At 36.7% G+C, this 57,671-nt stretch carries 41 protein-coding genes, 3 tRNA genes, 2 rRNA genes and 1 pseudogene (2 of these 47 cut by a window edge); 24 read left to right on the forward strand and 23 right to left on the reverse strand.

All coding sequences use genetic code 11. From position 1 onward, the window contains the following. Positions 1-1,436: ribosomal RNA gene (locus GQ45_RS07605) — 23S ribosomal RNA — on the reverse strand (it extends 1,402 nt beyond the left edge of the window). 141 nt (positions 1,437-1,577) lie between these two features. On the opposite strand from GQ45_RS07605, the gene GQ45_RS18305 reads away from it, so the two are divergent. Then, positions 1,578-1,703 (forward strand): hypothetical protein, encoded by a 126-nt coding sequence (locus GQ45_RS18305; protein WP_255352028.1) that lies wholly within the window; start codon positions 1,578-1,580, stop codon positions 1,701-1,703. Here GQ45_RS18305 and GQ45_RS07610 read toward each other — a convergent pair. The 4 genes from GQ45_RS07610 to GQ45_RS07625 all read right to left on the reverse strand — a co-directional run bounded on the left by GQ45_RS07610 (position 1,677) and on the right by GQ45_RS07625 (position 6,094). Further along, a tRNA-Ala gene (locus GQ45_RS07610) sits at positions 1,677-1,750 on the reverse strand. The two genes, GQ45_RS18305 and GQ45_RS07610, sit on opposite strands and share 27 nt — an antisense overlap. 187 nt (positions 1,751-1,937) lie before the next feature. Continuing rightward, positions 1,938-2,011 (reverse strand) — tRNA-Ile (locus GQ45_RS07615). Positions 2,012-2,154: 143 nt separating this feature from the next. Then, a 16S ribosomal RNA gene (locus GQ45_RS07620) occupies positions 2,155-3,673 on the reverse strand. The 16S and 23S rRNA genes sit together here with 2 tRNA genes alongside, the layout of an rRNA operon. Positions 3,674-4,102: 429 nt before the next feature. Then, positions 4,103-6,094 carry a putative porin gene (locus GQ45_RS07625; protein WP_047416444.1) on the reverse strand — a complete coding sequence of 664 codons (1,992 nt, stop codon included), beginning with the start codon at positions 6,092-6,094 and terminating at the stop codon, positions 4,103-4,105. Positions 6,095-6,273: 179 nt separating this feature from the next. Here GQ45_RS07625 and GQ45_RS07630 point away from each other — a divergent pair, with 179 nt between their 5' ends. After that, positions 6,274-10,539, forward strand: a complete 4,266-nt coding sequence (locus GQ45_RS07630; protein WP_047416446.1) for a thrombospondin type 3 repeat-containing protein — start codon at positions 6,274-6,276, stop codon at positions 10,537-10,539. A 1-nt stretch (position 10,540) separates the two neighbouring features. After that, entirely contained in the window at positions 10,541-11,245 is a 705-nt protein-coding gene (locus GQ45_RS07635; RefSeq protein ID WP_047416448.1) for a hypothetical protein, read from the forward strand. 641 nt (positions 11,246-11,886) lie between these two features. Here GQ45_RS07635 and GQ45_RS07640 read toward each other — a convergent pair. Together GQ45_RS07640 and GQ45_RS07645 are read right to left on the reverse strand one after the other, a co-directional pair. Then, positions 11,887-13,398, reverse strand: a complete 1,512-nt coding sequence (locus GQ45_RS07640) for a RagB/SusD family nutrient uptake outer membrane protein (protein ID WP_047416450.1) — start codon at positions 13,396-13,398, stop codon at positions 11,887-11,889. A 5-nt stretch (positions 13,399-13,403) separates the two neighbouring features. Then, positions 13,404-16,658, reverse strand: a complete 3,255-nt coding sequence (locus GQ45_RS07645) for a SusC/RagA family TonB-linked outer membrane protein (protein ID WP_047416452.1) — start codon at positions 16,656-16,658, stop codon at positions 13,404-13,406. 334 nt (positions 16,659-16,992) lie between these two features. Here GQ45_RS07645 and GQ45_RS07650 point away from each other — a divergent pair, with 334 nt between their 5' ends. The 4 genes from GQ45_RS07650 (at position 16,993) to GQ45_RS07665 (ending at position 21,553) form a co-directional block, all read left to right on the forward strand. After that, complete coding sequence (locus GQ45_RS07650; RefSeq protein ID WP_047416454.1) at positions 16,993-17,607, forward strand: ribonuclease HII; 615 nt, start codon at positions 16,993-16,995, stop codon at positions 17,605-17,607. A 73-nt stretch (positions 17,608-17,680) separates the two neighbouring features. Next, positions 17,681-20,134 carry a hypothetical protein gene (locus GQ45_RS07655; RefSeq protein WP_047420172.1) on the forward strand — a complete coding sequence of 818 codons (2,454 nt, stop codon included), beginning with the start codon at positions 17,681-17,683 and terminating at the stop codon, positions 20,132-20,134. A gap of 103 nt (positions 20,135-20,237) precedes the next feature. Beyond that, positions 20,238-20,933: a hypothetical protein gene (locus GQ45_RS07660; protein ID WP_047416456.1), complete on the forward strand. Its 696-nt coding sequence runs from the start codon at positions 20,238-20,240 to the stop codon at positions 20,931-20,933. Between the two features lie 98 nt (positions 20,934-21,031). After that, positions 21,032-21,553, forward strand: a complete 522-nt coding sequence (locus GQ45_RS07665) for a hypothetical protein (RefSeq protein ID WP_047416459.1) — start codon at positions 21,032-21,034, stop codon at positions 21,551-21,553. 8 nt (positions 21,554-21,561) lie between these two features. On the opposite strand, the gene lipB is transcribed toward GQ45_RS07665, so the two are convergent. Further along, the gene (gene lipB / locus GQ45_RS07670; RefSeq protein WP_047416462.1) at positions 21,562-22,260 is read right to left on the reverse strand and encodes a lipoyl(octanoyl) transferase LipB; all 699 of its coding nucleotides are present in this window, start codon (positions 22,258-22,260) and stop codon (positions 21,562-21,564) included. Between the two features lie 211 nt (positions 22,261-22,471). Further along, complete coding sequence (locus GQ45_RS17800; protein WP_081980903.1) at positions 22,472-22,630, reverse strand: YqaE/Pmp3 family membrane protein; 159 nt, start codon at positions 22,628-22,630, stop codon at positions 22,472-22,474. Positions 22,631-22,786: 156 nt separating this feature from the next. Here GQ45_RS17800 and lysS point away from each other — a divergent pair, with 156 nt between their 5' ends. The 4 genes from lysS to GQ45_RS07685 all read left to right on the forward strand — a co-directional run bounded on the left by lysS (position 22,787) and on the right by GQ45_RS07685 (position 28,649). After that, positions 22,787-24,478 (forward strand): lysine--tRNA ligase, encoded by a 1,692-nt coding sequence (lysS, locus tag GQ45_RS07675; protein WP_047416463.1) that lies wholly within the window; start codon positions 22,787-22,789, stop codon positions 24,476-24,478. Between the two features lie 383 nt (positions 24,479-24,861). Next, positions 24,862-27,339, forward strand: a complete 2,478-nt coding sequence (locus GQ45_RS07680; protein WP_047416465.1) for a zinc-dependent metalloprotease — start codon at positions 24,862-24,864, stop codon at positions 27,337-27,339. A gap of 524 nt (positions 27,340-27,863) precedes the next feature. Further along, entirely contained in the window at positions 27,864-28,061 is a 198-nt protein-coding gene (locus GQ45_RS18005) for a hypothetical protein (protein ID WP_156125375.1), read from the forward strand. A gap of 159 nt (positions 28,062-28,220) precedes the next feature. Further along, complete coding sequence (locus GQ45_RS07685; RefSeq protein WP_047416466.1) at positions 28,221-28,649, forward strand: DUF4890 domain-containing protein; 429 nt, start codon at positions 28,221-28,223, stop codon at positions 28,647-28,649. Between the two features lie 70 nt (positions 28,650-28,719). On the opposite strand, the gene hemL is transcribed toward GQ45_RS07685, so the two are convergent. Genes hemL through GQ45_RS07705 form a run of 4 tightly spaced genes read right to left on the reverse strand, consistent with a single transcriptional unit; the run spans position 28,720 to position 32,088 of the window. After that, positions 28,720-30,009 (reverse strand): glutamate-1-semialdehyde 2,1-aminomutase, encoded by a 1,290-nt coding sequence (hemL, locus tag GQ45_RS07690; RefSeq protein ID WP_047416468.1) that lies wholly within the window; start codon positions 30,007-30,009, stop codon positions 28,720-28,722. A gap of 5 nt (positions 30,010-30,014) precedes the next feature. After that, complete coding sequence (locus GQ45_RS07695) at positions 30,015-30,845, reverse strand: glucosaminidase domain-containing protein (protein ID WP_047416470.1); 831 nt, start codon at positions 30,843-30,845, stop codon at positions 30,015-30,017. After that, the gene (locus tag GQ45_RS07700) at positions 30,842-31,747 is read right to left on the reverse strand and encodes a 1-aminocyclopropane-1-carboxylate deaminase/D-cysteine desulfhydrase (protein ID WP_081980904.1); all 906 of its coding nucleotides are present in this window, start codon (positions 31,745-31,747) and stop codon (positions 30,842-30,844) included. Before GQ45_RS07700 ends, GQ45_RS07695 begins: the two co-directional genes overlap by 4 nt. A gap of 17 nt (positions 31,748-31,764) precedes the next feature. Beyond that, positions 31,765-32,088: a hypothetical protein gene (locus tag GQ45_RS07705; RefSeq protein WP_047416471.1), complete on the reverse strand. Its 324-nt coding sequence runs from the start codon at positions 32,086-32,088 to the stop codon at positions 31,765-31,767. A 168-nt stretch (positions 32,089-32,256) separates the two neighbouring features. Here GQ45_RS07705 and GQ45_RS18125 point away from each other — a divergent pair, with 168 nt between their 5' ends. The 3 genes from GQ45_RS18125 (at position 32,257) to GQ45_RS07715 (ending at position 34,970) form a co-directional block, all read left to right on the forward strand. Beyond that, positions 32,257-32,418: a DUF5522 domain-containing protein gene (locus tag GQ45_RS18125; RefSeq protein ID WP_197056925.1), complete on the forward strand. Its 162-nt coding sequence runs from the start codon at positions 32,257-32,259 to the stop codon at positions 32,416-32,418. Between the two features lie 72 nt (positions 32,419-32,490). Continuing rightward, positions 32,491-33,084, forward strand: coding sequence for a DUF4136 domain-containing protein (locus GQ45_RS07710; RefSeq protein ID WP_047420176.1), 594 nt, complete (start codon positions 32,491-32,493; stop codon positions 33,082-33,084). A 128-nt stretch (positions 33,085-33,212) separates the two neighbouring features. Next, complete coding sequence (locus tag GQ45_RS07715) at positions 33,213-34,970, forward strand: aromatic amino acid hydroxylase (protein ID WP_047416472.1); 1,758 nt, start codon at positions 33,213-33,215, stop codon at positions 34,968-34,970. 7 nt (positions 34,971-34,977) lie between these two features. Here the strand turns inward: GQ45_RS07715 and GQ45_RS07720 are convergent, their stop codons facing one another. The 6 genes from GQ45_RS07720 to alaS form a co-directional block, all read right to left on the reverse strand. Continuing rightward, on the reverse strand, positions 34,978-35,589 hold the full coding sequence (locus GQ45_RS07720; RefSeq protein ID WP_047416473.1) for a DUF4230 domain-containing protein: 612 nt from the start codon (positions 35,587-35,589) through the stop codon (positions 34,978-34,980). A 63-nt stretch (positions 35,590-35,652) separates the two neighbouring features. Next, positions 35,653-36,303, reverse strand: coding sequence for a response regulator transcription factor (locus GQ45_RS07725; RefSeq protein WP_047416475.1), 651 nt, complete (start codon positions 36,301-36,303; stop codon positions 35,653-35,655). After that, positions 36,293-38,275 carry a tetratricopeptide repeat-containing sensor histidine kinase gene (locus tag GQ45_RS07730; protein WP_047416477.1) on the reverse strand — a complete coding sequence of 661 codons (1,983 nt, stop codon included), beginning with the start codon at positions 38,273-38,275 and terminating at the stop codon, positions 36,293-36,295. The genes GQ45_RS07725 and GQ45_RS07730 overlap by 11 nt, the downstream gene beginning before the upstream one ends. Before the next feature lie 411 nt (positions 38,276-38,686). Further along, positions 38,687-39,739, reverse strand: a complete 1,053-nt coding sequence (locus GQ45_RS07735) for a hypothetical protein (protein ID WP_047416479.1) — start codon at positions 39,737-39,739, stop codon at positions 38,687-38,689. Between the two features lie 80 nt (positions 39,740-39,819). Next, entirely contained in the window at positions 39,820-40,821 is a 1,002-nt protein-coding gene (locus GQ45_RS07740) for a GSCFA domain-containing protein (RefSeq protein WP_047416481.1), read from the reverse strand. Between the two features lie 118 nt (positions 40,822-40,939). After that, complete coding sequence (alaS, locus tag GQ45_RS07745) at positions 40,940-43,555, reverse strand: alanine--tRNA ligase (protein WP_047416483.1); 2,616 nt, start codon at positions 43,553-43,555, stop codon at positions 40,940-40,942. 195 nt (positions 43,556-43,750) lie between these two features. Here alaS and GQ45_RS07750 point away from each other — a divergent pair, with 195 nt between their 5' ends. The 5 genes from GQ45_RS07750 to GQ45_RS07770 all read left to right on the forward strand — a co-directional run bounded on the left by GQ45_RS07750 (position 43,751) and on the right by GQ45_RS07770 (position 47,008). After that, positions 43,751-44,728 (forward strand): M23 family metallopeptidase, encoded by a 978-nt coding sequence (locus GQ45_RS07750; RefSeq protein WP_047416485.1) that lies wholly within the window; start codon positions 43,751-43,753, stop codon positions 44,726-44,728. Continuing rightward, positions 44,728-45,057 carry a MerR family transcriptional regulator gene (locus GQ45_RS07755; RefSeq protein ID WP_047416486.1) on the forward strand — a complete coding sequence of 110 codons (330 nt, stop codon included), beginning with the start codon at positions 44,728-44,730 and terminating at the stop codon, positions 45,055-45,057. Before GQ45_RS07750 ends, GQ45_RS07755 begins: the two co-directional genes overlap by 1 nt. 21 nt (positions 45,058-45,078) lie before the next feature. After that, positions 45,079-45,678: a LemA family protein gene (locus GQ45_RS07760; RefSeq protein ID WP_047416488.1), complete on the forward strand. Its 600-nt coding sequence runs from the start codon at positions 45,079-45,081 to the stop codon at positions 45,676-45,678. 114 nt (positions 45,679-45,792) lie between these two features. Continuing rightward, a complete protein-coding gene (locus GQ45_RS07765) occupies positions 45,793-46,230 on the forward strand; it encodes a TPM domain-containing protein (protein WP_047416490.1) in 438 nt (145 codons plus the stop codon). Then, positions 46,211-47,008 (forward strand): YgcG family protein, encoded by a 798-nt coding sequence (locus tag GQ45_RS07770; RefSeq protein WP_047416491.1) that lies wholly within the window; start codon positions 46,211-46,213, stop codon positions 47,006-47,008. The genes GQ45_RS07765 and GQ45_RS07770 overlap by 20 nt, the downstream gene beginning before the upstream one ends. 109 nt (positions 47,009-47,117) lie before the next feature. Here the strand turns inward: GQ45_RS07770 and GQ45_RS07775 are convergent, their stop codons facing one another. Together GQ45_RS07775 and der are read right to left on the reverse strand one after the other, a co-directional pair. Next, positions 47,118-49,862 carry an outer membrane beta-barrel protein gene (locus GQ45_RS07775; RefSeq protein ID WP_047416493.1) on the reverse strand — a complete coding sequence of 915 codons (2,745 nt, stop codon included), beginning with the start codon at positions 49,860-49,862 and terminating at the stop codon, positions 47,118-47,120. Positions 49,863-50,093: 231 nt separating this feature from the next. After that, complete coding sequence (gene der / locus GQ45_RS07780; protein ID WP_047416495.1) at positions 50,094-51,401, reverse strand: ribosome biogenesis GTPase Der; 1,308 nt, start codon at positions 51,399-51,401, stop codon at positions 50,094-50,096. Between the two features lie 395 nt (positions 51,402-51,796). On the opposite strand from der, the gene GQ45_RS07785 reads away from it, so the two are divergent. Together GQ45_RS07785 and GQ45_RS07790 are read left to right on the forward strand one after the other, a co-directional pair. Further along, positions 51,797-52,303, forward strand: a complete 507-nt coding sequence (locus GQ45_RS07785) for a GTP-binding protein (protein ID WP_052188363.1) — start codon at positions 51,797-51,799, stop codon at positions 52,301-52,303. A gap of 263 nt (positions 52,304-52,566) precedes the next feature. Beyond that, positions 52,567-53,424: a TraB/GumN family protein gene (locus GQ45_RS07790; protein ID WP_052188155.1), complete on the forward strand. Its 858-nt coding sequence runs from the start codon at positions 52,567-52,569 to the stop codon at positions 53,422-53,424. A 165-nt stretch (positions 53,425-53,589) separates the two neighbouring features. Here the strand turns inward: GQ45_RS07790 and era are convergent, their stop codons facing one another. Together era and GQ45_RS07800 are read right to left on the reverse strand one after the other, a co-directional pair. After that, positions 53,590-54,477: a GTPase Era gene (gene era, locus GQ45_RS07795; RefSeq protein WP_047416499.1), complete on the reverse strand. Its 888-nt coding sequence runs from the start codon at positions 54,475-54,477 to the stop codon at positions 53,590-53,592. Further along, positions 54,464-55,828 (reverse strand): sodium:alanine symporter family protein, encoded by a 1,365-nt coding sequence (locus GQ45_RS07800; RefSeq protein WP_047416500.1) that lies wholly within the window; start codon positions 55,826-55,828, stop codon positions 54,464-54,466. The genes era and GQ45_RS07800 overlap by 14 nt, the downstream gene beginning before the upstream one ends. Positions 55,829-56,117: 289 nt before the next feature. On the opposite strand from GQ45_RS07800, the gene GQ45_RS07805 reads away from it, so the two are divergent. The 3 genes and pseudogenes from GQ45_RS07805 to GQ45_RS18235 form a co-directional block, all read left to right on the forward strand. Beyond that, positions 56,118-56,190 (forward strand) — tRNA-Met (locus tag GQ45_RS07805). Between the two features lie 250 nt (positions 56,191-56,440). Continuing rightward, positions 56,441-57,091 (forward strand): annotated as a pseudogene (locus GQ45_RS17805) (IS110 family transposase); the annotation flags it as partial. Between the two features lie 160 nt (positions 57,092-57,251). After that, positions 57,252-57,671: the 5' portion of a putative quinol monooxygenase gene (locus GQ45_RS18235; RefSeq protein ID WP_052188156.1), read on the forward strand. 300 nt of this gene lie beyond the right edge of the window; 420 of the gene's 720 nt are visible here — the first part of the coding sequence; its start codon is at positions 57,252-57,254; its stop codon lies beyond the right edge, outside the window.

Consider the following 57,671-nt stretch of genomic DNA (forward strand, 5'->3'; position numbering starts at 1 on the left):
GCAGGTAGCAGAATATTAACTGCTTGTCCATCCACTACCCCTTTCGGGTTCGCGTTAGGTCCCGACTGACCCCCAGCTGATTAGCATAGCTGGGGAAACCTTGGTCTTTCGGCGTGCGGGTTTCTCGCCCGCATTATCGTTACTTATGCCTACATTTTCGTTTCTATGCGTTCCAGCAAACCTTACAGTTCACCTTCAACACACATAGAATGCTCCCCTACCCCTTTGTACCGTGTACAAAAGCCATAGCTTCGGTGGTATACTTATGCCCGATTATTATCCATGCGGAATCGCTCGACCAGTGAGCTGTTACGCACTCTTTAAATGAATGGCTGCTTCCAAGCCAACATCCTGGCTGTCAATGCAATTCCACCGCGTTATATCAACTTAGTATACACTTGGGGACCTTAGCTGATGGTCCGGGTTCTTTCCCTCTCGGACATGGACCTTAGCACCCATGCCCTCACTGCTGCAAAACATTTTATAGCATTCGGAGTTTGTCAGGAATTGGTAGGCGGTGAAGCCCCCGCATCCAATCAGTAGCTCTACCTCTATAAAACTATTGCAACGCTGCACCTAAATGCATTTCGGGGAGTACGAGCTATTTCCGAGTTTGATTGGCCTTTCACCCCTACCCACAGGTCATCCCAAGACTTTTCAACGTCAACGGGTTCGGTCCTCCACTTTGGGTTAACAAAGCTTCAACCTGCCCATGGGTAGATCACACGGTTTCGCGTCTACTACTACTAACTATGGTCGCCCTATTCAGACTCGCTTTCGCTACGGCTCCGATTCTTAAAATCTTAACCTTGCTAGTAAAAGTAACTCGTAGGCTCATTATGCAAAAGGCACGCCGTCACAGATTGCTCCGCTCCGACCGCTTGTAAGCGTATGGTTTCAGGATCTTTTTCACTCCGTTATTCACGGTTCTTTTCACCTTTCCCTCACGGTACTGGTTCACTATCGGTCTCTCAGGAGTATTTAGCCTTACCGGATGGTCCCGGCAAATTCATACAAGGTTTCACGTGCCCCGCACTACTCAGGATACCACTATCAATAACGTCCTTTACTTATACCGGGCTATCACCGTCTTTGGCCCCTCTTTCCAAAGGGTTCTAATTCATCGCGCATCAAATGTCGTGGTCCTACAACCCCAATATTGCCGAAACAATATTGGTTTGGGCTAATCCGCGTTCGCTCGCCACTACTAACGGAATCACTTTTGTTTTCTCCTCCTCCGGCTACTTAGATGTTTCAGTTCACCGGGTTTGCTTCTCTTTCAAGATACTATACCTTCAATATAGTGGGTTGCCCCATTCGGATATCCGCGGATCACAAGTTGTGTGCACCTCCCCGCAGCTTTTCGCAGCTTATCACGTCCTTCTTCGCCTCTGAGAGCCTAGGCATCCCCCATACGCCCTTTTCTAGCTTGTCACTAGTCCTTTATTCTAATTTATTAAAAAATACTTCAGTATAAATACTGAAGCATCTCTATCGTACTTTACTCTAATTTATTTTTTGTGTTTCTTTGTGTTTACTATATCCCTGAAGATAATAGTAAATCACTTTGTCCCAATATGTCAATGAACATCGCGAGTCGCGATAGACAATTATACCATCTATACGCTCACATGCAATACGCCAGAGATAAATTAATATCTCCGGGCATTGCCCGGTGGAGAATATCGGAGTCGAACCGATGACCTCCTGCGTGCAAGGCAGGCGCTCTAGCCAGCTGAGCTAATCCCCCAATTACTAGTCGTTAGTAATTAGTAGTTAGTAGTTAGTACAACTACCACTCAACTTCTAGAATTTCCTTTCAATAATTTTTACTCTAAGAACGTTTATTCGCCATATGCTTTACGCTATATGCAATACGCTGTTTTAGCCTATCGCTTAAAGCTTACTGCCTAAAGCATCGAGCTTTGCTCGATTTGTAGTCTCAGGCAGACTCGAACTGCCGACCTCTACATTATCAGTGTAGCGCTCTAACCAGCTGAGCTATGAGACTCTCACTCTTGAACCCTTTAACAGATCCTCTCAATAACTTATATAACATACTAATAAGACAGCGATAAAATTAAAGTAAACAATAACTCAAAAATACAAGGGCTAGATTCTTCTAGAATTCATCTATAGGATGCTTTTCTCTAGAAAGGAGGTGTTCCAGCCGCACCTTCCGGTACGGCTACCTTGTTACGACTTAGCCCTAGTTACCGATTTTGCCCTAGGCCGCTCCTTACGGTGACGGACTTCAGGCACCCCCGGCTTCCATGGCTTGACGGGCGGTGTGTACAAGGCCCGGGAACGTATTCACCGGATCATGGCTGATATCCGATTACTAGCGATTCCAGCTTCACGGGGTCGAGTTGCAGACCCCGATCCGAACTGTGACCGGTTTTATAGATTCGCTCTGCTTTACAACATGGCTGCTCTCTGTACCGGCCATTGTAGCACGTGTGTGGCCCAGGACGTAAGGGCCGTGATGATTTGACGTCATCCCCACCTTCCTCACGGTTTGCACCGGCAGTCTCGCTAGAGTCCCCATCATTACATGCTGGCAACTAACGACAGGGGTTGCGCTCGTTATAGGACTTAACCTGACACCTCACGGCACGAGCTGACGACAACCATGCAGCACCTTGTAAATTGCCCGAAGGAAAGTCTATCTCTAAACCTGTCAATCTACATTTAAGCCCTGGTAAGGTTCCTCGCGTATCATCGAATTAAACCACATGCTCCACCGCTTGTGCGGGCCCCCGTCAATTCCTTTGAGTTTCATTCTTGCGAACGTACTCCCCAGGTGGGATACTTATCACTTTCGCTTGGCCGCTCAGTCCGAAAACCGAACAGCTAGTATCCATCGTTTACGGCGTGGACTACCAGGGTATCTAATCCTGTTCGCTACCCACGCTTTCGTCCATCAGCGTCAGTGTATAGTTAGTGACCTGCCTTCGCAATCGGTATTCTATGTAATATCTATGCATTTCACCGCTACACTACATATTCTAGCCACTTCACTATAACTCAAGACCGCCAGTATCAAAGGCAGTGCATACGGTTGAGCCGCAGCATTTCACCTCTGACTTAACAGCCCGCCTACGGACCCTTTAAACCCAATAATTCCGGATAACGCTCGGACCCTCCGTATTACCGCGGCTGCTGGCACGGAGTTAGCCGGTCCTTATTCTTACAGTACCGTCATCAGAGTACACGTACTCCTTATTCTTCCTGTATAAAAGCAGTTTACAACCCATAGGGCAGTCTTCCTGCACGCGGCATGGCTGGATCAGGCTTGCGCCCATTGTCCAATATTCCTCACTGCTGCCTCCCGTAGGAGTCTGGTCCGTGTCTCAGTACCAGTGTGGGGGATCTCCCTCTCAGGACCCCTACCCATCGAAGTCTTGGTAAGCCGTTACCTTACCAACTAACTAATGGGACGCATGCTCATCTCTTACCGTAACCTTTAATATCAAACCGATGCCGACTCAATATAATATAGGGCATTAATCCAAATTTCTCTGGGCTATTCCCTAGTAAGAGGTAGATTGCATACGCGTTGCGCACCCGTGCGCCGGTCGTCAGCGGAGCAAGCTCCCTGTTACCCCTCGACTTGCATGTGTTAGGCCTGCCGCTAGCGTTCATCCTGAGCCAGGATCAAACTCTTCATCGTTGTTTTGTAAATATTATTCACATCACTAAAAATAAATTATCCGAACCTAACCCTTATGTATTCTTTAAGCTATTTTGTTAAATTCAATTCTTTATCCAATTATCGTTTCCAATAATTGAACGCTGTCTTACAATATGTCAATGAACCTTTTTATCTCTCTTTTAAGACCCTAAAAGTCTTATCACCTACATCCCTTTCATTCTCTCTGTCTCCGTAAGCGGGTGCAAATATACACCCTCTTTTTAATCCCGCAAATGTTTTTTTAATTCTTTTTTGAAATAATTACTACAATCAAAACAAAACCCTTAGAAACAACACGTTACAAGCAATGAAAAAATAAAAAAAATTGTGTTTGTTTAATTTTGCCTTCTTTTATAGACGAAAACCCTCTTTAACAAAAATAGAATTCGGTAACAATACATCGTATTTCTAAGAAAAGAAATTCCAAACTACACCAAAACGCACTATAAAGTCACGATAGGGATACTCCGGAGCTGAATAATAATTAGGTTCAGAAAAAGAAGAATTAAAATGCTCGGCCTTTAAATAAATCCGCGTTTGCTGCACTTTTGCGTTTACAAAGAAGTCTAGCATAGGAAAGCCTCCTAATTTTTGATCATTTTGAATATAAAACTCTCCAAGCAAGGGGCTGTATGCATTCATGGTATAGGATGTAAAATATTTAAAGCTTACCCCTGTTTGCAGAAACATCGCTTTTTTAAATATCTCTTTAGAAAAATACAAGGTATTTCTAGTTGTAAATTCAGGAATGTTCAGGATGTTGTTTGATTGAGATACAGTTTGGTACATTAAGGTATTTTGCAATGCAAAAGACTTGTACTTAAATTCTTTTTGATATTTTACTTTTAGATAATTGATACTACTCGTTTCTTGGAAAGGTTTAATATACTTGTTTTCACTCTCGCCCGCTAACAGCTCTTGTAAAGGATCTACAGCAAAGTAAGGCTGATTATCCAATCTTGTGAATTTAGCAGTTGCTTGTCCAAAAAGTTTTGAATTCAAGTTAAACTCGATGCTATTTGTTTTTACCTTCTCAAAAGTCTCTGAAGTATTCCAATTATAGTTTTCATAATCACTCTGATACAGTAGAAAATTAAAATCAGGCATTTTGGTAGACGAAAAAATAGCTGCCGAAAGTCCTAATTTATCATTTAATTGATACCCTGCGGATGCATTAAACAAACTACCACTTAGGGTACCCGATAGATTGTATGACATATTCCCTCTTAATTGAAAACCCCCTATCTTTTTTTCATAATCGGCTCCTAGCGCAATGTCTTCGCCCTTTAATTGATTTGGTATGCGCTGGGTATCTGTTATTAGCAAACTATTGAAGTAATAATTATAATTATAAATATTGATTGACCCTTTTAACCTACCTAAAATGCTATTGTAAAATTCAGCATTTAACTCATTATATAAGGTTTTGAGATGTGCTTTATCCGCTATTTCAGAAGTACTAAAGGCATCACCAAAAAAATTATTTGGTGTTGTTTGATTAAATTGATAAAATTTTGTTTCGTAATTGAACAAATGTCCAATAGAGAGGGAGGTTTTTTCAATGCTGCTTGAATCTTTTTCTTTTCGTAGGAGCTTATATTGATGCTGAAAAAAATAGCGTTTCCCTAGAATTTTATTCGTCGCATCGGTTAAATTAACATCTAATCTTGAACGATCCTGAAAATCAGCATCCCCAGATTCAAATTGCGTTTTATCGGACAATCCACCGTTTTCTTGATCTACCAAGTCTTGTGCCGCAATATGCATTCTTAATGAATACCTGTTATTTAGTGTTTCATAATTTGCTGTGGTTACAAAATTACCCGATTCCGATTGAGACCATCTGTACTTTCCTAAAGATCTAAATCCTTTATAAGCTATAGAATAATTGAAGCGCTTGGACAGGTTAAACGTGAGTAAAATATCTAGAAGCTGACCTTCGGTCATTGTGGTTTTAAACATAGCTTCGGTCATAGGCGTTGGAACATCGTAATAATTGACAGCCTCAAGTTCCAAATAATTAAAATGCCTTGCCGTGGCTCCTATTTTCGGGTAAAAGAAACTACTTTCAAAATTTAAACCCAAACTAGTGTAGGGCCTACCCATATTGGAGAAAGGCAGCAGTTCAAAATCGTCTTTTCTAAGGTAGTTGTATGTATACTCTTTTTGTAGGGTTAAGGTGGTATCGATATGCGTAGTATCTCTTTTAAAAGAAATAATTTTATAGCTAGTTATAGGCATCTTATCGCTCTCAAGAACCTTATTAACCTCTTGGCTTTCCGAAAAATCTTTATTCATTACACCCAAAGAATCTGCGCTTTGTGACTTCGAAATCTGATCTTCTTGTCCAAAAAAGAAATTAATACTTAGAAAAACAACTATTAGAATTATATATTTCATCAATTACTACTTACAAAAACAAAGGTAATTTTTTTGTCCTTAACAAAAAGTGAAAGTTTAACTAATTGAAATGGATAATGACCTCTTAAAGTAAATGCTACTGGCTTACCCTAAAACCTACAGCACAAAAAAGGTGTTTTTTATTTTTTTTTCAGGATATTTACAAAAAAAACTAAACTATGTTAAGAAAATTACTTCTAGTATGTTTCTTAGTTTCTTCATGGTCACAAGCGCAATTTAATGAAGATGCGCCTTGGATGATAGGAATTGAGAAATCTAAGAATATAACATCAAAAAACGCTAGCTTAAGTTTAGACGAGCTTTCGAAAGCATTTAATGAATACTGGATTGATAAAGATTATACCACAAAAGGAAGCGGATACAAACCCTTTAAAAGATGGGAGAATTACTGGTCGTACCAAGTGAATTCGGAGGGCATCATACCATCTTCTCGAGAATTATGGCAAACCTGGAAAAATAAATCTCAAAGCACTGCTAGAGTAAATCCAGTAAGTAATTGGACATCACTTACCACATCAAAACACGGTATATTTCCTGGAAGACTCCCTGGACAAGGAAGAGTAAATGCTGTCGCTGTTGACCCTAACAATGCCAATATTTGGTATGCTGGCGCTCCCGCTGGTGGTATCTGGAAGTCTGTAGATGCTGGAACCTCTTGGGTTAATTTATTCGACAATTTTTTACAAATAGGGGTCTCTGGAATCGCTATTGACCCGAACAACTCGAACATTATCTATATCGCTACGGGTGATGATGATGCCGCAGATTCCTATAGTATCGGCGTTTACAAATCATTTGACGGAGGAGCCACATGGAATGAAACAGGACTCAACCCCTCTAATACCTCTATTAACTTTTTAGCGAATGAGATCGTCATCGACCCTAACAACTCTAATATCCTTTGGCTAGGAACCAACAATGGATTAATGAAATCTACCGATGCTGGCGTTACCTGGGAGGTAAAGCAAGCTGGAAATATAAAAGATTTTAAGTTAAAGCCCAATGACAGCAATACCATTTATGCCGTTTCATCCAGAAACTATTTCAAGTCTGTTGACGGCAATACCTTTACTGAAATTACCAGCACGCTACCCTCTGCTTCTGGACGTCTTGTTTTAGGTACTTCAGCAGCTAATCCCGAAGTTGTGTACATCCTAAGCGCAGACGTAAGCACAAATGATTATGCTTTTCAAGGATTATATAAATCTGTTGATAGCGGTGTAACTTTTGTTAAAACAGCAAGTACCGCCGAAATATTAGAATCTAATCAGGCTTGGTTTGATTTAGCTTTAGAGGTGTCACCAGTTAATGCTGATGAACTTTATGTAGGTTGTTTAAACATTTGGAAAAGCACCAATGGAGGAAATACATTTTCCAGAAAAAATAGCTGGTTTACCAACAATGAGGCGTATACCCATGCTGATATACATACCATTAAATTTTTTGGTACCAAATTATTTACGGGGACTGACGGTGGGTTCTATGTTTCTGAAGACGGTGCCACTAGTTTTACCGACAAAACAGCAAATATGGGGATAAGTCAGTTTTACAGAATATCTGTTACTGAAAAAAATTCGAATAAAATTATTGGTGGACTCCAAGATAATGGAGGACAAGTATTTGGTAGTAGTCAGTGGAACAATTATCATGGCGGTGATGGTATGGATAATGTTATCGATCCAAATAATGACAATCTCCTCTACGGTTTTACCCAAAATGGAGGATCCTTAAATATTTCTACTAATTCTGGCCAGACCATAGGACAAATTGGACCACCAAAAAAAGCAGATGGCACAAACATTTCTGGCAATTGGATTACACCGCTCGCCATTAGCAATACGGGTGCTGTATATGCCGGTTATGATGCGGTTTATAAATTAGTGGGCAGTGCTTGGGAGAAAATATCCGGACCTATTGGTTTCGGAAATATAACCGACCTTGAAATAGACCCAAATAATGCCGAAACCCTTTATGTTATTCAAGGCAGTAGCATTTATAAAAGTATTGATGAGGGAGTCACCTTTAATTTAGTGACTAGGTTAGAGACTCAAATATCAGATTTAGCAATAAATAGAACTGATGGCGCAATACTATATGTTACAACCTCTAATAGAGTGGGCATATCTCAAAGCAATCAACCAAGCCCTGCGAGCAGGGGTGTTTTTAAAATAACAACTCGTGATGGTGTTACTACCTCAGAAAATATTACCTATAATTTACCGCCTGATCAAGCTTTTTTCTCAATTGCACATCAAGGAAGACATATTGATAATCCTATTTTTGTGGGAACAAGTTTAGGGGTGTATCGATTAGACGATACAGAAACCGAGTGGGAAGATTATTTTACTAATTTGCCTAGTGTCGCCGTTGGAGATATTGAAATAAGCTTAGGAGATGCCATGATTACTGCTGCGACCTACGGAAGAGGTATTTGGCAGTCGCCAATACCTCTTAAAACACCTAATGACGATGTTGAAATATTGTCTGCGACACCTGAAAACAATAGCGTTATTTGTGGTGAAATATCTCCGGAAATAAGCGTAAAAAATGCAGGTATCAATACCATTACGGTTATTACCATCACTTATGCTATAAACGACAACACTCCGGAAGTTTTTACTTGGAATGGAAGTTTGGCAAGCAACCAAACTCAAGCTATAACACTACCCAATTTAGTATCTAATATATACGGAGAGGCTACGCTAAATATTGAGGTAGCTGTTGACAACGACACTTTTAGTGATAATAACAGCATTAGCAAAGAATTTTTTAGTAACAGATTCGGAAACGGAGGTGATATTAATACTTTTGATACACCAGAAAATACAATGATTGCTTACACTGAAAATAGCAATCAAATTGTGTGGGAAAAAGGCATTCCTAGTGGTACGCTATTAAATAAAGCAAGTTCTGGTCAAGAAGTATATGCCACCAATTTAGATGGCAATCACCAAGATAAAGTAAAAGCTATACTTTTAAGTAAGTGCTATGAACTGTCATCTATTATTGCTCCTGTACTTAAGTTTAATATGGCTTACGATTTGGAAGAAAATTGGGATGTTGTGTATGTTGAATATTCCGTTGATTCTGGAACTTCGTGGAGTGTTTTGGGCACTATCAATAGCCAACCTAATTGGTATACGAGCAATAGAACCAATGCCATTTCTGGGATCGATAATGATTGTCAAAACTGCCCAGGGGCACAATGGACTGGTACTTCAACAGAATTAGCGACCTATGCTTATGATTTTAATGCCAATGCTCTGCTGGGAGAAACAAATTTAACCAATGAATCTAATATCATATTTAGAATTATTTTCGAAGCGGACGATGCTGTCAACCAAGAAGGCGTAGTGATTGATGATTTCCAGGTAGAAGGCTTTCAAGACGACGACGATGATGATAATGATGGTGTTTTAGACATAGACGATAACTGCCCAAGTACCAGCAACTCAAATCAATTGGATAGCGATAATGACGGTATTGGCGATGTCTGTGATCCTGATGATGATAATGATGGTGTCTTAGATACTGAAGATAATTGCCCTTTAGTTGCGAATGCTGACCAAGCAGATGCTGACCAAGATGGTATTGGCGATATTTGTGATACAGATGCCGATAATGATGGCGTTCCAAACGATATAGATCAATGTCCTTCAACAACTGCAAATGCTGTTGTAAATATTGATGGATGTGAAATATTCTCTTTACCTGCAACTAATTTCAGAATCAAAACCGTGGGTGAATCGTGTATTTCTAGCAATAATGGCCGTGTCACTATTGATGCAAATGAAGCTTTAAACTATTTGGCTGTTTTAACAGGAAACGCCATTAACGCAAACGCTAGTTTTACCTCAAACACCAGCTTTGAAAATCTTCCGGCAGGAAATTATACACTTTGTATTACGGTTGAAAATGAACCTGATTACGAAAATTGTGTTGCTATTTCGATCACCGAACCCGAAGCATTGAGGGTTGGCTCTAGAATAAGCTCGCTGAACAAAGAAGTTGTTTTAAACCTTGAAGGAGGTAAAATGTACATTATCAACTTAAACGGAATAGAATATAGAACCAGTGATAATGAAATAACCCTGCCCCTATTAAATATAGAAAACAAATTAACCATCAAAACCGATGTGGAATGCCAAGGGATTTACGAGGAAAATATTATTCTCGGAACCCAGGTGTACATTTATCCAAATCCGATTGAAGGAGGGGAACTCACCATACTCGTAGGCGATTCTAGTCAAGATTCGGCGACCATAAGTTTATTTAGCATCAATGGCACGCAACAATTCTCTAAAAAATATCCTGTGCAAAACGGTAAAGCTTTCTTTAATGTAGACAACTTACCGCAAGGAATATATTTACTCAATGTAAAATCTGGCGGACAACTCTCTTCCTATAAAATAATAAGAAAATAATATGAAAACCTTATATAACACATTACTACTACTAATTTTTATACTAATCACCTCTTGTGGTGGCTCAGGAGGTGACGACCCCAATGAGGCCACTCCTGTACCAAACCCATCAGTGGCTACCTTATTATTCCCTGAAGACAAGAAAGAGTGTACAGAAGGGATCGTTGTAAATGAAACCCAAAGTACTGTGAATTTTCAATGGACGGCCTCTGAAAATACCGATAGTTATGAGGTTAAACTTACCAACTTAAATACCAATACTTCTTCAACAAGCACCTCAAATACCAACGAAAAAACAATTAGCTTGCAAAGAGGCACACCTTATGAATGGTTTGTAATATCAAAAGCCAGTGGCACTAACGAAACTGCTACGAGCGCCAAATTTCGTTTTTATAACCAAGGTGCTGGTGTAGAAAATTACGCTCCTTTTCCGGCAGAAGCCATAAATCCTAAACGGGGAAGCACTATAGAAACAGGAACGACAGTTACCTTGCAGTGGTCCGGAGCAGACGTTGATAATGATATTGAAAGTTACGAGGTGTTCTTTGGAACAGAAACCGAGCCTACTACCTCTTTGGGAACGCTCACTACCAATACAGTTAATGCAACTATTTCTAGTAATCTCGTGTATTATTGGCAGGTAGTCACTACTGATCAAAAGCAAAATAAATCAAGATCTGAAGTTTTTCAATTTAAGGTTCAATAACTATTTTTTAGATACTATACGCGAAGCTAAGTTTTTTTAAAAAGACAACTGAAAAGTTGTCTTTTTTTATGCATTGAACATCCCATTGCGCTGTATTTGAATGCCATTTAGTACTAACGAAATCCCTTAAGAGTAGGGCTTAGAGGATACTTCAATTGCCATTAGGGAAAAGCAACAACCCTATTGATCAGATCCCTAATTAGAGTTCAGCCCATTAAATCTCAGCTGTTCCATGTTCAAGCTTCTAACCCATATACTGCTTTTCTTGTAGCCTTATATGCCCACATAATGTACTTAAAGCTCAAATTGCTAATAGCTCAGCCATTTATTCTACTGTACCTAAGCAATTTAATCCACTTAATAATTTCATGAGGCATTTACGAGTTTAATTAGCTACGTTAAGATTATATACATTTTCAACCTTAGCGCTATCACATTTTAGTTAAGGTATAACTGCGCCAAGGGATAGTACTGTGCTAGTATAATACTCTTCATTGTAAAAGCCAATAGTACTCACATCTGCATCCAATTTTCAACATACTTTATAGTTCAAGAAGTTTTTATGACCTAAACCTTATATAAAAAAAAAACCACTCCAAAGGAGTGGTTTTTAAATAGTTAAAATCTTTAACTAACTAATACTAGTTTTGATCGCTAATGTTTGGGTTACCAATTATTTCTAATTGAGGAATCTCAAAAGTTAAACGCTCATCAGTATGGTTAAAAGACTGACCAGCAAAATCTAACCAGTTAGCACCTCTTGTTCTCGTTTCACGTCTTCTCTTCATAATAAAATACGATTGACCTTCACCCCAAAGCTCTAAACGAGCTTGTAATGCAGCTTCATTCGCTAAAGATCCATCAGGCAATGCATCGATATAAGACGTGTCATCCAATCTTAAATTTAATAATGCTTTTAAGCTTGTACGTGAACCTGCGAAATTTCCATTTTCTGCAGCAGCCTCGGCATGCAATAAATAAAACTCAGCAACTCTCATGTAGTGAGAATCAGAATCGATATTCGATTGAGGACCAGAGAAATTTCTGAATCCTTGAACTTCAGCACCTTTGTAATAAAATTTACCAGCTGGTCTTAAAGTTGAAGACCATTGAAATCTTCTAATATCATCTGCTCTAAAGTTACTATGTAAGGTTGCATCCATCCCTTTAGGGTTACCAACCGCCGCATAGCTGTAGCTATACTGGTCCATAAAGCCCCACCAAGAAAATAAAGAAGCTAGACCTTGACCTGCTGCGGTAATGTCTATTCCCCACATAATACCTCCAATACTGTTGATATCGTTAAAACCACCTACAGCACCAGACTCTCCTGGAAATAAAGCAACTTCATCCGCTGTCATAATTGGGTATCCTGCATCAACTACTTTTTTAGCATATATCTCAGTTTGCTCCCAGTTGTTTAAAGCACCGTATGTTTTGGCGATTAAACCTCTTACAACATCTTGGTTGATTTCAATTTTATCTTCTCTCTGAAATCCTTCTAACAAAATTTCAGCATCCAATAAATCATCAAGTGCAACATCAAATACCGCTTGTAAACTGCTTTTAGGCTGCTCAAGATCATTGGCACTCATATATATTGGTAAAACAGGCTTTGATAAGTCAGTAATATCATTGGCAAATACATGAGCTAAAAAGAAGTACGCATACCCTCTAAGCGCTTTCGCCTGACCAAGTGTATGTCTTCCATTTTCTGTCGCTGGAACAACATCATTACCACCTGCACCATCGATCACCAAGTTTGATAAATTAATAACTCTATACAAAAACCTCCATGGTCTGTAGTTGTTATTATTATCTGGATCTACAGTAGCCGTTAGTTCAGAAATATCCCTTTGACGGCTATAACTCTTTCCTAAATGAGCCATATCAGCCGATAAAATATCTAAGTTCATGTACTGCGAAGTAACACCAAAATCTTCTTGGGCAGTAGTACCACCACTACCTCTACGGTACAAGTTTTCATAAATACCTAACAAGGTAGCCTTAGCCACCGCAGGGTTTACTGTAGCGGCTTCAGTTACTTGTTCTTGTGATAATGTTGATGTTGGGAATACTTCTACGAAGTCTTCACTACATGAAATAAACGAGAGTAAAACCCCCACATATGCAATTTTTTTTATTGTTTTCATAATTATTATAAGTTTAAGTTAATACCTAATACAACAGTAGATAAAGGATTGTAAGAATAAATACTTGATCCACCTGTTATTGATGTTGATGGGTTAAAACCATCTCTTTTTGATAATAACCAAAGGTTATCACCAGTTAAAAAGAAATCTAAATTTTTAAGACCAATTTTTGTCACTACATCTTTCGGCAATGCATAGCCAAAGCGAACATTGTTTAGTGCTATAAAGTCAGCTTTTTCTAAAAATCTAGTTGAAAGCGCATTTTGTTGAATTTGCCCTCCTGCATCCTGTCTTGGGATATTTGTAATATCTCCAGGAGCTCTCCAACGATTTCTGATATCTGTGCTGAAGTTGTTTGTACCTGCAAAATCGTTATCCATTAAGTTAGCATAAGCAGCATCATAAGCCCAACCTCCTATTTGGTAGTTAAACAAAGTACTTACTGAAAAATTACCAATCACAGCATTTAATCTAAACGCACCACTAACATCAGGAATAGAAGTTTTATTCACAAATTTATCGGTAGCTTCAGCATATACTTCTGTAATATCTGTAACTATGTTTGCACCAGGGGTATCGTTAATGTATTGAGATAAAGATGTAATTACTACGTCTCCAGCTCCAAATTCACCATTACCATCGATGTCATCAAAACTACGCTCCCATTGAGCAGAACCGTTATCAGGATTAACACCAGCATATACAGGCATGTAACGATCGTATAAAGAACGACCTATTTCATAGGCAAAACTTCCGTTTAAAGATAATAATTGCTGTTCTCCAGTGGCTGGATCAATAGGTAGTGCTTTAAATTCGTTATCTAGCATGGCACCATTGACACCAAAATTTAATCTAAACTTATCATTCTGAATAAGTTTAAAATTTAAATCGAATTCAACACCTTGATTCATCAATTCACCATCGTTTACGGTAATCGAAGCATATCCTACAGAAGGACCAGCTTGTCTATCAAAGAACAAATCTGTTGTATTTTTTTGATAGAATTCAACCGTACCTTCTACGAAATTACCCAATTCAAATTCTGCACCAACATTAAATTGGTTTGAACTTTCCCAAGTAAGGTCAGGGTTACCTTTAAAAGCAAAGGCTAAAGAAATGTTGTCATTTAAGTTGTTCACAGAGTATCTGTTATAGCCTGGGTAAAAACCAATTCCTCCAGAATTACCTAACACACCATAACTACCTTTAAGTTTTAAGAAATTAACAAACTTTGAACTAGACAAGAAAGTTTCGCTACTCAAGATCCAAGCAGCACCTACAGAGTAAAAATTACCCCATTTGTTGTTTACGAATCTTGACGATGCATCTCTGTTGAAGGTTGCGTTTAAAAAGTATTTGTTTTTAAAGTCCATTGTAGCATTGGCAATGTAACTCTCTGTGGTTTCAAAATCGGTAAAACCGTCACTTGGTTGATTTACAACACCGTTGGCAATGTCAATTCCGAAAGGAGTTACCAAGTTAGTACGTTCTGCTTCTAAATAATTAAACTCATAAGAAGTTGCAACGTGAGAAACAAAGGCGTTAAGTTTAAAGTCTTCAAAAGTCTTGTTATACCTAAGACCTGTTCTGATGGTATAGTTCTTCGTTTCAGATCTAGATCTATTGATTCTACCATTATTACCCTGAGCTGGGCTATAAAATGGTTCATTTAAATCTATATCATCACTCATAAAGTACTGATACGCAAAGTTATTTTCAAAAGTTAAACCTTCATATAAGGTAGCTTTGAAATCGTTATTAAAGTTCACTGAATTATCTTTAGATCTACTAATGTTGATCTGAGAATCCGCAACTCCATTGGTAGCAAAACCAAAACCACGACCGTCTTCTATACCATAATCATATAAAAAACCACCATATATAGGATCTGGTATTTTAGCACCAGCTGCATCTCTTCTAAATAAAGGATAAATGGTTGGTAAGTTATCTACCCACCAAAACTGTGAAGAAGAAGATTCACCCGTACCATTATTATTTGTTTCACTTTGCGTGTAGTTCAAAGAGGTATTCATGGTAATGAATTCTCCAAATTGATTGATACCCGCAACACGCGCATTTAATCTTTGGTAATCTGTATTCGAAGCATATCCTACATCATCAATAAAACCAAATGAAGTATAAATAGACGAATTTTCAAAAGAATTCGATGCAGAAACATTCGCTTCTAATCTGTTAGAGCTTTGGAAGGCAAAATCGCCCCATTGTTCTGGATTATATCTTCTAGTTACTCCCGGTCTAACCGTAGCGGTAGCTGGATCAATTAATTCAGAAACGCCTATAGCACCAGAATCAGAAGTATTCCACATGTTGTAAATTGGCGAAATATCAGATACATCGGCGTTTGTAGGGCTTTCAAATAAGTTATTATTTGCATAAGCAATAGCCGCTGCATTATCGCCAGGATTGGCTATCAAACCTCTTTGATAAACACCTTCCCAAGCAATTCCAATATATTCTTCAGGAGATCTAATGGTTTCATATCTGCCAAGACCTTGAAAGTTAGTACCCGTTTTCACAGAAACATTTAATTGGTCTTCAGCACCCTTACCACCTCTTTTAGTAGTAATTACAATTACACCATTAGCACCTCTTGCACCATATAATGATGTTGCAGAAGCATCTTTAAGTACCGTAACCGATGCAATATCGTTAGGGTTCACATCATTTAAACTACCTTCGAAAGGTGCATCATCAACAATATACAATGGAGCATTACTTCCATTTACAGAACCAAAACCTCTGATTCGAATCGTTGAAACACTTCCTGGTTGTCCAGATGTGTTAAATACATTTACACCAGCAGCTTCACCTGCTAATGCCTGAGAAACGTTGGTGAAAGACTTATTAGAAATATTTTCACCAGCAACAACCTTAGCAGATCCTGCAAACGTTGTTTTAGATACATTACCAAAACCCGTAACAATTACTTCTTCTAAGGCTTGGGCATCTTCTTGAAGCGCCACATTAATGGTGTTCGAAGCACCAACCACCTTTTCTGTAGTTTTTTGTCCAATATAACTAAACCTAAGTTTAGCTCCTACTTGGGCATTGATAGTATAGTTACCATCAAAATCTGTTTGTGTACCTGTAGTTGTTCCTGCAATAACAACAGAAACACCAGGCAATGGCAATCCAGATTGATCAGTAACATTCCCTTTAATAGTCTTTTCTTGAGCAAAGGAAAAACTCATCAATAACGCCAGCAAAGGCGTTAAAATCCATGTTAATTTTGATTTCATTTAAGTATTTTTTGAATTAGTCAGCTACAAAAATGATAAAATTAAGTTAATAAACCAAAAAAATAAAGGGCTGGTATCGCTTATTTGTTAAAAAACAGCTCTAAATTGTGAAAAAATTAAGATTTACAGCCATCCAAAGTATTAACAGCAAATAGTTTAACACTTAAAAGTATATTACTCAATAAAAAAGTGAAAATTTATACGAAATCTTACAAATATCCCCGATTGTTTGCCAAGTCTTGAAAAAAAACTAGCGCTTTAACCCTCGTGTTTTTTATCATTTATTCAGCTAAGTTGTTAAATTTGAAAATAAATATAAATTAGTAAGCGTACTATGCTCAAAAAAACATTTTTCAATGCTACCGAAATAGGCACAGACGAAGCCGGACGTGGATGCCTCGCTGGACCGGTAACTGCCGCTGCAATAGTATTACCCGAAAATTTTGAGTATACCTTAATTAATGATTCTAAACTACTTTCACATCATAAGAGAGTTTTTTTAAAACCAATACTGGAAGCTTCGGCTTTAAATTTTGGCGTAGCACATATATGGAATGAGGAAATAGACAAGATGAATATATTGAATGCATCGATACTCGCCATGCATAAGGCTATTGATCAATTAAAAACAAGTTCAAAATTTATTATTGTCGATGGCAATAGGTTTAAACCCTATAAAGATTTTATTCATGAATGTATTATAAAAGGAGACAGCAAATTCTTGCGCATTGCCGCTGCATCTATTTTAGCAAAAACCCATAGAGATGAAGTCATGAATCATCTGCATGTAGAATTCCCTATGTATAACTGGAAACAAAATAAAGGATACCCCACTAAAGAACATAGAGATGCTATACGGAAATACGGTATTACTAAATACCACAGAAAGAGCTTTAGACTAGTACCAGAACAATTAACGCTTAACCTAACAGATTTGAAGCCTAAATAGGTAATTATTTATAAATTTGCTAAACGCTTTTTTAGTACCTATTCACATTCAAAAAAAAATAACGACTTCGCTAATGAAAAATATATATCTAGTTTTCCTTATTGTTCTATGTATAACGTGCAAAAAAAAGGAAGCTAAAACAGATTCATTACTGCACTACATTCCCAACAATGCGGCACTAGTTATTAAAATAAACGATTTTGAGGTTTTAAAAAGCGATTTAAAAAATAATAATTTTTTAAAAAATTTACAAAAAACTGAACATTACCCTAAACTGATCAGTAAAATAAAACCATTAGAAAGTCTTGACATCAAAAACAAGGCTATTGTATCTTTTGTAGAAGTCGGAAAAGAAAAATTCGAATTTTTACTCCAAACAAAATCCGATTCACTTCAGCTAGACCTCTCCACCATAAAAAACAAAAGCATAGAAGAGATTGGGTATGAAAACGCGACTTATACTAAAATCACCATAGATAGCACTAGCGTATTTAACTATACCAGAGCTTCAAACACCTTTACAAGCTCTTCACAACTACTCATAGAAAATTTAATTCGCTCCAAAGAAACCTCAAAAATTGAGGAAGGATTAGCTCAACTATTTGCTGCCTCTAGCAAAACTAAAGCAGCCGTTGTTTTTATACACACAAAATATGCTAATGGTATTTTAAATAGGTATCTAAACGAAAAAAAATCTGTGGTATTTTCAGATTTTTCGGAGTGGATTTCTCTGGATATCAACCTAGACCAAACACAACTTAATTTTAGCGGTATCAGTACCGCAAAAGCACCTACAAAATTTGTGAGTTTGTTTCAACAAATTGAACCGACTACAAACGCTACGCCAAGCTATGCGCCCTTAAATGCAAAGGCCATTCTTTCATTTACATTTGAGAACTTTGCTGACTTTTATAAAAATCAACAAGGCTTTTTAGAAACACTTTCTAAAAAGGATACCGTTTTTAATTCGGTTCATGAATTAGGCCTGGTGTACTTCGCTCAAAATAAAGTTGTTATACTTCAAAATTATGGTGCAGAAAACATTCTAAAATATCTGGAAGAAAAATCGAAAGAAACAGTCACATACCAAGGTAATGATATGGTGGCCTTAACCGATACAAATGTACTGAGCAGCTTTTCTTCGTTAATTTCAGGTTTTGAAACTAATTATTACACGATACTAGAAAATACATTTATCTTTTCTGAAGATATAGAATCACTTCAAAACTGCATCAGCAGTTTTAAAAATGAAGCTACTTTTGATAAATCTGAAACGTACAACAGCGTTAAAAATAGCATTGCAGACGAATCTAATATGTTATTGGTTGTTTCCCCTGAAGGGGTGGACAACTTTATGAAAGACCATTTTAAAAATGACATATTAAAGGACTTAAAGAATTTAGATCTCAAAGAACATACCCTAGTAGCGCAACTCGTGGCAGATCAAGGTTTTTATCATACGAGTCTTAGCTTTAAAAAGATAGCTTCAAAAACGGAGCTCAACATGACTGCGCCGCTATTTACAGTACGCTTGGATAGCGACATTGCCAATCAGGCTCAATTTGTTCGCAATCACCAAACGAATAAAAAAGAGATCGTGGTTCAAGATCAAGACAACTACCTCTACCTCATCGGGACTGACGGTAAGGTATTATGGAAAAAAGAGCTTGATGGTAAAATTTTAGGAAAGATAGCACAAGTAGATCTTTACAGAAATGGGCGCTTACAGTTAGCCTTTGCCACTGCAAATACTGTAACGATTTTAGATCGAAACGGTGACTTGGTTAAAGACTTTAATACCACGATAACAGGTGGTCCCATAAGCAGTTTTTCAGTTTTTGATTACGATAATACTAGAAATTATCGTTTTTTAATTGTTCAAGATCGAAAAATAACCATGCTAGACAATAGGGCTAAAAGAGTAGATGGCTTTAATTTTAAAGAAGCTAGCTCTAGAATAACGCAAGCGCCTAAACATTTTAGAATGAATACCAAAGATTATATTGTTTTTCCTGAAGAAAATGGCACCCTACGAATACTAAGTAGAACTGGTACCGATAGAATTTTAGTGAAGCAAAAAATAAACTTTTCACAAAATGAAATCTTTAACTACAACAATAAATTTTCTACAACAGACACCAAAGGCAACCTTTATCAAATAGACGAAAAAGGCACGATAACCCAAACAAATCTCAACCTCAATAAAGATCACGGATTACAAACTACCAGCACGGTATTAGCCACTATGAATGAAAACACCTTAAGCATAAAAGGCAAATCGGTTGAACTTGAACTTGGTGTGTACACAAAACCACAAATTTTTTATAGTGCCAATAAAATATATGTTAGTGTTACCGATATTCAAAATCAAAAGATTTATTTATTTGACAGTAAAGCAGAAGCCATAGCGAACTTTCCTATATATGGCACATCAGTCATAGATTTAGCCGATATGGATAATGATAAAAAGCTAGAATTGGTAGCAAAAGACTTAGAAAACTCATTAATTGTGTATAGGATAAACTAAGGATTATTCCATTTACACAAGAAAAGATTCTTTCCATACATATGAAAATATTTTTGTGGTCATAAGGTTTATTTTAGTGTCATAAACACTAATTCCATACCACATGAAAACTCAAACTATGCTAAGCCTCCTGCTTATTTTAGCCGTAAATTTTGCATCAGGGCAAGTACATTGCAGTAAATATTATCCCTTCGAGGAAGGCACAAGTTTTCAATATTCAATGTTCGATAAAAAGGGCAAACCCGATGGCACTTCGAACTACAAAGTAAATAGTGTCATAAATTCAGGTGGTGAGACTATAGCAGAAATGTCTGTAATTCTTCTCGATAAAAAAGGCAATGAAATTGTAACGTCTAATTACACTATAATATGCACTGATTCAGGAGTCAAAATAGATTTCCAATCTTTAATGCCAAGTCAAATGCTAGAGCAGTATAAAGAAATGGATGTTCAGGTAGATTTATCAGGCACTGATATTGAATTGCCTAATGATTTATCTGTTGGACAAGAACTACAAGAAGCTAATGTTACCATGAATGTTAAGATGGCAGGAATGAATATGAAAACTATGGTTAACATGATGAATAGAAAAGTAGAAAAAATAGAAACCATTACAACTCCTGCAGGATCATTTGAATGTTTTGTGATTTATAGTGAAAATGAATCGCAAATCATGGGTATAAAAAAAACTTTTCCTTCACGTTTATGGTTAGCCGAAGGGGTTGGTATGGTAAAACAAGAAAGCTATCAAAAAGATGGGGATCTTATAAGTGCTACAGAACTCACTAAATTTAAGTAATCCCCTAAGTTAAATAGTCTAAAAATAAACCTATAATTGTATTTTTTAATGTAAAAATATTTAAAAAAATAATTAAATTTAGTCACTAAAAATCAAGGATGCACTACTTTAATTTACTGTTCCATAAAGTACCTTTAATTTTACTGCTCATTAGCTGCCATACCAAAAGCAATCAAAATAATTCAGCTGATGTGCCCACTTCAAAAGAAAAAATAGCACTTAAATATGCTTTAAATGAAAATACCATTACCGTCAATGGAACAACTTTTAATGTCGTAAGCGATCCTTGTGTTACTCAAATTAATGATGACCATAGTTTAATGACTTTTAAAGCCAGCAATGATGACTTGGAGTATTCCTTGACTGTGGTTCTAGGAGTTTATAGCGATTCATTTAATAATGGAAATTACAGTACTAATTTAGGTGATACAGAGGAAGATTTTATGGTCATTACTTTTAAAACCGAAGATGGCACCTTCACAAATACTCAGAATAGTTTTGTAGCGTTTTCGAAAAACGGAAATGATGGAATCATCGTTGCAAACGATATTAGTCTTTCGGATACGTACGAAGCATTACCCAATATAGATGTAAGTTTTCATATACGTTGCACTTTATAGCTTTTAGCTTATATGAATTGAGCCTCAAAAAGATTTGCAAAATGTTTTAAAAGCTTCTCTTTCACCTCTTCAACATCTACTACTTTTTTACCTAATTCTACATTTAAAGAAGTAACTGCTTTACCTTTTATGCCACAAGGGATCATCAAATCAAAAAACCCTAAATCAGCATTTACATTTAAAGCAAACCCGTGCATGGTTACCCAACGGCTGGCCCGTACACCCATAGCGCAAATTTTACGAGCAAATGGTGTGCCTACATCCAACCAAACGCCAGTTTCTCCTTCTGAACGTTCGGTTTTTAGTCCATATTCAGCTAAGGTAAGTATCACAACCTCCTCTAAAAAGCGTAAATATTTATGAATATCAGTAAAAAAATTATCCAAGTCTAAAATAGGATAGCCCACAATTTGCCCTGGTCCGTGATAGGTAATATCGCCTCCCCTATTAATTTTATAAAAAGTAGCTCCCTTTTCAGCTAATTGCACTTCGTCAACCAGCAGGTTAGTGATGTCACCACTTTTTCCTAAAGTATATACATGAGGATGTTCTACAAATAGGAAATAATTAGCCGTTTCAAGGGCCAATTCCTCTCTTCTATTTTTGATTTTTGCATCAATAATAGTTTTAAAAAGCTGCTCTTGATAATCCCAAGTTTCTTTATAATCTTTTAAACCTAAATCTTTAAGTATAACTTCTTTACTCATCCCTGCAAAGATAAATAAAAATCAACTGTCAAAAGTAAACAATAGCAGTTGGCAGAAAGGCTTTAGGCATTAAGCTGTAGGCATTATGCCTTATAAATTAAAGGTTTTAGATTTAAATCTATAAATAATAAGTATAAAATATATCGGTAAAAATTATTAAAAAAATTGCGCTGCCAACTGCTACCGAGCACTGCTTACTAAAGAATAACTATTATTTATCGGGATTATTTAAAATTACCAAAGCAGCAATTACGCCTGGTACCCAACCACATAGCGTTAGTAAAAAAACAATGATTATAGAACCGCAACCTTTCCCGATGACCGCTAGTGGGGGAAATAAAATAGCTAAAATAACTCTCCAAATACTCATTTAGTTTGATTTTGATTGATGAATGTGACCATTTGACGTAAAATTACGGTAAATGTTACACAGCACATTTAAAACTGGTGTTTAAAAATTTTTACTTTTTTCAGACAAATGATTTCGCGCATTGTACCTATATTTGCAGCCTTAATAAAGTAAAAAATGCAACTTTCAGAACAAGAAGTCATCCGAAGAGAAAAACTTACCAAATTACGTGAAATTGGTATTAATCCTTATCCAGCAGCTTTATACCCTGTTGACACTACCTCTAAAACTATAAAAAATGCCTATCAAGAAGGTAAAAAGGTAGTTGTTGCAGGTAGATTAATGCGAAAAAAAATTCAAGGAAAAGCTTCTTTTGCAGAATTACAAGATAGCGAAGGTCGTGTTCAATTGTATTTTAACAGAGATGAAATTTGTCCAGAAGACGACCATTCTAAATACAACGATGTTTTTAAAAAACTACTTGATTTAGGGGATATTATTGGCGTTGAAGGTGAATTGTTTACGACACAGGTAGGCGAAAAAACGGTGCTTGTAAAAAACTTTACGATATTATGTAAAGCCTTACGACCACTACCTTTACCTAAAGTTGATCCAGACGGAAAAGTACACGACGAGTTTAATGATCCCGAATTACGCTACCGGCAACGTTATGTAGATTTAATTGTAAATCCACAGGTAAAAGAAACCTTCATTAAAAGAACAAAAATAACCAATAGTATTCGTCAGTTTTTTAATGATAGAGAATATCTAGAAGTTGAAACTCCTATTCTGCAACCCATTCCTGGAGGGGCAGCAGCTCGCCCATTTTTAACACACCACAATGCTTTAAACATCCCATTGTATTTGCGTATTGCCAATGAATTATACTTAAAACGTTTAATTGTGGGTGGTTTTGATGGCGTCTATGAATTCTCTAAAGATTTTAGAAATGAAGGAATGGACAGAACACATAATCCAGAATTTACGGTTATGGAATTATATGTTGCCTACAAAGACTACCATTGGATGATGGATATGACCGAACAACTTCTTGAAAAAGTAGCCATAGATGCCAATGGAAAATCTCAGGTTCAAGTTGGCAAGAACATGATAGAATTTAAAGCACCCTATCCTAGAATTCCAATTTTAGCCGCCATAAAAGAGCATACTGGCTATGATGTTGCTGGCAAAACAGATATTGAACTCAGAGAGATTGCGAAAAAATTAGGCTTAGAAGTTGACGACACTATGGGTGTAGGGAAACTTATTGATGAAATATTTGGTGAAAAGTGTGAGCACTTTTATGTGCAACCCACATTTATTACCGATTATCCAAAAGAAATGAGCCCCCTAACCAAAGAACATAGAGATAACCCTGAATTAACAGAACGTTTTGAGTTGATGGTCAATGGAAAAGAATTGGCGAATTGCTATTCTGAGCTTAATGACCCTATTGATCAAAGAGAACGATTTGAAGAGCAACTGCGCTTGTCTGCAAAAGGGGATGATGAAGCCATGTTTATTGATCAAGATTTTATCAGGGCTTTAGAATACGGTATGCCACCAACAAGTGGCATTGGTATTGGTATTGATCGTTTAGTGATGTTGATGACAAATAATTCTTCTATACAAGAAGTTTTATTCTTCCCACAGATGCGACCAGAGAAAAAGCAGGTTGAATTATCTGAAAATGAAAAAGTTATTTTTGACATCTTAAAGAAAGAAAAAGAAATGTCATTAAATGCCCTCAAAGAAGCTTCTGGCTTAAGCAATAAAGCATGGGACAAAAGCTTAAAAGCCATGAACAAAACTGGAGTTACTAAGGTAACAAAGACTGATAACGACTTAATAGTATCACTACAAGAATAAACTTTTAAATAAAAACACAAAAAGGAGAAAATACTTTTATTTTCTCCTTTTTGTGTATAAAATACGTACCTGTACTATTTTAAAAAATCAACAAAGCCTCTGAGTAACAGAAGCTTTGACTGGACTAACTCAAATAAAAGAATACTTCTACGCTTTTTTTATTGATTTTCAAATATACCATTATAGACAGTTCATTTCATAAAATATTACTTATTTTTTTAATTTTTAACATTTTATTTACATTAACTGCGTTAAAAGCTATTTTTATTTAACATTTTATTTTTGTGGTTGCATTTTTTAGGCACTCCATTAAGAAATACTTAACATTAATTTGATTTTTATTTTATTAATTTGAAATGAACTAATTAAACTATTCTACTAAAATGATTAAAAATGTAATACAAAGATCTCTCTTTGTGGTAATGTTGGTAGGTTGTTTTTCGACAACCGAAGCACAAATTTTCAAGAAGAAAAATAAAAAGCCTGAGGCAAAAACCGAAGCCCCAGCCGCAAAAAAAGGAGGAATTCTTCCTTATGATAAAGTGATCACTAAAGATGCCAAAACAGACAAAGGTTTGTTTGATGTTCACGAAATAGATAGTAAATATTTCTATGAAATTCCTGATTCTTTGTTCAACAAAGAAATGTTAATGGTTAGCCGTATTTCAAAAACAGCCACTGGTATTGGTTTTGGAGGTGGAAAAATAAACACTCAAGTATTACGTTGGGAAAAAAAAGATAAAAAAGTGCTTTTACGTGTGGTTTCACATGATATTGTTGCTTCAGATTCATTGCCAGTGCATGAAGCCGTTGTAAATTCTAATTTCGAACCCGTACTCTATGCTTTTGACATAAAAGCCTTTAAAAAAGACTCCATAAAGTCAGCTACTGTAATTGACGTTACTGATCTTTTTGAAAAAGATGTAAATGCTTTAGGCATGCCAGATTTTTATAAAAAGCAGTATAAAGTTTCACGATTAGATGGTGACAGAAGTTATATTGAGTCTCTAAAAAGTTATCCTTTAAATATTGAAGCCAGACACGTAAAGACCTATGCTGCTGGTGATGCACCATCTAACGGAGATTTGGGGTCTATATCTATAGAAATCAACAATTCTATGATACTTTTACCCGCAGAACCTATGAAAAGACGTTATTTTGATGAACGTGTAGGTTGGTTTGCTCGTGGTCAAGTAGATTACGGTTTAGAAGCTCAAGAAAGCAAAACTGTTCGATATTTAGATCGTTGGAGACTTGAAGTTAAAGACGAAGATGTAGAAAAATTTAAGAGAGGTGAACTGGTTGAGCCTAAAAAGCAGATTATTTATTATGTTGATAGAGCAACTCCAAAAGAATGGGTACCTTTTATAAAGCAAGGTATCGAAGATTGGCAAATTGCGTTCGAAGCGGCAGGTTTTAAAAATGCAATTATTGCAAAAGAGCCCCCTACTGCAGCAGAAGATCCAGAATGGTCTCCTGAAGACGTGCGTTATTCTGTGGTTCGTTATTTAGCTTCTCCAATCCCTAATGCCAACGGACCTCACGTTAGTGATCCAAGAACTGGTGAAATTTTAGAATCAGACATTAACTGGTATCATAATGTAATGACCCTATTGCGTAACTGGTTTTTTGTACAAACTGCTGCCATTAATGAAGATGCCAGAGGTGTTGCCTTTAAAACAGAAGTTATGGGACGTTTAATTCGTTTTGTTTCTTCGCACGAAGTTGGTCATACCTTAGGTTTACCGCATAACATGGGTAGTAGTGTTGCCTATCCCGTAGATTCTTTACGTTCTGCTTCCTTTACTAAAAAATATGGTACAGCCCCATCAATTATGGATTACGCACGTTTTAATTATGTTGCGCAACCAGGTGATGAAGGTGTTGCTTTAATGCCAGAAATTGGTATTTATGATAAATATTCAATTAGCTGGGGATACCGTCCTATTTTTGATAAAACGGCAGAAGACGAAAAGGCCGTTTTAGATAGCTGGATTTTAAAACATGCTGGAGACCCATTATATCGTTTTGGACGTCAACAAGGAGAAGTTATTGACCCAAGTTCACAAACAGAAGATCTAGGTGATGATGCTGTTAAAGCAAGCATGTACGGTATCGCTAACTTAAAGCGTATTGTTCCAAACATAAGCACATGGATTGCTGAAGATGGTAAAAATTATGATGATTTAGGAACGCTTTACGAGCAAGTATTAGGGCAATACAATCGCTACATGGGTCATGTATCGAATAACATTGGTGGTGTTTATGAAATATATAAGGCCTTTGGACAAGATGGAGCCGTGTATACACCAGTTGCTAAGGAACGTCAAAAAAATAGTTTAGACTTTGTTCAAAAACAATTATTTGAAACTCCAGAATGGTTATTAGATCAAGATATCTTTAATAAAATTGAAGCTTCAGGTTCTGTAGAACGCTTGCGTTCTATTCAAGTAAGAACCTTGGATAATATTTTGAACCTAGGTAAAATGTCTCGTATGATCGAAAATGAAACGGTACATGGCAAAGATGCTTATGCTTTAACTGAGATGATGAAAGATCTTAGAACTGGTATTTGGGCTGAGCTTTCAAGAGGATCTAAAATAGACACCTACCGTAGAAATCTACAAAAAGGACATATTGATAGATTAGGTTATTTGATGACTGCTGAAAACCAAAGCTCTAGAAGAGGTTCTAGCGCTATTAATACTAGCCAATCTGATATTAGATCAGTAGCTAGAGCAGAATTAAATACCTTAAGAGCCGCGGTTAGAAGTGCCATTTCAAGAACCTCTGATAGCATGAGTAAATATCACTTACAGGATGCTGTTGAACGTATTGATATGATTTTAGACCCTAAATAAACTCATAAAAATTTAAGTTAAAGATCAATTTTTATAGCTTTAGACTACTGGCGTTAAGTTTTTTTTAAAAATCACTTAACCGTTTACCCGCAGTACTCTTCAACTAAGCTATAGAAATTGGTCTTTTTTCTTTTCATCTTCTGAGCAAATGGCCTTATGGCATACTTTTGGGCAAAGAGTTAAACCCCAGAAATCATGTCACATACCACTAAATGCCTACTATTACTATCCTTATTTTAAATTTCTTGTTTAGTGTTCCTTGGTACGGATACTTAAAACAACACAGAACAAGAGCTTAGCACTACACCCCTAAAACAATTAAACTTACTAGTGTTTCATTGGTAGAATATTTTGTATAAACAAGCTATTTCCCTAGCTTTTATCGGTACCCCTTGACTCTTGGCGCTAAAGCATAGTACACCACAATAAATGAATGATTCAGCTACAAAAAGAATTCATTTCACAACAATTAGGAGAAACGCCTATTTCTTTTCATTAACTTTAGCATCCCAAATTACTTGAATATGAAACCTAAATTTAAAAGTTTACTTTACTTATGTTCCTTTGCTGTATGCGCTATCTTTTATCATCAGATGGAAGAAACTCCTGCACATGAAGAAGTTGCCACTACTAAATTCGCAGCTAATGAAGGCTTAGAAAATAAAACAAGTGACGTTAGTCCTTTAGAATACAAAAAAAATACCTACGAAAACCTAAACTAAAGCTCAAGCAGCTCTTAGATTATCATAAATCAGCAAACATACCGTGTTTGCTGATTTTTTTTTAAGGATAGTGTTAAAAAACTACTAATACCAACAAGCTAACTTAAACCTTTTGCACCTAAGCTAGTCCTAAAGGTATAATCTTAAAAAATAAAAATTATGAAAAAATTAGTTTTAATCCTGACTGCCTTAATAAGTTTAAACGGATTCGCACAAAGAAGGGGCGGAGAAAAATTGAGTCCTGAACAAATGGCTACCCTAAGTACAAAAAAGATGACATTAGCTTTAGATCTGAACGAAAGTCAGCAAGCTAAAGTATATGAATTAAACTTAGAAAATGCATCCAAAAGGCTGTCAAAACAAACTGAACTAAAAGCATTAAGAGCCAGTGACGACCGTAAAAAACCCACAAAAGACGAGCAATTCGCCATGCAATCAGCAATGCTCGATCATCAAATAGCTCAAAAAGCCAAAATGGAAGCTATTTTAAATAAAGATCAGTTTACTAAATGGGAAAAAATGCAGCAACAGCAAAAAAGAAAAATGATAAAAAAAGAGGGGCCTAGAAAAGGAAGAAATCAAAGATAGTCCAAAGCTGTTTTATCTAAATAAAAAAAGAGAAGCCAATAGCTTCTCTTTTTTTTATACCTATGTTTCATTATTTAAGTGAGGGCGCAATTGTTGCTAATGCCTTAATCGTCGCGTCAATATCCTCATAAGAAAGGGCATCGTTTAAGAAATAACTTTCGAAAGCACTTGGTGGTAAATACACTCCGTTTTGCAACATTCCGTGAAAATATTTTTTAAAAGTTTCGTTATTTCCTTTTGCGGATGAAGCAAAATCGACTACTGGAGTCGCTGTAAAATGAACAGAAATCATACTTCCAAATCTATTTATTTGATGCTCTATGCCGTGCTCTTTTAATACTTTTTCTAAACCTTTATGTAAATAGGCAGTTTTATCTGCTAGACTTCTAAAAACATCTGGGTTGTTGTTCAATTCGGTTAACATCGCTAAGCCAGCACTCATAGCTAAGGGGTTTCCACTAAGTGTTCCTGCTTGGTATACTGGACCCTCAGGCGCTAAATAACCCATAATCTCGTTCCTGGCAGCGAAAGCACCAACAGGCAAACCACCACCAATAACCTTCCCGAACGTAACAATATCCGCAGCGATACCCAACACTTCTTGCGCACCACCTTTTCCCAAGCGAAAACCAGTCATTACCTCATCAAATATTAATAAAATATGCTCTTGGGTACATAATTCTCTTAATCCTTTAATAAAAGCTTCATCGGGAACAATACAACCCATATTTCCCGCCACTGGCTCAATAATTACAGCTGCTATTTCTCGCTTATTAGCAGCTACCAAGGCTTGAACACTTTCTAAATCGTTATAATTGGCTAACAAGGTATCTTTTGCTGTTCCTTGAGTAACACCAGGACTGTTGGGTGAACCAAAGGTCACTGCTCCACTACCGGCTTGAATTAAAAAAGAATCTGAATGGCCATGATAACAACCAGAAAACTTAATGATTTTATCTTTTCCTGTAAAACCCCGCGCCAACCTTACGGCACTCATACAAGCTTCTGTACCACTATTTACAAATCTAATTTTATCGATATTAGGCACCATAGAAACAGCTAGTTTCGCTAATTGTGTTTCTATTTCGGTGGGCATTCCAAACGAAGTACCTTTTTTTGCTTTTTCGATCACCGCATTTATCACAGGCTCGTAAGCATGACCCAAAATTAAGGGGCCCCAAGAAGAGATATAATCAATTAAACGGTTGTCATCCACATCTGTCAAATAGGCTCCCTTCGCTTCTTTCACAAAAATAGGCGTTCCACCTACAGCCTTGAAGGCTCTTACAGGTGAATTTACACCTCCTGGAATATAGTTTTGTGCTTCATTAAAAAGTTGACTACTTCTTTGGTATTGCATTCTTTTTATTTTTTTACAGATTTAATAGTCAATTTTTGTCCAACACTAAGGCTACTGCTTTTTAAATTATTTGCTTCCATAATGTCATCTACCGAGACAAAATAGGTTCTAGAGATAGAATATAAGGTATCGCCTTTTACCACGGTATGCGAATTAAGCTCATATTGTTTGGGTTCTCTTTTAACAACATAACCTTCATTTACAACATTATCATCGTATTTATGGAGGTCGTAACGTTCTATAAAAGAAATTAATTTACTCGGATATTTATAATCTGTCGCATAGCCAGCCTTTTTTAATCCGTGCGCCCATCCACGATAATCATTGGTATCTAAATCAAATAAAAAAGCGTATCGCGCTCTACTGGTTAAAAAAAGACTGTGATCTCTAAAAGAATACATCGGGTGATTGTATTTTCTAAAACATTCTCCCTTCTCATCGTCATCATGAAAATCGTACTCGCCTTCCCAGCCTTTATGACATTTAATTCCGAAATGATTATTGGTTTTTTTAACCAATGCACTTTTACCAAAGCCACTTTCTAAAATACCTTGCGCTAGCGTAATGCTCGCTGGTATACCGTAGGCTTTCATTTCAAATTGAGCTATTTCTGCAAAGGTGTCAATATAGTCCTCTACTGAATTGATGGGAAATTCAATAAATTTTCCTGAATCCTCGGGGAGTAGATAAACAGATTTGCTTTCGTTTACCGGGGAAGTCATCGTTGGGGTTTCACTCACCGAATTTGGTTTTTTACTGTAGGAAACCGTACGTTTTTTAGCTTTACAAGAGGCAAAAAAAACAAGTAAAATAAGTACTATAATTTTTTTCATCATACCATCAATAAGGGTAAATTTTTCTTTTCTAGTTTTAAATTCATGCCTAAAACACCCTGTAAACCTCCAGAATGAATGGCTAGAATTTTGGTGTTGGGTTTAAAATAATCATTTTGTATTAAATCTACTAACCCAAACATCATTTTTCCAGTATAAACGGGATCCAGAGGTATGGTAGTTTCTCGTTTAAAATTATTCATAAAATGAATTAGCGTTTCATCGACTTTTCCATAGCCACCAAAATGATAATCCGTTATCAAATCCCAATTGTTCTGCACTGCAAATTTACGAATATCTTTCTTTAGAAAATCACCTTTCAGGGCAGGAAAACCAATAACTTTTTGATGGTCCTTCGCTGAATTACTAATCCCCGCTATAGTTCCACCTGTGCCTACGCAGCTACAAATAACATCAAAAAAAGCATCTTTTTTAGTTAAAATTTCTTCACAGCCTTTTACCGCTAATTCATTTGTGCCACCCTCAGGAAGGCTATAAAAATCTCCAAATTCTTCTTTTAATTCATTTTGTACTTTCTCTGTATGCTTTTCGCGATACCAGGATCTCGAAACAAATTTAAAAGCCATACCCTGATCATGCGCAAATTTTAAAGTGGGATTCTCTTGCCACTTGTCTATTAATTCTTCACCACGTACTACACCAATCGTTTTTAAATTAGCCATCTTACCTGCATAGGCAGTAGCGGCAATATGATTGCTATAAGCACCACCAAAGGTAATTAAATTAGCACATCCTAATCGCTTTGCTTCTACTAAATTATATTTGAGTTTTCGATATTTGTTCCCCGAAATAAAGGGGTGTATTTCATCTTCTCGCTTGATAAAGAGCGAAATATTTTTCTTTGTTAAAAGAGGAAGAATTACTTTTTGGTTACTACTTTCCACTAGACATCTTTGAAGGCTCAAAGATATTTAATAAAGCTGAAAGGTTTTCGTTGTGAAGCATAATTTAAATGAACTTCATTGGCATAAGCCTCGCGCTCAAAACTAATATTTTGATAGGCTTTATAGGTGTCTAAATACCAAAGAGATCGCAACAACCACTCTAGTACATACAACACATAAAAAAAAACCAATAACAACTCTTTTTGCTGCTTGAGGTGTATGTGCTCGTGATGAATTAAAACCGCATCTTTTTTTAAGGTGCTATTTTTTAGAATTAAAAAAGGCCATAAACTGAGACCAACATAATTCTTATAAAAAAAATACCGCGATACTATTATCATTTTAAAAATTTGCGTTCCTAACAAATAAACCCACTAGAGCAATGCTAAGCTAATTAATTAGTTTTATGACACACAATGTCGTTGAATGACCTTAAAAAAATATGCTAATTTTATGTAAACATCGTAATTAAGCTTATTTTTATACCTAAAATTACGCGTATTCACTCCATGAAAAAGGTATTACCCGCAGAAGAAGGTGACTATTATTTATCGAAAGAAGGGTACCGAGTTTTCACAGAACAGTACCATTTAAAACGGGGTTATTGCTGTGAAAGCGGTTGTCGTCATTGTCCTTACGGATACCATGCAAAAACAAATAAGTATCGCTAAACTGGCTTATTCGGCATGATTTTTGATTCTATTTTAATAGTATCAATACGAACCCAATTAAAAACAAATGTTATGAAAATAGTTCAACTTTTAGCCCTTCCCATAGTGGCGCTTTTACTACTTAGCTCTTGTTCTTCTGTACGAGTTGTAGCGGATTATGATGCAAAAACAAATTTTAAAGAATATAAAACCTATGCTTTTTATAAAACAGGTATCGATAGAGCGCAAATATCTGATTTAGATAAGAAGAGAATTCTATATGCTATCGAATCAGAAATGGCGACCAGAGGTTTTTCAAAATCAGAAAATCCAGATATTTTGGTGAGCATTTTTACCAAAGAAAGTGAACAAGTCGATGTTTTCAACAACAACTTCGGTTGGGGTTGGGGCGGCATGGGCTGGGGAGGTTTTGGCTGGGGAGGCTGGGGCATGAATCCTTGGATGTGGGGCGGCGGTCTTGGTGGCTGGGGCGGAAACCACGTTAGTACTCGAACAGAAGGCTCTTTATATATTGACCTCATCGATACCAAAGACAAACAATTGGTTTGGCAAGGAAAAGGCGTAGGCACGCTTAGCAACACCAAAAATATAGAAAAGAAAGAAGAACAAATTAAGAAATTTGTTTCTGAAATTCTTGAAGCCTATCCACCGATAGTAGCCAACTAAAATAGCCTAAAAATCCGCTTGTAAGCGGATTTTTTTATGTCCTAAAAAACCAAAAGGTATCAAAACATTCTTAAAGTACCGGTTATTTTGAACTCATTTTGTATCTTTAAATCCGAAAAAAAAGAACTATGTCTTTCCAAAGCAACCCTATACTTGATAAGCTTCCAGAGCATTTAAAACAGTTTATAAAACCACAAGAGTATAGCGATTACACCGCCGTAAACCAGGCTGTTTGGCGTTATGTGATGCGTAAAAATGTGGATTATTTAAGTAAAGTGGCTCATAAGTCGTATTTAGAGGGACTTAAAAAAACAGGGATTTCCATCGATCATATTCCTAATATGTATGGGATGAACCGTATTTTACAGGAAATTGGTTGGGCAGCGGTTGCCGTAGACGGCTTTATTCCGCCTTCTGCTTTTATGGAATTTCAAGCCTACAATGTACTTGTTATTGCTTCGGATATTCGGCAGTTAGAACATATTGAATATACCCCTGCACCTGATATTATTCATGAAGGTGCCGGACATGCCCCGATAATTGCTAACCCTGAATATGCAGAATATTTAAGACGATTTGGAGAAATTGGTTGCAAAGCAATTTCTAGTGCTAAAGATTATGAGTTGTACGAAGCCGTTAGGCATCTTTCTATTATCAAAGAAGCACATGGCACGCCATTAGATAAAATTGAAAAAGCAGAAAAGCATATTGAATATTTACAAGAAAATATGGGCGAACCAAGTGAAATCGCCTTAATTCGAAACTTACATTGGTGGACTGTTGAGTATGGCTTGATTGGAACTCTAGAAGATCCAAAAATTTACGGTGCAGGCCTGCTATCCTCGATCGGAGAAAGTGCTTGGTGTATGACAGAAAAGGTAAAAAAAATACCCTATTCTATTGAAGCGGCTCACACCTCTTTTGATATCACAAAACCACAACCACAATTATTTGTAACCCCCGATTTTGCTTATTTAAGCCAGGTTTTAGAAGAATTTGCCAATACCATGGCACTACGAAAAGGAGGTTTATCAGGTATTCAAAAGCTCATTAACTCTAAGGAATTAGGCACTATTGAATTAAGCACTGGCCTACAAATTTCAGGAAATTTTGAAAGTGTTATTGAATTTGACCATAAGCCCATTTACTTTGAAACCAAAGGAAAAACAGCCCTATCCTATCGAGAAAGAGAACTAGTAGGTCACAGCACTAAACACCATGTTCATGGTTTTGGCGCCCCCATTGGAAAATTAAAAGGGATCAATATTGCCATAGAAGACATGAGCCCCAGAGATTTAAAAGCCTATAATATTTTTGAAGGACAAACCATTACCCTAGATTTCGAAGGAGGCATAAAGGTTCAAGGAGAAATCATTACAGGAACACGTAATTTACAAGGTGAAATAATCCTTATCACTTTTGACAATTGTACGGTAAGGCATCATGCCACGGTACTGTTTAAGCCTGAATATGGACTATATCATATGGCCGTGGGTGAACGTATCGTTTCTGCCTTTAATGGCCCCGCTGATGTGTCTAGTTTTGATTTAATAACGCATAAGGTAACAGACACCACCATTAAGCCTATCAAAGACGCTGCAAGCGAACAACTTGAACAGTATTACCAACACATTAGAGATTTTCGCGAAGGACGAAACGTGACCATATCAAGAAACAAGGTTTTTCAAGAGCTAAAGCATGCCTATCCAAATGATTGGTTACTTTCTATTGAATTGTATGAATTGGCGAAGCAAAGTAATGATGCTGAATTCTCGGAAGCCATCCTTAAACATTTAGAGGAGGTGAAACTAAATAATCCAAAACTGGGGCATTTAATTGATGACGGGTTAGCCCTTGTAGACCAAAGTTTAGTTGCGACGGTGTAATCTGGTTTTATCCCTTTAGTAAAGCAGGAAAATTCTCTTTGACGATTTCACCATCGTACTCCAATGACCAGCCCATGGCCGAAGTCAATATATAGAATTTAGAAAGCTCACTTAACAAGCGATTTTCGGCATTGGTTTTTAAAGTTGATTTTTCTATTTTCTGCAATAAAGAGGAACGAATATTTCTTTTAATTTTATTGTAATCCTCAGCATCAAACTGGTTTAAGAAATCGGCTGAAACGTCATAATATTCGAAATCAGGATTCAGTTTTATTTCGGGCTCCGGAATACTATTTATTTTTAAAGTTTTGGTCGCTTCATCTATGGTGAAGTCTATTTTACGTAAATCATAGGCTACCGTAACTTCAGCATTAACCACTACTAGGGCTTTTTTTTCTGCGGTAATCAAGGGTCCGAAAAGGGCTTTAGAATCTTTATAGGTATACACTTCTGAAAAATGACCTTCAGTGACAATGAGTTTAGATACATTGTTAATTTGCTCTTGAATCAGCATCGAGTTTTCTTTTAAAATCGATTTCTGATCCGTAGTTTCTGTACAAGACCTAAAAATAAAAACGATGGCTAAAGTAACTATGGCACCAAATAAAACTTTTTTCATACAAAAACCTGATTTTCAAAATCAAAATGTTTGTCAAAAGTATTGCTTTTTTAATCTAATTTCTTAAATAAGATTTGTTCTTTTCGCCTTTTGTACGGCTTCTAATTTTGAATGTACCTGAAGTTTTGTGTATAAATTTTCTATATGCTTCCGAACTGTACTAGGCGACACAAACAAATTTTCTGCAATTTTGGTATAACTAAGCCCCTTACTTAATTGCACCAAGACCTCGCTTTCTCTAGGAGTCAGCCCTACTTGTTCTTCCTCTGTTTTAGCCTCAAATGACATGGGATTTCGCAATAGTTTCAAGGTTTTCATGGCAATAGCTGGAGTCATGGCTGCACCATCGTTTAGGGTGTCTACAATACCCTGGTATAATTGGTCTGGCGGCACATCTTTTAATAAATACCCATCAGCTCCTGCTTTAATAGCATTGAATATGTTTTCATCAGTATCAAAAACTGTTAGCATGACAATTTTTAGCTGTGGATACTTATTTTTTATTTTTTCAGTGGCTTCCACTCCGTTTAAATTTGGCATTTCGATATCCATTAAAATAAGATCTAAACGAGGGTCAATTTCAAGTTTTTCTAAACATTGCAAACCGTCTATAGCCTTCCATTTAATACACACATCCTTAAAAAAAGCTAGTTTATCCTCCACTGCTTTCATTAAAAATGAATTATCATCTACTATTGCTATTCTAATTTTCATTGGAAACTTTTATAGGTATTTTGAAAAGTAACAGCGTACCCTTATCTGTTTTAGATCTTATTTCTAAGTCACTCTTCAGGTCTACTAGTCTTCGTTTTATATTTAAAATTCCGTTTCCTAATGGTACCTGCTTAAGATCAAAACCAATACCGTTATCTTTTATTTCTACATGAAAAAAATTCATCGATTTATGAATATAAATCTTAATTATTTTGTCTTGCTTTTTTGAATTCAAAAAGGCATATTTTAGTGCATTATGTATCCCTTCTTGTATGATGCGATACAGATGAATACCTTCTTCTGCTGATAAGGTATAATTCGCTTCTATATCAGAATCTACCACAAAATCGAATACTATTTCTTCAGATGCTTGGTCCGCTGTAGTGATAAATTGTGAAATCCTAGTTTGTAAATCTTCAAAAGTGATGCTTTCTTTATTCATGGCCCAAATGGTATCTCTAAGCTCATTTATGGTGGTTTTAGCAAACAAAGCTAATTCTTCCAATTTAGCTTTTACTTTTGATTCCGCATCTTTTAACCCATAGGCTAAGGTGCCTAGAGACGAGGTCATAAAGGTGAGCTGACTCCCGATATTATCATGTAAATCCCTGGAAATTCTCAAGCGTTGTTCTTGCAGTTGGTTTTGAGTTTCTATGTGTAATAGGGCAGTTTTTAACTCATTCTCTTTTTGCAATTGTTGATTTTTTAAGCCTTGTTTTCCATAAAATAAATACCCAATTAATCCCATTAAAAAGCTAAGGGCAATGGCAGCATACAACAAATTGTTCTTTAGTTGTAGTGCCAACTCACTTTTATCGATTTGCAAGCGCTGTTGAATAATTTCTTTTTCCTTTTTTTCTGCTTGGTATTTTGATTCTAAGGCTAGCATAGTCTTTGCTTTTTCGAGCTGATATACTTCCTCCTTTTTTAAAACATACTCCTGTAAGCTTTGGTATGCCAAGACATGTTCTCCTTTTAAACTGTAGACTTCTGATAGTAATTTCAATCCATTTACTTCAAACTCTTTAAACTGATTTTCTTTAGCCTTTTTAAGTGCCCATTGTAATTCGGTTATGGCAACAGAATACCGGTGAAAGTGTAGTTGATTTTTGGCATAACCAATTCTCGTGTTTGTTAATTCATAGTCATTTTCGTCAGATTCGAAGAGCTGAATTGCAGTTCTGTAGGTCTTTTCAGCATGGATAGCGTCACCCAAACTATCTTGTGCCACGGCAATATTATTCAACATGTAAGGCACATACCGATGATATCCCAATTTTTTATAGCCAGCCATTGCATTTTCGGCATATAAAATTGCTTCATCAAACTTTTTTAGTCGCAATAACACAGCACCAATATTACCCGTCGTTACCGTAATGCCAAATAGATTATCGCTTTTTTTGTAGCTCGCTAAAGCCTGTTGGTAGTAGTCTAATACTTTTTGATATTCGCCCTGTTTTTTATATACAATACCAATATTACTGAGTACCATTGGTGCTAAATCAGAATCTTTGGTTTGGTTTTCGTAAATTTTTAATGCTTGAAAATAATACTGAAGGGCGGTATCAAAATTTGCTATTTCATCATGTATAATTCCCAAATTATTATAGGTATTGGCAAGGGCTATACTATCACCCAGCAAGCTATTTATAGCTATACTTTTTTGGTGATAATAACGCGCACTATCGTAAACGGCTAAGGCCTGAAATGCGCTTGCCATACTATGATATACCGATGCTTTTAAACGCTTATCTTCTACCTTTTCAACTTCAACGAGTGCTTTTTTTGCATACCATAGTGCACTATCTACTTGAATGTTTCTGTAGTGCCATGAAATTTCATTTAAGGTACCTATAAGCGCTTTTTCTTTTTGGGTTTTTGAAATTAGCAGCAAACTATCAAGTTCTGCTTGTTGCGCATTGATTTTTACTAAAGAAAATAAAACTAAAAAGAGAAATAATATTCTATGCATATCAAGGGGGACAATTATGATAAATGTATTTAAATTATTCCATATTTTGTACCATCAAAACTTCTTTTAGGTTGTACCTCAGGAAATTATAGCTATGTAGTAGCTTCTCTCTATTTGTTATTTGAACTCGTTGTGTTTCCATACGCTCTAAATACAGCTGTAGGGCAGCTCGATGAGATCTTAAGTTTTTCTGGCGATCCTTTTTAAAATAGATGATTAGGATTAATGAAATACAACAACTGAGTAATAGAATTAAAACCGCCATAACCTACCTCCCTTCTTAAAATTTAAAAAATTTTTCTATAGCTAAAATGCCAAAGTGTTTAGTTCCCTAAGGCACTTCGGCATAAGATAAACCATCACATGATGTGCTAAAAAAACAATTGTTTTACGAGGTCGTAACCTGCTACTTTATTTGTTCAAAATTTCACTTACATGATGCGATAACATTTTTTTTCCTGCTAAGTACATGCCCTCAGCATACTTTAATCCATCTGGCTCAAGCCATTTGGTTGTTTCACTATAATTATTTCCTCGAATAGAAACTACAGGATTCATTAAAGTCGCTGTAGCACGCGTTCTTGATGAATAGGCCAGTACTTTTTCTTTTTCTAAAGCACCATCGATTTCTAAATCAGATTTCATAGCTCCCAAATATTGCGCCTCTGGGCTACCACCAATAGATAATTTACCTCTTGTAAAATTTACATGACTTGACAAACCTACAGATTGTCTAGACTTATCGAACATGGCTGTAATACCCTTACCCGTTTTTTCATCGGATACTGCATAGGCATCTGCTAAACGATAATTCACAAATAGTTTCACTTTGGCTTGATCACCAATATTCCAATCGGTACCTAATTCGGAGAAAACAAACACCAAAGAAACATCTGCAATTAAAGCATCACCCAATTCTTTCGATAAATTTTGAGGTGTCTTATCAAAACCTGCCATTTTAGACGAAAAAGCGTTTCTTTCTTTATAAAAATAAGAATAATTTGTAGGTACGACAGCTATGATGCCTGTCATATCAGTTTCAAATAATTTTGGCCCAGTAGCTTTTTCCCAACCTTTAAACACTTCTGTTTTTTCAGCTTCGTCGATGGTGATTATTTCAAATCCGTTGTTTTTAAAATCCGTCAAAAATTCAGCATATAACTTATCTGCTGTTTCTTGAATAGCATCGCCATTTAAAGTGGCTAAACCCACTGCTGCTTTTGCTTTTGCCGCATTTGTAATGGTTCTCCCAAAACCTGTAGCTTTTCGTTCGTCAACCGCTTCTTTATAAATTTCAAAATTTATAGTAAAGCTCGATATAAAAATTTTTTTTGATCCATCGCCTACTTTATTTGATTTATAACCCTCGCTTTTGGGTTTAAATTCGCCTAATTCTTGTGCATTAAGTGATGTACATGCAAGAAGAAAAACGGAAAGAACTAAAAGTTTAAAATTTGTTTCCATAAGGTTGAAGTTTAAAATTGATTTCATCAAAATTCAACAAAAATGAAACACAAGAACATAGGGCAATTGCCTTATATTGGTTAGAATTCTAAAAAGGGAAGTTTTTTTTGAAGCGATTGCATCTTAGTTTCTAATTTTTTTAAAAACTGTTGATGCGCCTCTGAATCTGGATGAAAAGATTTGTGTTGCCATCCTTTTTGAATGCTGTCTATCTCCACCATAGTGGCTTGAGCCGCCTCGGAAATCCAAACATAGGTGAATTTTTCCCAGATATACTGTATGGCTAAGCTATTAGGATGTACCATATCTTCGGCGTAAAAACGATAATCCCGAAGTTCGTCCATCATAATTTCGTAACTGGGGAATAAGAGCCCCCTACCCCCCAAAGGGGGAACTTCACTTAGACTCCGCTCAGCGACCGCATTCAGTAAAAGTGGGGAGTTTAAAATTTTATGTAAAGCTGTCATTAAATGTGCCTTGCTTAGTTGGTTTTCTGTGAAACCGTCTTTTAAGTGGCGGACTGGAGATATGGTAAATATAAACTGTATGTTATCATTGATGGTCTTAATAATAGCTATGGTATTTGTCAAGCTTTTCTCGATATCTTCTACCGACAATAGTTTTTTGGAAAACTCCTTTTGTGGAACTTTATGGCAATTGGCAACTATGGTATTCGATAACTTAGTTTCATATACCCAAGCCGTTCCTAAAGTAATGACAATGTGTGTTGCTTTTTTAAGTTGACCTAAGGTCTTTTCTAAACCTTGATTTAGATGTAAAAGCAACTGCTCTTTGGAGCTTGAGGATAGATCAGAATGCGCCTCAAAACAATGCCAACGCTCATTTAAAAAGAAAATATCTTCTTCTGTATACTTTTGTTGTTTAACCGCTCTTGAAATTAAATTTTCTATCGCTACAGGATGAAACAAAATCCCAAAGGGATTCTGAACCGATTGAAACTTAAAATAATGAAGTTTATCCCCTATATGCTCCACAAAACAAGAACCCAACAACAACAATTGACTGTTATAATCAATTTGATGATGTGCTTTCGCTAATGGTATTTGTGTTTGGAGTTTCAAAGTTTAGTTTCTAGTTTTTGGTTTAAGGTTTTTTTGAATTTGAACTCTTGCACTGAGCCTAGTCGAAGTGTGTACTTGTACTTATACCCATAATTGACCTTGTACTTGTACTTGAGTTTTATCTCAAATAATCTTTCGCCTTCTGTATAGCTTCTTCAATTCCATCCGCATTTTTACCCCCAGCGGTTGCAAAAAACGCTTGGCCACCGCCACCACCTTGAATGTATTTGCCTAGTTCTTTAACCACCGTTACGGCGTTTAAGTTCCTAGCAGCTACTAATTCTTTTGATATGTAGCAAGACAATACCACTTTACCCTCATTTTCAGCAGCCAATACTAAAAACAAATTGTCTTTATTTTGGCCCATTTCAAAGGATACATCTTTGATACCCGCAGCGTCTACATCTACTTTTTTAGCTAGAAAATCAATTCCGTTTAGGCTTTGTATTTCCGTTTGCAAATCGCCTTTTAGGTTTTTGGCTTTATCTTTTTGTAAGCTTTCAATTTCTTTTTTAAGTTTTGAGTTTTCCTCTTGTAAACTGGTAATTGTTTTAACAGGATTGCTCGCATTACTCAATAAGGCCTTAACTTCCGATAAAATTCTATTATTTTCAAAGTAGAATTCTTTGGCCGCATTGGCCGTAATCGCTTCAATTCTGCGAATCCCTGAAGCCACTGCGCCCTCAGAGGTAATCTTAAAATGCCAGATATCCCCTGTGTTTTTTACATGGGTACCCCCACAAAGTTCTATTGATTTCCCAAAACGGATGGTACGTACCGCATCCCCATATTTTTCGCCAAATAATGCCATGGCGCCTGCATCAATAGCCTGTTGCATGGGTACAGCTCTATTTTCTTGTAAGGGTAAATTGCCATCAATGCGCGCATTTACGAAATTTTCAACGTCGATCAATTGTTCAGCCGTGACCTTAGAAAAGTGTGAAAAATCGAAACGCAAATATTTTGAATGTACTGCTGAACCTTTTTGTTCTACATGGGTACCTAAAATTTCACGCAAGGCTTGGTGTAATAAATGCGTAGCCGTATGGTTCGCTTCCGTGCTTTGACGTTGTTTTTCATCGACCACGGCTTTAAAGGTTTCTGTTACATTATCCGGTAAATTTTCGCTAAAATGAATAATCTCGTTATTCTCTTTTTTGGTATCTGTAATATAAATAATAGTTCCGTTGCTGGCTTCTAAATAACCTTTATCGCCTACTTGTCCGCCGCCTTCAGGATAAAATGGTGTTACATTAAATACCAACTGAAACTGCTCTCCGTCTTTCTTAGAAGTCACTTTGCGGTATTTCACCAATTTTACATTAGTTTGTAATAGGTCGTAGCCCACAAATTCTTGCTCCATATCTTTTGAAAGTACGGTCCAATCTTCTTTTGATATTTCGGAAGCCGAACGCGAACGGTTTTTTTGCTCTTGCATCGCCTTATCAAATCCTTTTTCATCAAGAGAAAAACCTCTTTCTTGTAAAATTAAGGCTGTTAAATCTATAGGAAAACCATAGGTGTCATATAATTCAAAGGCTTTTCTGCCGTCTATTTCCTTAGATTTAGAAGAAGCTATCATGGTGTCTAACAATACTAGGCCTTGATCTAAGGTTTTTAAGAACGAATTTTCTTCTTCTTTAATCACATTTTCAATCAGTCCTTTTTGGCTTTTTAGTTCTGGGAACGATTTGCCCATCGTATCGCTCAAGGTTTTTACCAAGCGATACATAAAAGGTTCTTTGGTATCTAAAAACGTAAATCCGTAGCGAATAGCGCGACGCAAAATTCTGCGAATTACATAACCAGCTCCTGTATTACTGGGCAATTGCCCGTCTGCAATAGAAAAAGAGACTGCACGAATATGATCGGCAATAACGCGAATTGCAATATCGGTCTCCTCTGACTTACCGTAAGAACTGTTGGTGATGGTTTCTATTTCTCTGATGATAGGGGTAAAAACATCGGTATCGTAGTTCGATTTTACGCCTTGCATCACCATACATAAACGTTCAAAACCCATACCTGTATCGACGTGTTTTGCGGGCAACACTTCTAATTGTCCGTTTGCTTTACGGTTGTACTGCATGAACACTAAGTTCCATATTTCTACGACTTGCGGGTGGTCATTATTCACTAATGACGCCCCTGAGACTTTGGCTTTTTCTTCGTCAGAACGTATATCCACATGAATTTCTGAGCACGGACCACATGGCCCTTGATCGCCCATTTCCCAAAAATTATCTTTTTTATTGCCGAATAAAATTTGTGATTCAGGAACAATTTTTTTCCATAATTCTAATGCTTCAGCATCTTGGCCTAATTGATCAGCATCATTACTACCCTCAAAAACAGTGACATACAAACTATTTTTATCAATTTTACACACTTCGGTCAAGAACTCCCAGGCCCATGCTATGGCTTCTACTTTAAAATAATCCCCAAAACTCCAGTTCCCCAACATTTCGAACATGGTATGGTGATAGGTATCTTTACCTACCTCCTCCAGATCGTTATGTTTACCGCTAACGCGCAAGCATTTTTGAGTATCCGCAACTCTAAGGTGTTTAGGTTCTGTATTCCCTAAAAAGAACTCTTTAAACTGGTTCATCCCTGAATTGGTGAACAGCAAGGTAGGATCATCTTTGATGACCATAGGGGCCGAAGCCACTATTTTGTGATTTTTATCTTTAAAAAATTCTAAATATTTTGAGCGTATTTCTTGAGAGTTCATGGGTATTTTTTTAATTCTCTTTACAGTTCTTTTTGTTAGGGTACTGTAACAATTTTAATTATTTTTAGTCTAATTAGTAATTCTGTTTCACAACAAAACATAAGCTTTTGATAAAATGAACAGAATCTGCAAAACAATTTTTATATTTGTTTGTAAGCTAATTATAAGAGCACAAAAATAGGATAAATTCCATTTATGTCGAAAGTAAAATATTATTACGATCCAGATACTTTATCGTATCGCAAAATTGAAGCTAAAAAATCTAGAAGATACAGGAATATAAGTCTGTTTTTACTAGGGTCATTTTTATTTGGTTTGTTGGGCTTAACTGTGTTATTAAACACTAGTTTTATAAATACGCCTAAGGAATTATCGCTACAACGCGAAGCTAAAAATTACGAACTACAGTTTGAGCTTTTGAATAAAAAAATGGAGCAAGTAGAGGAGGTTTTAGCCAATATTGAAGATCGCGATAACAATATTTACCGGCTGTATTTTGAGGCTAATCCTATACCTGATGAACAAAGAAAAGCTGGTTTTGGTGGTGTAAATCGGTATCAATCATTAGAAGGGTTTAATAACTCTGATATGATTATTGCGACTAAAAAACGTATGGACATCATTCAAAAACAAATGGTGATTCAATCAAAGTCTTTAGATGAAATTACGACACTTGCTGCTGAAAAAGAAAAACTTTTAGTGGCTATCCCTGCCATACAACCTATTAGTAATGAAGATCTTACACGTATGGCTTCGGGTTACGGCTGGCGTTCAGATCCCTTTACTAAGGCTAGAAAAATGCATTTTGGAATGGATTTTACGGCGCCTAAGGGCACGCCTATTTATGCCACAGGCGATGGTATTGTAACTAGAGCTGATAGTAATTCTGCGGGCTACGGAAATCATATTCGAATAGACCACGGTTTTGGGTATGTTAGTCTGTATGCGCACTTAAGTAAATACAATGTTACCTCTGGGCGTCGTGTGAAACGCGGCGATTTAATAGGTTTTGTAGGTAGCACCGGTCGCTCTGAAGCACCGCATTTGCACTATGAAATATTTAAAGGGGGCGATCGAATTAACCCTATTAATTTTTACTACGGTAGTTTATCGGCCGAAGAATTTGAAGCCATGTTGAAAACAGCTTCGCAAGAAAACCAATCACTAGATTAATGCATATAGAACTTCCTGAGAAAAGATATTACGGTATTGGCGAATTGGCCAAAGCATTTAACGTAAATACCTCTTTGATACGATTTTGGGAGAAAGAATTTGATGTTTTACAACCTAAAAAAAATGCCAAAGGCAATCGTAAATTTACGCCTGAGGATGTAAAAAATTTACAACTCATTTTTCACTTGGTTAAAGAACGTGGATTTACGCTGGAAGGTGCAAAAATGCATTTAAAGGAAAATAAATTACAAACCCTCTCTAATTTAGCTATGATTCAAAAGCTAGAAAGTGTGAAAGCAGAACTGATTAAAATAAAAAATCAATTATAAAACGAACCAAAACTAAAAATCATGAAAAAAGGAATCATCGCTATCATCGTAGTTATTGCTCTTGCAGCAATCATCGGCATGTGGTATGTAAATACAAACAATCTATTGGTTGACATGAAAGGCCAAGCGACCAAACAATGGGCGAATGTAGAAAGTTCGTATCAAAGAAGAAGTGATTTAATTGGCAATTTGGTAAAAACAGTGCAAGGCGCTGCTGATTTTGAAAGAGGTACCTTAACCGATGTTATCGAAGCTCGTGCTAAAGCCACATCAACCTCTATAGACGCCAATAATTTAACCCCAGAAAAAATGGCTGCCTTTCAAGACGCCCAAAGCGGACTAACAGGAGCTTTAAGTAAATTAATGGTGGTGGTTGAACGCTACCCTGAACTCAAGGCGAACCAAAACTTTTTAGACTTACAATCGCAGTTAGAAGGTACTGAAAACAGAATTAATGTAGAACGCAACAGGTTTAATGAATTGGCCGGTGATTACAATATTAAAATAGCCCAAATACCGACGAACTTTATTGCAGGTATCGCCAATTTTGAGCCTATGTCCTTGTTTTCTTCAAATGCAGGTGCTGAAGATGCACCCGATGTAAATTTTGATTTTGAATAGCCTCACCCAGCAATGACGAAAAGTCATTGCTGACCTCTCCCTAGGAGAGGTATTAAAAATAAGGTTATGAAACCAATGTAAAGCATTGGACTAATAGTTATAGTACATAAAAATATGTCTAAAGTAGAAGATTTTTTAAGCGCCGAAGAAGAGCAAGAAATTGTTACTGCGATTATTGACGCTGAAAAAAATACTTCAGGTGAAATAAGAGTTCATATTGAAAAACATAGCCGTGTAGCTCATTTTGAACGTGCACAAGAGCTGTTTCATCTCTTAAAGATGGACAACACCAAAGAAGAAAATGGCGTGCTTATTTACGTAGCTGTAACAGATAAAAAATTTGTGATCTACGGCGATAAAGGAATCGACAAAGTGGTTCCTAAAGATTTTTGGATCACTACGAAAGACATTATTCAAGAACACTTTAAAAAGGGCGCCTTTAAAAACGGAATCGTAGCAGGTGTTTTAAAAGCTGGTCAAGAATTAGAAAAGCATTTTCCTTGGCACGCTAACGATACAAACGAACTATCAAATGAAGTATCTAAAGGCTAGCCTATTCTTTTTATTTTTAAGTATCACAAGACTTGGGATTTGTCAGTTTCAAATACCCGACAAACCTACAGTGCAACAGGGGGTTTATGATTATATAAGTTTACTTTCTGAAGCTCAAGAAAACAATTTAGTTCAAAAACTAAAGCGCTATGCGGATAGCACCTCCACACAAATAGTTGTCGCTATTATCAGCAGTACTCAAGGTGAAGAAATTAATTTTTTAGGCGCACAGTGGGGTCAAAAATGGGGCATAGGACAAAGTGCTGAGGATAATGGTATTTTAATCCTCTTAGCCAGAGAAGATCGAAAAATAGCTATCAATACAGGCTATGGCGTTGAAGGCTCTTTAACCGATGCCATGAGCAAACGTATCATAGAGCAAATCATTATTCCTGAATTTAAGGCTGGTGACTATTACAGCGGACTAGACCGCGGTGCTGATGCTATTTTTGCTGTTTTAAATGGCGAATTTAAAGAAGATCGAGACTTTAGCAACAATAGCTTCCCTTTTAAAAGCTTGTTCCCTGTTATCATATTTATCATCATCATCATAATTCTCTCTAATAAAAGCCGAAAAAACGGTGGTGGCAACCGAGGCAATAAAACTGGCGGCTTTGATATTTGGGATGCCATCATCCTGAGTAATATGGGTCGTGGTGGCCGCAGTTCTGGCGGTGGAAGCTTCGGAAGTGGCGGAAGCTTTGGCGGCGGCGGCGGATTTGGTGGTGGCTTTGGCGGCGGCGGCTTCGGCGGCGGCGGCGCTTCAGGAGGCTGGTAAAGGTAGCCCCCTAACCCCCAAAGGGGGAACTTCATAAGTTGGAGGAAAATCCTTGATGATTTTTTGAACTCTTGTACTGAGCGTGGCCAAGTGGATTTAGGGGCTCATCTTAATTATACCTCATCCTTCTTCCGTCATTGGGTCTTTTACCACCAAACTGATCAAATTTATAGCTAAAACTCAGCATATAATATTGTTGTAAAACGGTACCTTGAAAATCTTGAATAAAATCTTCCCCAGAGGTTCTACGTGTATTTATATTTTGGTTTAACAAATCATAGGCCAATACTTTTACGGTCGCATTTTTGTCCATAAACTGATACCCCAAACTCATATTCCAAAAAATAGCATCTTTATCAAAACCAGGACCTACATTGCCATTGTAGTTATAGGCAATATCATTACCAAAAATTAAATTTTTAGGCCAGTAGGTTGTCATTCTTAAGTTTAAATTATGCGAAACAAAATTGATGTTATCTATATTCTCTAAGTTATAGGTGGTATTATCAAAAGTCACGCTGTATTCTGGTTCTATCTCCACCATTTCCCTAAAATTGAGGGTGGTCGATATTCTTGGACTAACGGTGATGTTTTCAGATACCAAGCGCTCACCATTGGTAAATCCTACACGCTTTGCGTAATTAAAATTTGGTCTAAAATTAAACTTAATCGAATACGCACTGTCTTTTTTAATTTCTTTAGAGTACCCTAGGCCTGCATAAGCACTCGAGTTACCATCCACATTAATAAAGGTCGTATTTCTTAGAAAATTTTCATCAGTAAGGGTGACAGAAGACACGCGATTCTCCTCCACATTCATACCCATATAGAAAAATAAACCTGTACGGTCTTTCCAATTGTAGTCATTATAATTTACACTGATACGGTGGTTCACCGCAGGCGCTAAATTGGGATTACCCGTAATAATATTTAAAGGATTCGTTACATTAGGAATAGGTTGCAGTTGGTTAACGGAAGGAATATCTAAATTTGAATTATACCCTAATCGCAGTCTTTTGGTTCTGTTGATCCTGTAGCTTACACTAGCATTAAATAAAAAGTTCGTATAATCTTTAGTAAACGAGGTGTTTTGTAGAAAATCATTGTTTTTTAGATCTGTAGCTACAAACTCTGCACCCACTCTTAAACGAAGCTTCTCCCCATCACTTCTCAAATCAACAGAGGGTCGCTGCTGTACATTCGAAAACCTAAAGTCTGAGCTTAAGCTCTGATTAAAATTAGAATATTCATCTGTAAGACCATCAAAATCAAAAACTGATCTTAGGTTATTTTGTTCATTATTCTGGTATTCATAGCCCATATCTACAAAAATATTTTTGACGATAGGTTGGCGGTACCTTACACTCAGCTCGTAATTATCTGTTTTGTTATTGGTGGTGGTTTCTTGATTCAAGAGCTCTTCGCTGGGGTTGCTACCAAAAACCTGACGGGTCGAGTTTAAATTCGCTAAATTTTCATTGATATTATTGGTATTTCTAAAAGACAACCGCACATACTTACCTACAGTATCTAATCTTTTAAAAATAGTAAGTTCGTTTCTAAAGTTTCGTTGTTGGCCATCGTTCAGCGTGCGTCTTTCGTTGCTATTGATCAATTCACCATCTTCATTGGTAGATGTTGTATTCGAAAAATTAGACGAATTTGTTCTGTTAATTCCCAAGGAAGGTTCTAATTCTATACGCAGGGTTTTATCGATATCAAACTCCAAATCTGCACTGCCTTCATTAGAGTTGGTGCTGCCCCTAAAGCTCGATTCTGTGTCTGTAAAAAAACGACGGTCTGGTAAAATATTTTCTCGTGACGTTTTTTCATCATTGAAAGATTCACTGTCCGAATAAAAATAATTTCCACTTACTTCATACTTATCTTTTTCTTGATCTGCGTAACTTGTCCCTAAGGTAGAAGAGGTGGTAATCCCTTGCCCAAAGCCTGCGTTCCCATTAAAGGAAACTCCGCCTGAATTGCCGACCATATCATAGATTTCATCAAACGAAAACCCCGCATTATTAATGTTATTGGTTCCTGCGATAATACTAACGCGTTGTTTGTTGTTAAAATAATTGAGCAATCCATTGGCTTGGTATCTTTCATCCGTACCATAACCAGCCGCTAAGCGTCCTAAATAGCCCTTATTTTTATTTTCTTTTACGGTTAAATTAATGGTTTTTGTTTCCCCATCACCATCATCGCCTGTAAATTCTTGTTCTTTGGTTTTGGTATTGGTAATCTGAATTTTATCAATAATATCTTTCGGTAAACTTTTAGTGGCCACAGTAGGGTCGGTACTAAAAAAAACTTGTCCGTTGACTAAAACCTGATCTACCTCTTTTCCGTCTACGGTAATTTTTCCATCGGTACCTACCTCCACCCCTGGGAGCTTTTTAAGCACATCTTCAACACTCGCATCGGGTCTTGTTTTAAAAGAGCTGGCATTAAACTCTACCGTATCTTGTTTGATCGTAATAGGGATACGATCGGCGGAAACTTGTACGCCTTGTAATTCTTCGAACTGCGCCTCAAGGGCTACGGTTTGTAAATCGATAAGCTCTTGACGGGCTAGTTTAAGCTTTAAGGTTTTGTAACCATTAAAGGTAAAAAACAAGTTAAATTCTCTCTCTTTGGTTTTACCTTCCAATTCAAAAACACCATTTTGGTTGGTGATCGTATAGGTAATTAAGGTACTATCAGCAATAGTTTCTGCAAAAATCGTCGTCGCCTCCAAAACAACTTTGGTTTCGGCATCGATCACTTTACCTTTAATAATGAATTCTTGAGCGTGGGAAAAAGAAAATAAAAACACACTAAATGCTAGTGTTATTAGTGATTTTGGCATGCGAATTAGTTTGATTCTTGAATTGATGAACTTTCGGTTAGCGCCAAAAATATAGGAATCAAATTAAGACAACAACCATGTTAACATAACTTTATGGGTCTAGACTAGTGGTTTTTGGGTATGGGTCTTTATTCCCTATAGAGCTAGCATGCCCTCGAGTGGTTTCGCCGTTCGTGATTTCATAATATCCACTTTAGGTTTTTATAAAAGCCTAGCCTAATATCTTGAGGGCTACTTTTTCCGCATAAAAATAGAAATAGGAACTCCTGTAAAATCGAAGTTTTCACGCAGCTTATTTTCTAAGAAACGCTTGTAGGGTTCTCGAACATACTGCGGTAAATTACAGAAGAATGCAAATTGCGGGTAGGGTGTTGGTAATTGCGTACAGAACTTAATCTTAACGTATTTACCTTTGTAGGCTGGCGGTGGATAGTTTTCTATCAAAGGCAGCATAATATCATTGAACTTTCGCGTTTGAATCTTGCGATTTCTATTTTCGTATACCTGCACAGCCGTTTCAATGGCTTTGAAAATACGTTGTTTGTTCAGTACCGAAATAAAAACAATGGGCACATCGGTAAAAGGCTCCATCGCCTCCTTGATTTTTTGTGTGTAATGTTTTATGGTATTGGTTTCTTTATCTTCTACCAAATCCCATTTATTCACTAAAATTACAACACCCTTATTGTTACGCTGTGCGAGCCAAAAAATATTTTGTACTTGCCCATCAAAACCACGGGTGGCATCCATAATGACAATACACACATCAGCATGTTCAATAGCACGTACCGAACGCATCACCGAGTAAAACTCCAAGTCTTCTTTCACCTTAGCTTTACGTCGAATACCAGCCGTATCTACCAAATTAAATTCGAAACCAAAACGATTGTATTTGGTATCAATACTATCTCTGGTAGTACCTGCTACATCAGTAACAATATAACGTTCCTCCCCTATCAATGCATTGATAAACGATGATTTTCCTGCATTTGGTCGTCCTACAACAGCAAATCTAGGCAGATCTTCATCGGTGTTTTTTTCTTTCTCAGGCAATACTTTTACCAAGGCATCCAATAAATCACCTGTTCCACTACCACTCGTACTTGCAATGGTATAGTAATCCCCTAATCCTAAAGCATAAAATTCAACAGCATCTTCGGCTCTTTTGCCATTATCTACTTTATTTACGGCTAATAAAACTGGTTTTTTAACTTTACGAAGTAGGTTGGCCACATCTTCATCCATACCGGTGACTCCAGTTTCTACATCGACCATAAAAATGATGGCATCAGCTTCATCAATCGCTAATTCTACCTGCTTATCGATTTCTACTTCAAAAACATCATCGCTACCTTTTACGTAGCCTCCTGTGTCAATCACAGAAAATTCAACACCGTTCCAATCACTTTTTCCATAGTGACGATCACGGGTAACCCCACTCACTGCGTCAACAATAGCCTCTCTACGTTGAATAAGTCGGTTAAAAAAAGTTGATTTCCCTACATTAGGTCTTCCTACAATGGCGACAATAGCACTCATACTTCGTTAATTTGCTGCAAAAGTACTCTAAATATTTGATTATTATTCGTCGAATGCCAAAAGTCGAAGGTGAAAGGCTTTAGGCTATAAGCTTTAGGCGATAGACGATAGGCGATAGGCGATAGGCGATAGGCAGAATAAAAAGTTGAAGCGCAAGTTCAAACGCACACTTCGGCTACGCTCAGTGCAAGAGTACGAGGTCAAAGGCAATGGGATGTAGGATGTAGGCTGTAGGCTATAAGCTGTAAGCTGTAGGCGCTAAGCGGTAAGCGGTAAGCGGTAAGCGATAAGCGATAGGCGATAGGCGATAGGCGGCAAGCAAACTTAAAAAAAGGACTGGAATTTAACGAAATGCAAAAAAAATGAATACCTTTTGCTTCTTAAAAATGTTGAAATTGAAATCCGTACCAAACACCATCGCTTTAAGACCTCGTTTTCAAATAACCTTAACAGCTGCCAACGAAACTGTTTTAGCTGCTTTTGAAGACACTCCCACAGCGCCATTCTTGATCAATAGAATGGATGACCATGTTTTTATAAAATTTAATCAAGAAGCCAATCATTTCTGGTCACCACAATTGCATTTAGAGATTGTTGCTGATGAAGACTCCCAAAAAAGCAAAATTTATGGCTTGTTTGGCCCTAACCCTACCTTATGGACTTTTTTTATGTTTCTGCATTTTGGTGTAGCCACTATTTTTATCGCCTTGGGAATTTGGACCTCTTCTAGTATGGCACTTGATAAACCCTACGGAATTCAATTGGGGCTCATGGTCTTTATGGTGGTCCTTTGGTTTGGGCTCTATGTGTTTGGTAGGGCGGGAAGAAGTAAAGGAAAACCCCAAATGCATGAACTTCATGATTTTATGATGGCAAAAATAAGCCCCTATAAAGCCTCCTAAGACGAAATGTAATTGCTTTACGGGTGCTGATTGGGTATTGGGTTCCGCTATTTTGATTTTTCTACCCGCTTAAAACTACTCCCTAGCTTTTTTTAGGCCCTACACGAGCGTTCCTACACCCTTTAAAAAAGACTATATGTAAAAATGGAAGCTGCTATGTTCCGTTCAAACCCAGTATTTGACCACTTGTCATAATTTGGTTTCTAAACACCCTTAAAGAATATACATTTGAAGTAATCAACAACAATTAAAACATATAAACCATGAAAAAGATTAAAAACGCAATCCTAGCCCTAGTCACTATTTTAAGTGTAGCCCCTTCAGCCATCGCTCAAAACAGCTTATTATACAAAGTAGAAGGAGAAAACATTGCAACCTCGTATGTATTTGGTACAGTGCACATGATGCCTAAAGAAGATTTTCTTTTAGAAGAAAAAGTAAAAACTGCATTTTCTGAAAGTGATTTTATTGTTATGGAGTTAGATATGGATGACGCCAGCATGCAAACCGAAATGATGAAATATGCGATGCTTAGCGGCGATGACTCGCTACAAAACCATATGACAGCTGAAGAGTATAAAATTTTAGACGAATATTTTACGGCTAAATTAGGCGTTGGCATGGCTGCTTTTAACAAAATGAAACCTTTTATTATTTCTTCCACGGCCATGATAGCACATTTAGGACAAGATATGGCCAGTTTTGAAAATACCTTTGTACAGATGGCAGGCGAGCAGAAAAAAGAAATAAAGGGACTTGAAACTGTGGCTTTTCAAATGTCTATGTTCGATGAACAACCCTATGAAGAGCAAATAGACCAAGTGATTGAGATGCTACAAAAAGAAGGTGGTATTGGAGGATATTTCGATAAGATCATTGCAGCCTACAAAACACAAGATATAGAGGTGTTGTATACCTCTTTAAACGAGTTTTTTGAAGAAGATCAAGCCTTTAAAGAAAAAATGCTAGATAAGCGTAACCAAAACTGGATTCCTCAAATAGCAGATTTATCAAAAGAAAAGACTGTTTTTTACGCCGTAGGCGCAGGCCATTTGGGCGGTGAAGAAGGTGTTATTCGTTTACTAAAAACGGCAGGCTATACCGTTACTCCAGTGGAGTAATTCATCCAGACGACCACTAAAAAAAGCCCTAGAAAAATGTCTTTCTAGGGCTTTTTTTTAGTTAGAGCTTAAACTTTTTTCAACCCTATAGCCATAATGTTCTATTTTTCTACGCCAATACCCAAGCTCTGCGATACGTGTTCCCCCTTTGGGGGCTAGGGGGCTTTACCCTTGGTTGTATCCAAAACGCTTTAACTGGTTAGCGTTACTTCGCCAATTTTTATTCACTTTTACATACAATTCTATATGCACTTGTTTGTCGAAAAACTTTTCTAGGTCTTTCCGGGCTTCTACCCCTACTCTTTTTAAGGCTGATCCTTTGTGACCTATGATGATCCCCTTTTGAGAATCACGTTCTACCATAATTACGGCACGCATTCTAATGATCTTATCATCTTCAAAAAACTCTTCCGTATCGATTTCTACGGCATAGGGAATTTCTTTGCTGTACTGCTGTAGAATTTTTTCGCGAATCGTTTCGTTGACAAAAAATCGTTCTGGCTTATCCGTGAGCTGGTCTTTTGGATAAAAGGCAGGTGATTCTGGTAATAATTCTATAATGCGCTCAAAAACGCCTTTAATATTAAAATTCATTAAGGCAGATATTAAATGTATTTCTGCCGTTGGCAATTGCTCTTGCCAGTATTGTACTTGTTCTTCTATGATATTTTGCTCTGTAGTATCGATCTTATTCAATAACAACAAAACGGGAATTTTACTGTTTTGTAGTTTCTCAAAAAAGCGTTCGTCTTTCAAGGCTTTCTCCCCTATTTCGACCATATAAATCAAAATATCCGCATCTTCAAAGGCCGATTTTACAAAATCCATCATCGACGATTGCAGTTCATAGGCTGGTTTAATTATCCCAGGCGTATCGGATAAAATCATTTGAAAATCATCCCCATTGACAATTCCTAAAATTCGGTGCCGTGTGGTCTGTGCTTTCGAGGTGATAATCGATAATTTTTCACCCACAAAGGCATTCATCAAAGTAGATTTACCAACGTTGGGATTGCCAATAATATTTACAAAACCTGCTTTATGCTTTATCATGTTTTACTTTTAAAAAATAGGCTTTCATGGCCTTATTAACTCTTGGTGCCAAATACAATACCGCTATCATATTCGGGATCACCATCAGGGCAAATGACAAATCAATTAAATTTATCACTAAATCTACCGATGCTACCGCTGCAAAGGTAATACTACCCACGTAAATGAAATTATAAAACTTGCCAATTTTCGCATTCGTTATAAATGAAAGGCATTTGGTACCATAATACGAATAGGTAAATAAGGTTGATAAGGCAAAAGCACTCACCACCACCATCAATAAAACACCACCATAGGGAATAGAACTTTTAAAGGCATTTAAGGTCATGGCAATGCCGTTGGTCTCGGTATCTAAATGCGCGCCACTGATAATAATAACAATGGCGGTCAGCGAACATACAATAATGGTATCAATAAATGGACCTAACATGGCCACCAAGCCTTCTTGAATAGGTTCCTTGGTCTTAGATTGCCCGTGAAACATAGGTGCGGTACCCACGCCAGATTCATTTGAAAAAACAGCTCTACGGATGCCGATAATTATTAATCCCCATAAACCACCCGTCACCACCGTTTTAAGATTAAAAGCTTCTGAGAATATAAGGCCGAAAGAAGGTAAAATATTCGATGCATTCGTGATCAAAATATACACGACAGCCAGCAAATACACCAAAACCATAAACGGAACAATGGCGGTCGCTACTTTCGCTATTTTTTGGAGTCCCCCGAAAATAACGAATGAGGTGATGATAGACAGCACAACACCTATGCCTAATCGCCAGTTGAACTCGCCCAAAACCATAATGGCTTCATCTGGTTGTATCACGCTCATCAAGGTTTGCGTAAACTGATTGGTGGTAAATGCGGGAAGCACGCCAAACAAACCAGCGATACAAAAGAAAATAGCCAAAGGTTTTGCCTTTTTTCCCATACCTTGGGTAATATAATACATAGGTCCGCCTTGCAAGGCACCATCCGAATCTTCGCCACGGTACATGATAGACAAACTACAGGAATAAAATTTAATACACATCCCGATAATAGCGGTCACCCAAATCCAAAAAACAACGCCTGGCCCGCCTAAATAAATAGCTATGGCCACGCCTGCAATATTCCCCATCCCCACGGTAGCCGCTACCGCAGAAGAAAGTGCTTGTAAGTGACTTACTTCGCCTGGATCGTTTGGATCATCGTACTTACCCGCTGTAATGGCTAAAGCATGTTTAAAATACCGATAGGGTAATAATTTAGAATAAAAGACTAAAAAAAGCCCGCCACCGATGATTAAAAAAAGCATAACCCACTCGGTATAAGGGAGTACGCCAGATAAAAATTTATTGATAAGTTCCATGTATTGATCTAAAAACAAGTTTGAGCGGGGAATTTAAGGATTTTTAAATGGAACTGTTTAAAATATTTATCAAATTAAGTTTTGATAGTAATAAAAAAGCTTCGTATATTTGCAGTCCGAAATAATTCAGTCAGCCTAATGAACTGAAAGCTTAAAAGCTAAGTTGGTTGTTTTGGAAACCCATATCGCGGGATAGAGCAGTACCCTTCGACTACGCTCAGGATAAAGTACCTACTTTACACTGAAAAAGTCTTATCAAGATCGCTCTAAACCAACAAATGGAATATATCGCGGGATAGAGCAGTAGGTAGCTCGTCGGGCTCATAACCCGAAGGTCACTGGTTCGAGTCCAGTTCCCGCTACTAGTAAAGACAAGCCTTTCAAGAAATTGAGAGGCTTTTTTTATTCTACCTAGTACAGAATAAGTACAGAATAAAGTCAAACTCAGAAGTCAATAGTTTTTAATATTAAATGTTTCTTTTTGTCTATAATCCATATGAATTACAAGGTCGAATAATAAATTTTACTAAGCTGCAACCCTATTCCTTCCTAAGGGAAGTTTATTATCATACAATATAACCGCAATTTAAACTCGTAAAATATGCTAAATAGGTAGAATTAAAACTTTGGGAGGGTAATTCTAAACATCAAACAGAATGCTTGCAAATGACGAGACTCCTTTCTGTATATACAAAACAGAGCACGATGTTAAAAAACAAACTGCACGGAGAGGCTGTATTAGGGAATCTGAGTAAGGTGGTTGTAAATTCTTTAAAACGAAGTTTAAAGCACGTGAAAAAAGAACTAAAAACCTTAGAAGATAAATTACTTGAAATGGTAAAAGAGAATCATCAAGATGTTTTAACCCGCCTAAAAACTATACCAGGCATAGGGAACAAAACAGCTGTGATGTTAATTGTTTTAACCGATGGTTTTGATCGTTTTAAAAGTGGAAGTGAGTTATGTAGTTATGCGGGTTTAACCCCTGTAATTAGAAAGAGTGGTAGTAGTGTAAACGGACGAAGTAGAATTAGTAAAATAGGTAATCAAAAGCTGCGTAATTTATTATTTATGTGCAGTTTTAATGCTTGTAAATACAACAAAGCTTGTCGAGATATTTATCAGCGCATAGTGGCTAAAGGAAAGAGCAAAAAACTAGCTTTAATTGCGGTATGTAATAAGGTCTTAAAACAAGCCTTTGCAATTGCTAAATCAGGATTGATATATGACGATACTTATAGAAGTATTCTAGTAAAAAATTAATATCATTTTACTTGTTTTTTACCACAGTACTTTGTTATGTGCATACTGGATTCAATAGTATTGCTTTTTTTGAAAATTGTCCATGCGTTAGTAATAAACATCCATTCCATAGTCTTTTGTTTCGTCTCAAATTTGCACTGTAACAAATAAACAAGAAACGATGAAAACTAAAGTTCCATTAAAATTAGCATTCCTAGTTTTTCTACTAGGATTTACAATTCAAACATTTTCAAAATCTAAAAACACAAACATTATGAACAGTACAAAAAAAGAAACTATCGGATTATTAGTAATTATGAAAGCAAAAACAGGAAAAGAACAAGACGTCAAAAGCTTCTTACTTGGTGGATTAGCATTAGTAAATCAAGAACCTCAAACAGTATCTTGGTTTGCCTTTCAAATAGATAATAATACTTTTGGTATTTATGATACTTTTGAAGTAGAAGAAGGAAGACAAGCACATTTAACAGGCGAAGTTGCGAAGGCATTATTAGCAAATGCAGGTGATTTATTAGAGAACTTTGATCCTAGCACAGATATTCAAGCAGTAGATGTATTAGCATCTAATCATAAATCCGGA

Origin of the sequence: Cellulophaga sp. Hel_I_12 (genome assembly GCF_000799565.1) — a bacterium.
Lineage (GTDB): Bacteria > Bacteroidota > Bacteroidia > Flavobacteriales > Flavobacteriaceae > Cellulophaga.

Excerpts from the sequence above, each read along its gene's own strand:
- GQ45_RS18305 (WP_255352028.1), top strand. The coding sequence starts at position 1,578 with ATGTCAATGAACATCGCGAGTCGCGATAGACAATTATACCATCTATAC.
- GQ45_RS07625 (WP_047416444.1), bottom strand. The coding sequence starts at position 6,094 with ATGAAATATATAATTCTAATAGTTGTTTTTCTAAGTATTAATTTCTTT.
- GQ45_RS07630 (WP_047416446.1), top strand. The coding sequence starts at position 6,274 with ATGTTAAGAAAATTACTTCTAGTATGTTTCTTAGTTTCTTCATGGTCA.
- GQ45_RS07635 (WP_047416448.1), top strand. The coding sequence starts at position 10,541 with ATGAAAACCTTATATAACACATTACTACTACTAATTTTTATACTAATC.
- GQ45_RS07640 (WP_047416450.1), bottom strand. The coding sequence starts at position 13,398 with ATGAAAACAATAAAAAAAATTGCATATGTGGGGGTTTTACTCTCGTTT.
- GQ45_RS07645 (WP_047416452.1), bottom strand. The coding sequence starts at position 16,658 with ATGAAATCAAAATTAACATGGATTTTAACGCCTTTGCTGGCGTTATTG.
- GQ45_RS07650 (WP_047416454.1), top strand. The coding sequence starts at position 16,993 with ATGCTCAAAAAAACATTTTTCAATGCTACCGAAATAGGCACAGACGAA.
- GQ45_RS07655 (WP_047420172.1), top strand. The coding sequence starts at position 17,681 with ATGAAAAATATATATCTAGTTTTCCTTATTGTTCTATGTATAACGTGC.
- GQ45_RS07660 (WP_047416456.1), top strand. The coding sequence starts at position 20,238 with ATGAAAACTCAAACTATGCTAAGCCTCCTGCTTATTTTAGCCGTAAAT.
- GQ45_RS07665 (WP_047416459.1), top strand. The coding sequence starts at position 21,032 with ATGCACTACTTTAATTTACTGTTCCATAAAGTACCTTTAATTTTACTG.
- lipB (WP_047416462.1), bottom strand. The coding sequence starts at position 22,260 with ATGAGTAAAGAAGTTATACTTAAAGATTTAGGTTTAAAAGATTATAAA.
- GQ45_RS17800 (WP_081980903.1), bottom strand. The coding sequence starts at position 22,630 with ATGAGTATTTGGAGAGTTATTTTAGCTATTTTATTTCCCCCACTAGCG.
- lysS (WP_047416463.1), top strand. The coding sequence starts at position 22,787 with ATGCAACTTTCAGAACAAGAAGTCATCCGAAGAGAAAAACTTACCAAA.
- GQ45_RS07680 (WP_047416465.1), top strand. The coding sequence starts at position 24,862 with ATGATTAAAAATGTAATACAAAGATCTCTCTTTGTGGTAATGTTGGTA.
- GQ45_RS18005 (WP_156125375.1), top strand. The coding sequence starts at position 27,864 with ATGAAACCTAAATTTAAAAGTTTACTTTACTTATGTTCCTTTGCTGTA.
- GQ45_RS07685 (WP_047416466.1), top strand. The coding sequence starts at position 28,221 with ATGAAAAAATTAGTTTTAATCCTGACTGCCTTAATAAGTTTAAACGGA.
- hemL (WP_047416468.1), bottom strand. The coding sequence starts at position 30,009 with ATGCAATACCAAAGAAGTAGTCAACTTTTTAATGAAGCACAAAACTAT.
- GQ45_RS07695 (WP_047416470.1), bottom strand. The coding sequence starts at position 30,845 with ATGATGAAAAAAATTATAGTACTTATTTTACTTGTTTTTTTTGCCTCT.
- GQ45_RS07705 (WP_047416471.1), bottom strand. The coding sequence starts at position 32,088 with ATGATAATAGTATCGCGGTATTTTTTTTATAAGAATTATGTTGGTCTC.
- GQ45_RS18125 (WP_197056925.1), top strand. The coding sequence starts at position 32,257 with ATGAAAAAGGTATTACCCGCAGAAGAAGGTGACTATTATTTATCGAAA.
- GQ45_RS07710 (WP_047420176.1), top strand. The coding sequence starts at position 32,491 with ATGAAAATAGTTCAACTTTTAGCCCTTCCCATAGTGGCGCTTTTACTA.
- GQ45_RS07715 (WP_047416472.1), top strand. The coding sequence starts at position 33,213 with ATGTCTTTCCAAAGCAACCCTATACTTGATAAGCTTCCAGAGCATTTA.
- GQ45_RS07720 (WP_047416473.1), bottom strand. The coding sequence starts at position 35,589 with ATGAAAAAAGTTTTATTTGGTGCCATAGTTACTTTAGCCATCGTTTTT.
- GQ45_RS07725 (WP_047416475.1), bottom strand. The coding sequence starts at position 36,303 with ATGAAAATTAGAATAGCAATAGTAGATGATAATTCATTTTTAATGAAA.
- GQ45_RS07730 (WP_047416477.1), bottom strand. The coding sequence starts at position 38,275 with ATGCATAGAATATTATTTCTCTTTTTAGTTTTATTTTCTTTAGTAAAA.
- GQ45_RS07735 (WP_047416479.1), bottom strand. The coding sequence starts at position 39,739 with ATGGAAACAAATTTTAAACTTTTAGTTCTTTCCGTTTTTCTTCTTGCA.
- alaS (WP_047416483.1), bottom strand. The coding sequence starts at position 43,555 with ATGAACTCTCAAGAAATACGCTCAAAATATTTAGAATTTTTTAAAGAT.
- GQ45_RS07750 (WP_047416485.1), top strand. The coding sequence starts at position 43,751 with ATGTCGAAAGTAAAATATTATTACGATCCAGATACTTTATCGTATCGC.
- GQ45_RS07755 (WP_047416486.1), top strand. The coding sequence starts at position 44,728 with ATGCATATAGAACTTCCTGAGAAAAGATATTACGGTATTGGCGAATTG.
- GQ45_RS07760 (WP_047416488.1), top strand. The coding sequence starts at position 45,079 with ATGAAAAAAGGAATCATCGCTATCATCGTAGTTATTGCTCTTGCAGCA.
- GQ45_RS07765 (WP_047416490.1), top strand. The coding sequence starts at position 45,793 with ATGTCTAAAGTAGAAGATTTTTTAAGCGCCGAAGAAGAGCAAGAAATT.
- GQ45_RS07770 (WP_047416491.1), top strand. The coding sequence starts at position 46,211 with ATGAAGTATCTAAAGGCTAGCCTATTCTTTTTATTTTTAAGTATCACA.
- GQ45_RS07775 (WP_047416493.1), bottom strand. The coding sequence starts at position 49,862 with ATGCCAAAATCACTAATAACACTAGCATTTAGTGTGTTTTTATTTTCT.
- der (WP_047416495.1), bottom strand. The coding sequence starts at position 51,401 with ATGAGTGCTATTGTCGCCATTGTAGGAAGACCTAATGTAGGGAAATCA.
- GQ45_RS07790 (WP_052188155.1), top strand. The coding sequence starts at position 52,567 with ATGAAAAAGATTAAAAACGCAATCCTAGCCCTAGTCACTATTTTAAGT.
- era (WP_047416499.1), bottom strand. The coding sequence starts at position 54,477 with ATGATAAAGCATAAAGCAGGTTTTGTAAATATTATTGGCAATCCCAAC.
- GQ45_RS07800 (WP_047416500.1), bottom strand. The coding sequence starts at position 55,828 with ATGGAACTTATCAATAAATTTTTATCTGGCGTACTCCCTTATACCGAG.